The following is a 56,431-nucleotide window of genomic DNA, read 5'->3' on the forward strand; positions in this document are numbered from 1 at the left end:
CGCTCGCGATGCTCCCAATCCGGCGGCTGCAGCACCGGATAGCGGTGCGCGTCCATGCGATACGCCTCGTGCGCGATATCCGGATCGTGGAACTGGTCGAGATCGTACCGGTGAACGTGCACGCGATCGTCGCGATCCAGCACCAGCAACAGGTATTCGATGTGCAGGTGCTCCGGCACCGCCAGGTCGGCGCGGTCGCGCACGGCGTCACCGAGATCCGGGTCGGTGGCGATGATGTACAGGACGTGGGATCGGCTGCCCCGCTCCACGATTCGGCCGTCGACCACATAGGTCGTGGCGGGCAGGACCCCCGTGCCCTCGTAGTCCAGGTACACATCCAGAAGCAGCAGATGCCCGGGCCCGCCGGAGACGATGAAGTCGGCGGTGCGCTCCCGCACCGGCCAGTCCGCGCCGCCGCCGGTGAGGATCTCGAGATCGGGCCGCTGCGCGAGATAGTCACCGCCGACGGTCACCCGGCCGCCATACAGGGCGCGCTGCAGTTCCACCCGGTCCTCGAACTCGACCCGCGCCGTCTGGAGGTGATCGAGGAGCAGTTTCGGTGCGGCGGTGGCCATCTCGTCCTCGCCGAAACCGTGGGAGCCGAGCAGGCCGGTGTCGAGTTCCGCCCCGTGCAGCAGGCCCTCGGCCGCGAGTTCCAGCGGCGTCGGCAGCCCGGAGGCGTCCTCCAGCACGGCTCCGACCAGCCCCGCCAGGTATTCGAAGTCCTCGTACCGGGCGGGCCAGGGCAGCCAGCGCTGCCAGCCGCCGTCCGCGTCCATGCTCCAGCCGCCGCGCTGCAATTCCGCTACCCAGTGTTGCGGAAATCGATGCCGCCCAGGGTAATTCGAATTGGCCGGCAGCATGCAGCGCAGGCTCTGGCCGTGCCGGTCGAAGACCACGAAGCGCGCCCCGCGCGCGGACAGTTCGACGCTGCCGCCGGGCGGTAGCGCGAACATCTCCCAGGCCAGCTCGACCGGGAATTCCCGCCAGGCGAGCTCGGCCACCGCTTCCGGCGTCGCGTCCGACCGGTCGCGTCCCAGCCATCCGCCGATCCCCACCCGAAACTCCATCCACTACGAACAACCGGCGCAACTTAGCACGACAATTCGGACATCTGAAGCACCCGAATTCCAGTGTCTGGCCGGAGCACCGTCAGGACAGCAGCCGCACCTTGTCCGCGGATTCGTTCTGACTCGCGCACTCCTGGTACGGATTCGGGTCGCCCTGGCGCTCCCCGCACACCCAGCGCACATTCTCCACGACCACCGCGATATCCCCGCTGGACTGCCCCGCGCGCTGATCCGCATAGGCGGTCGCGACGGCGGATGCGTTGGGACAGAAGTCGTTTCCCTTGGCCGTCGACGCCACCACCGCGAGACCCCAAGGGCCCGTACCGCATCGCACCAGCTCGTGACCGACCGCCGGAAACGCGGCCGCGGAGGTGGCGGGCGCGACGGAGCTCGGGGCACTGCTGGTCGCGGCGGAGGTACCGGAATCGTCGCCGCAGGCCGTCACCCCGCCCGCGAGCGCGATCGTGAAAATTCCGACAGCGATCCTTGCGGCCGTTCCGCGCACGAGCGCCTCCTAGTCGTCTCGACCATACCCAGGGCCACCCCTCCCCGATTCTGCCCCGCCCCCACGCGACACGCCGCACGCCACGCGGAGAGAGCGATCCCGTACCAGCCGCCCACGGCGTCCTGCCAATATTCAGCGTCCGCTCGTCATTCCGGCGCCCGTCCGACCGAAGGCGCACCGGCCGACAGCTGGTCGGCCGACCGAACGTGGGCTAGCCGACGTCGCGGCGGAGCCAGGTGACTTCGGCGCCTTCACCGCCGAGGCGGAAGGGTTCGAGGGCGTCGTCCCAGGCGGTGCCGAGGGCGCGGTCGATTTCGGCGGCGATGTCGTTGGCGGAGCCGCGGCCCTGGGCGCGGGCTTCGGCGACGATGGCGCGCAGCCGCATCTCGCCGACCATGACGTCGCCGTTGGCGCTCATGGGCGCGTTCCACAGCCCGAGGCCGGGGACGAAGCTGTAGCGCTCGCCGTCCACGCCTTCGGAGGCATCCTCGGTGACTTCGAAATAGAGCACGGGCCAATCCCGCAATGCTTTGGCTAATCGGCCGCCGGTACCGACCGGGCCGTACCAATCGGTGGTGGCACGCAACTGCCCGGGATCCGCGGGCTGGGCGGTCCATCTGAGTTTGGCGGGAGATTTCAGGGTCGAGGTGAGCGCCCATTCGATATGCGGGCACAGCGCGGCCGGCGACGCATGGATGTAGACGACTCCAGACGTCGCCTCCGCGAACTGGTTCGACGTGCGCACCACTGACACCTCCGGCTCGACGAGGGACGTCTTCCCCAACGACCCGACAGCCGGCGTTGCCCGAGTTTACTGGAGTGCCCGGTGTTACGTGTGTTGCTTTCGGGACGTGTCGCGTGGTGACGCGAACGCGCCGAAGCGCTACTCGAACTCGGCGATGACGGCGTCGCTGAGGGTCGGCCACGCCGCCCGGGCCCAGTCACCGAAATTTTCGTCCGCCAGCGCGAGACACGCCATGCCGACTTCCGGGTCGACCCACAGGAAAGTGCCCGATTGCCCGAAGTGCCCGAAAGTTTGCGGCGAGTTGGCGCCGCCGGTCCAATGCGGGATTTTGTGATCGCGGATTTCGAAACCCAATCCCCAGTCGTTGGGGCGCTGCGACCCGTAACCGGGAAGTACGCCATTGCGGCCCGGGAATTGCACTGCGGTTGCCTCGGAAAGCAATTCGGCACTCACGATTCGCGGTTCCAGCAATTCCTCGGCGAACCGCAGCAGGTCTGCGACGGTGGAACGTCCGGCATGGCCCGCCGGGCCCGCCAGCACCGACGATGTCATGCCGAGCGGTTCGAAGACCGCCTCGTGCAGGTAGCGGTCGAAGGCGATACCGGTCTGCGCGGCAACGAAATCCGCGAGCACTTCGAACCCCGCGCTGGAGTAGATCCGCCGCGCACCCGGTTCGGCGAGCACCTCGGCGGTGTCGAACGCCAGCCCGGAGGTGTGCGCGAGCAGATGCCGCACCGTGGCGCCGGGCGGTCCGGCGGGCTGCTCGAGCTCCACCGCGCCCTCTTCGATGGCGACCAGAACCGCGTACGCCACAAGCGGTTTCGTCACCGACGCGAGCCGGAACACCCGCTCGGTATCGCCTTCGGCGTCCACCGCGCCCTTACCGCGCAGCACCACCCCGGCCGCCGCATGAGGGACCGGCCACTGTCGAATCTGATCCAGCGCTCGCACTCCCCGAGCCTACGAGCCGGGCCGCGCCGCGTCGCCCCCGGGCCGCGCGGTGGCGAGCCGCTCGGCGGGAGCCCGGTTCAACGTCGAGCGCTTGCGGCCGTAGGTGAAGTAGATGACCAGGCCGACGGCCGACCACAGGGTGAAGGCCAGCCAGGTGACGCCGGGCAGGTGCAGCAGCAGCCAGCCGCACATGGCCACGCCGAGCACCGGCACCAGCGGAACCAGGGTGCGGAAGGTGCGCGGCAGCTCGGGTTTGGTGCGGCGCAGCACCAGCACGCCGATATTCACCAGGCCGAAGGAGACCAGGGTGCCGATATTGGTGGCATTGACCAGCTCGCCCAGCGGGACCAGCGCGGACAGCACCGCGACCACGCCGCCGACGATGAGGGTGTTGACGGTGGGGACGCGCTTCCGGCCGACCTTGGACAGCACCTGGGGCATCAGGCCGTCGCGGGACATCGAGACCAGGATGCGGGTCTGGCCGTAGAGCACGGTGAGCACCACCGAGGCGATGGCGATGACCGCGCCGGCCGCGAGAATCGTTGCGGGCCAGCCGCGCCCGGTCACCTGTTCGAGCACGGTGGCCAGGGACGCTCCGGAGCTGCTGACGTCGTCCACGCCGACCGCGCCGACGGCGGTGAGCGCCACCAGCACGTAGACCAGGGTGACGATGCCCAGCGAGATGATGATGGCGCGCGGCAGATCCCGCTGCGGGTTCTTGGCTTCCTCGCCCGCGGTGGAGGCGGCGTCGAAGCCGATGAACGAGAAGAACACCATGGACGCCGCCGCGCCGATGCCGGCCACGCCCATCGGGGCGAAGGGGTGCAGGTTGTCGGAGTTGAACGCGGTGACCGCGACGACCACGAAGAACACCAGCACCGCGATCTTGATCATGGTGGTGACGGTGGTGACCCGCGCGCTCTCCCGGACCCCGTCCAGCAGTACGCCCATGGCGATCAGAACCACCACGGCCGCAGGCAGATTCACGACGCCGCCGTCGCCGGGCGGCGCGGACAGTGCTTCCGGAATCCGCCACCCGATGGTCGACCCCAGGAATTCGTTCAGGTAGGACCCCCACCCCACCGCGACCGCCGCCACCGACACGCCGTATTCCAGCAGCAGGCACCACCCGCACACCCAGGCGATGATCTCGCCGAGCGTGGCATAGGTGTAGGAGTACGCCGACCCCGAAACCGGCACCGCCCCCGCGAGTTCCGCGTACGACAGCGCCGAGAACAGCGCCGCCAGCGCCGCGATCACGAACGACACCACCACCGCCGGCCCGGCCAGCGGCGCGGCCTCCCCCAGCACCACGAAGATCCCGGTGCCGAGCGTCGCCCCGACCGACAGCGAGATCAGCGCGACCAGCCCCATGCTCCGCTTCAGCGCGGTGTGTTCGCCGTCCGAGGCGAGCTGCTCGACGGGCTTGGTCCGCAGCAAAGAAGTGGTAATCCGAGATAGTCCGGGCACGTCCGGCGACACTACCTGGTGAGACCCGGCAAACCGACTCGCAGGTCCCGTGTCAAGCGCGCTTTCAAACCCCGGGCTACCCACCGGCTTCCGAACCCGCGCGGGCCGGCGGCACGCCCACCGGAACCTGACGGCGAGCGTCGCCCGAGCCCTCGCGGTCGGGGATACCAATGCACCCCGGCATGTTTCTACCGGGATGACGACGGCAGGCAGTGAGAATCCGGCCGAGAGCGAGCCGGAACGACGAGGGACAAAGCCGCCCCGATGACGGGGATAGCGGGATCAGCGATAAGTGGCGGCGGGGTCGAATGCGGCAGCGGTGGGGTCGTAGGGGTTGGCGTGCAGGGCGGACTGCTGCTGGGCGAGGAGGGTGCGGCGGCGAGTGAGGGCGGCTATTTCGTCGTCGAGGCGGGACAGGCCGTCGTGCACGATCTTTCGGGTGCGATCACAGTGCTGGATGCCCTCGGGCACCACGCACGGGAGGATGGCGCGGATCGCGCGGGTATTGAGACCGGCGTCGAGGAGTTCGCGAATGCGATGGACGCGGGCCGCCGCCTGATCGTCGTACGTGCGATAGCCGTTGGAATCGCGCTGCGGGACAAGGAGTCCCTGCTCCTCGTAGTAGCGGAGCAGGCGCGGGGCGACGCCGGTGGCCTGGGCCAGTTCTCCGATCAGCACTGTGACCTCCGGCACTCGGCGTTGACCTTCACATCCATGTCAATCCCTAACGTCGCCGCCATGACGAACATTTCGCTCTCCACCACCGTTGCCGGATCCGGGCCCGCGATCGTGCTCGCGCACGGGGCCGGCGGTGGCATCGCCGCCAATTTCGGTGGGCTGATTCCGCTGCTCACCGACCGGCACACCGTCATCGGTTCCGATTACCCGGCCGACGACACCCACCTGGATCTGGACGAACTGGCCGACGCCCTGGTGGCGGCGGCGGTCGCGACGGGGGCACAGGAGTTCACCATCGTCGGGTACTCGCTCGGCACCGCAGTGGCCGTGCGGGCGGCGGTGCGGCATCCGGAGCGGGTGCGCGGGCTGGTGCTGACCGCGGGATTCGCGCGGGCCGACAATCGCACCCGGCTGACCGCGGAACTGTGGCGGCGGCTGCTGGCGGCGGACGACCGGGAAGGTTTCGCGCGCATCGTGCTGCTGTCCGGGTTCGACAAGGACTTCGTCAATGCGATTCCGCCGGAGCAGCTTCCGGACCTGCTCGCCATGACCGCCGCGAACATTCCGGGCGGGACCGCCGCGCAGGCCGCGCTGGTGATCGCCGCCGATGTCACCGCGGACCTGGCGCGGATCGCGGTGCCGACGCTGGTCATCGGGCTCACCGGGGACCTGCTGGTGGATCCGGCCAATGCCCGCGCACAGGCCGCCGGCATTCCCGGGGCCGAGTACCTCGAGCTGTCCGGCGGGCACGTGGTCATGCTCGAACAGCCCGATCCGTGGCATGCGGCCGTGCTGGATTTTCTGGAGCGCCGGCCGGCGGTGACGGCCGGCTGACGAGCGGGTACCCCGACCGGTGGTTCGCCCCCGACCGAAACCGACCTGACTCGTCGGTAAGAAATGCGGTTACCATCGGTGGATCATGAATGCGCATGTCACGATCCACGGCGAGGTGGAATCCGGATTCGGGCCGGTGGCCGATGCTTTCCGGCGGAATTTCGAACGACACGGCGAGATCGGCGCGGCGGTGGCCGTGTTCGACGGGAACCGGCCCGTGGTGGATCTGTGGGCGGGACACCGCGACCGCAAGCGCAAGGTGGCGTGGGAACGCGACACCATGGCGCCGGTCTGGTCGTCCACCAAGGGCATGACGGCGTTCGTGTTCGCCTCGGCGGTGTCACGGGGGCTGCTGGATTACGAAGCGCCGGTGGCGAAGTACTGGCCGGAGTTCGCGGTGCACGGCAAAGAGACCATCACCGTGCGGCAGCTGCTGGATCATCAGGCCGGCCTGGCGGCGCTGGACCGGCCGGTGCGGCTGACCGATATGGCGGATCTGGATCGGCTGGCCGGCATCCTCGCCGAGCAGAAGCCGTTGTGGCGGCCGGGCACCCGGCACGGCTATCACCCGATCACGGCGGGCCTGTACCAGGGCGAGCTGATCCGCCGGGTCGATCCGGCGCATCGCACCCTGGGCCGGGTGTTCGCCGAGGACTTCGCCGCACCGCTCGGCCTCGACTTCTATATCGGCCTGCCGGAAGCGATTCCGCTCGATCGCGTGGCCACCCTCTCGGCCACCGCGGGCCTGGACGTGCTGCGCTACGAGCGAGATCTCCCGCTGCGCATCGGGATTCAGCTCTACACCAAGCAGGGCCTGTCCTTCCGCGCGCTGAACAGCCCGCAGGTCGGCGCGCCCGCCCGCGCCACCCGCCGGGAATTCCTGTCGGTGGAGAGCCCGGCGGCTGGCGGCGTCGGCACCGCGCGCTCGCTGGCCCGGGTGTACGGCGCGGCGGCCGGAGACACCGGCGAACTGCCGATCGATCGAGACCTGTTGCAGCGCTTGGCCACCGCCGACACCGCCGACGACGTCCCCGCGCAGGACCTGGTCCTGCTCACCCCGAGCCGCTACCACCTGGGCTTCCGCAAATCGCGCGGCAGTTTCCGGTTCGGCGCCGACAAACGCGCCTACGGCACCACCGGCTACGGCGGCTCGTTCGGATTCGCCGATCCGGCAACGGGTCTGGGCTTCGGCTACAACATGAACCGGCTCGGCATGGCCGTGCTCGACGATGTGCGTTCCCGCAATCTCCGGGAGGCGCTGCTGCGCTGCCGTTAGGGCCGCAAGTGGATGCCAAGCCCCTCGCAGGCGGGGCGCGTCAGGCTGGGCGCGCTCGGCCCACGGGGGGCCGTTTCACGGAAAGGGCATGCCATGCGCGTACTCAGGGCAGTTCTCGCCATCGGCCTGATGGCGATCGGGATGATCGGACTGGCCGGAACGGCGTCAGCCGACGGCGTCACTCGCGACTACCAGAACTTCGTCTCACCGTCGGGCAATATCGCCTGCTACATCGGCGGCACCGGAACAGAAGTGCGCTGCGACGCGCTCGAGACGACCTTCACGGCGCCCGCCAAGCCGGCCGACTGCAAACTGGCCTGGGGCAAGGCCATTCGCTTGAACGCGGACGGCGCGGAGTTCCTCTGCCACGGCGACACCGTGTTCAACACGGGTATTCCGACGCTCGGGTACGGCGAGATCGTCCGGGTGGGCGCTGTCGAATGCGGAATTCACGCCGATATGGGAATGATCTGCACCGCCGGAACCCACGGCTTCCGGCTGTCCCGCGACAGCTACGCGCTGAACTCCTGGTGACCAGCTAGCCGCGCTCGACATCGTGCACGTGGTGCACCAGGTCGTGCGCGAAATACCGCGCCATGGAATCGATGGTGAACGCCGAACCATTGCTGCGCAGCGCCGCCCGGTCGTATTCGGTTTCCGGCACGGATTCGAATGCGACCGCGGCGATTTCGGCCGCCTCGGCCAGCTGCACGGCGACCTCGTCGGCCCGCTGCGCCGCGTAGTTCTCGGCCACCGCGGTGACGTCCTGATCCCAGTTGGCGAACATGGGCACCCCGGAGGCGGTCACCGTGACCGTGGTGTCGTACCCGCCGAGCTCCGGTCCGGGCCGCGGGGCTGCGGTCCGGGCGATATCGAGGCGATGGGTGAAGATCCGGCACACGTCCCGCACGTGGGCGGCGTACTCCAGATCCGACCAGGTCGAATCGTCCGGCCGGACAGCGGCTTCTGGCCGTTCCAGCGCCGCGCCCAGCCGGGCGGCGCTGTCGCGGATCAGCCCCGGCACCGTCGCGTACGCGGTGGTCTCGGGGTCGAATCCGCATTCGGCGCAGGCGCGTTCCAGCACCCAGGTCCAGTCTTTGGTATCGGCGACGATCGGCATGCCACCCACCGTAGAGTGGCAGAAGATTAACTTCCACCCATATACTGCCAACGATCACCAAGATCGCGACACGTTTGCCGGATGCGATAAATCGGTTTCGCACCCGGCCCGCGTTGACTACCGTCGCAGCCGCAAGATTCCCTACGAAAGGACACTCCGGTGAACACGCACACGGCTTTCCGCCGACGACTGCGTTCGCTGAGCGCCGCCGTCGCACGCGGCGTGCTGCGGACGATCACTGCATGAGTTGATGCGCCTTCTCGAACAATTCGAGCGTGATGGCGTGCAGGAAGTCACCGACCTGCTTGGGCGCCTTGCCCGCGAACGCGCGGGCGTGCGTCCCCTCCAGCACGATGCCGAGCTTGAAACAGGCCAGCACCGTGTACCAGGTGACATTGCTCAGATCGCGGTCGGAGAACCGGCCGTAGTGCTCGATCATCTCCGCGGGCGTGGGCAGGCCGCCGACCGCGCCGAGTGAACCGACCAGCGCCGCGCCGGTGGTGCCGGGTTCGGGGCGGGTGGCGATCTGCCAGCCGAGGTCCAGCAGCGGATCGCCGATGGTGGACATCTCCCAGTCGACCATGGCCACCACTTCGGGGCCGTCGAAGGAGAACATCATGTTCGCGAGATGGCAATCGCCGTGCAGGATGCCGGGTTTCCAGTCGGCGGGGCGATTGCGGTCCAGCCATTCCCCCACCCGCTCGACGCCCGGGATCTCCGGTCCGGGGTAGCCCTCGTTGACGCGGTAGGACTCGAGTTCCTTGAGCCAGCGCGGCACCTGGCGTTCCAGGAACCCGGCCGGCTTGCCGTAATCGGCCAGGCCCAGCGCCTCGTGATCGAGCGAGCCGAGCCGCGCGATGGCCTCCACCGCCGACAGGCCCATCTGCCGCCGCACCTCCGGATCGCCGGCGTGCAGTTCGGGCAGTTCGTTCTGCGGATTGAAGCCGGTGATGGGTTCCATCAGATAGAACGACGCGCCCAGCACCGACTCGTCCGGGCAGGCCGCGATGACCTTGGGCGCGCGAATGCCGGTGCCGTCCAGGGCGCCCAGGATGCGCGATTCGCGGCTGATGACGGTGTTGCTGGCCGCGCGCAGATGCTTGGGCCCGCGCCGCAGCACATAGTCGCGGCCGCCGCGGGTGAAGCGCAGCATGATGTTCTGCGTGCCACCGCCGAGCGGTTTGACGTTCTCGAACTCGCCGCCGGGCAAGCCCTGCTCTTCCATCCATTTGCCGACGATGGCGAAATCGACGACGTCACGATCCACTTCGACCGGCTGCGCTACAGACATGCCACACATTGTGCCGTAGACCACCCAGCGAACTGAAGGCATATGCCAGCAGTAGTGGCGGTGGCCTCGTTCACGCAGGTCGGAGCGCGGTGTCCGGGGCGGGTTGGCGTAATGTGCGGGAGGAAATGCGCACCCTGCTGATCGACAACTACGACTCGTTCACCTACAACCTGTATCAGCTGATCAGTGAGGTGAACGGGGTCGAACCCGTGGTCGTGCGCAATGACGAGGTACGCGACCTGGGCGCGCTGGGGCTGGCGGAATTCGACAATGTGGTGATCTCGCCGGGGCCGGGGCGGCCGGATGTGGTGCGGGACTTCGGGATCTCGGCGGCGGTGATCGCGGCGGCGGAGCTGCCGTTGCTGGGGGTGTGCCTGGGGCATCAGGGGATCGTGATCGCGGCCGGGGGCACGGTGGTGCCGGCGCCGCGGGCGCGGCACGGGTATCCGGATCGGATCACGCACGACGGGCGGGAGCTTTTCGAGGGGGTGCCGCAGGATTTCCCGGCGGTGCGGTATCACTCGCTGTGTGCGGCAATGCCTTTGCCGGACAGCCTGGAAGCGACGGCCACCGCCCCGGACGGGGTGATCATGGGGGTTCGGCATCGGACGCGGCCGCAGTGGGGGGTGCAGTTCCATCCGGAATCCATTGCCAGCGAATACGGTTCGCTGCTGCTGCGCAATTTCGCGCGGCTGACGGCGGATCATCAGCGGCGCATCGGGGTGGATCGCGCGGCGAACAAGGCACTGTCCCAACCGGTTTCGCGGGGGCGGATCGTCGTCGGCGCGGACTCGGCGGTCGAATACCGCGTCGAGCAGGCCGTGATCGAACGCGCCGTCGATGCCGAGGCCGTGTTCCTGCGGTTGTACCGGTCCTCGCCGACTGCGTTCTGGCTGGACAGCGAGCATGTGGAGCCGGGACTGGATCGCTTCTCGTTCCTGGGTGACGCGTCCGGGCCGCTGGCCGAGGTGGTGCGCTACCGGGTCGGCGACGGGCAGGTGTCGGTCACCTCCGCCGCCGGGGAGCGCGCGGTGCCGGGCACGGTGCTGGACTACCTATCCGGCGAGCTGTCCCGGCGGCATATCGAATTCCCGGATGTGCCTTTCGATTTCGCCGGCGGGTACGTCGGCTACCTCGGGTACGAGATGAAGGCGGACTGCGGGGCGGCGACCGCGCATCGCGCCGCCACCCCGGACGCGCAGTGGGTGTTCGCCGATCGGCTCGTCGTGGTGGATCACGAGGCGGGCCGCACCCATCTGCTGGCGCTGGCCGGACCGGACGCGGATTCCCTTGCCGCCGCCCGGGATTGGCTCGACAGCACGCGGGCGGCCGTGGACGGGCTGCGGACCTGGGAGAACCCGCCGGACCTATATCTACGGGCCGAGGAGAGCGCGGTCGCGCCGCTGCTGACCCGCGGCCGGGAACGCTATCTGGCGGATGTGGCGGCCTGCCGGGCCCAGTTGCACGCGGGCGAATCCTACGAAATCTGCATCACCGACAGCGCGTATCTGCCCGCCGACACCGACGGGCTCAGCGTCTACCGCACCCTGCGCCGCTGCAATCCCGCACCGTACGCGGCATTTCTGCGCTTCGGCGAGACGGAAGTGGCGTGCTCGTCGCCGGAGCGGTTCCTGAAAGTGGATCGTTCGCGGACGGTGGAGAGCAAACCCATCAAGGGCACCGCGCCGCGCGGGCAGACCCCGGACGAGGACGAACAGCTGGCTGCGGAACTGGCACGCAACCCCAAGACCCGCGCCGAGAACCTGATGATCGTGGACCTGCTCCGCAACGATCTCGGCCGGGTCTGCGAGATCGGCTCCGTGCACGTCCCGAAGCTCATGGCGGTGGAGACGTATACGACGCTGCACCAACTGGTTTCGACCGTCTGCGGCACCCTCCGCCCCGAACTGGACGTCATCGACTGCCTGCGCGCCTGCTTCCCCGGCGGTTCCATGACGGGCGCGCCCAAGCTGCGCACCATGGAGATCATCGACGAGCTGGAGACCGAAGCGCGCGGAATCTATTCCGGCGCCATCGGTTTCCTCGGCCTGGGCGGCACCGCGGACCTGAACATCGTCATCCGCACGGCGGTCCGCCACGACGGGCGCTGGCGGGTGGGCGCGGGCGGCGCGGTCGTGCTCGACTCCGACCCATCGGAGGAGTACCACGAGATGGTCTGGAAGGCCGCCGCCGCCTTGCGCGCCCTGCCCGGCGTCGGAGTCGCGCCCCTCCCCTCCCCGTAATCCATCCGCATCGACTCCGTGCGGCGGCGCTACTTGCGGCGATCGCGGCGTGAGCTCGGGGTGGGAGATTCGGCGGCGGGCTGGTCGCGGGAGGTGAAGCGGCCCAGGAGTGAAACGCCGGGGAGTTTGTCCAGGCGGGCGAAGACTTCCTCACCGAGGGCGGTGACGGCCTCCAGGCGGGTGAGCACCTTGTCGTACGCGACGAAGGCGGGCTCGGCCAGTGCGAGGGTGCGATCGAGACGGTCGATGGTGGAGTTGAGTCGCTCCACGGCGGTGGTGAGGTTCTGGATGAGGTCGGGCAGCTGGGCCGCCAGCTGGATGGAGGCGGGCGGCAGGCGGACGGCGGTGTCGAAGGCGGTGCTCGCCGTGAACTGGGCGGAGTCCAACGCCTGACCGGCGGCGTTCTGGGCGGCTTCGACGGCGGCCTGCGCGGCGGCGAGGATATCGCTCGGGCTGGGCACGCGGGGCGGCTGCGGTTTCCCGCGCGCCGGCTCGGGTTTGCGGCTCGGCCCCTTCGGGTTGGTCATGCTTCCACTGTGCCGCAGACCGGCCAGTATGCAACTTCCGCACCGACTCGGACCCGTATCGATTCGCCACTCGAACCCGCCGATGCGGCCCGTCCGCGCATCTCGGCCGCCCACCGGCGCGGCTCCGGCGGAAACGTGCCGGCGGACGGCGGGACATTTCCGCCGGGCAACCGAATTCCCTCCCGCTCACCTGGGTGGCCGCCCTCGCGTGGTTGCGCCGGAGCATCCCCCGGACCGGGGCCGGATGCTCGCGGAATGCTGGTTGTCGGAGGTGCGTGGTATAGGTCGAGCACAATGAAACTCACCAAGGGTGGCCATGCGCCGGTTCCGACATCGCTTCTGACGGTTGTCCTTTCGTGGCAGTCCGATCACGAGGTGGATGCGCACGCCTTGCTGCTGGGCGCGGACGGGAGAGTCCGGTCGGATCGGGACTTCGTGTTCTTCAATGCGCCCCGGCACGTTTCGCAGGCGGTGACCTTGGATCCGGAGCCCGCGCCCGGGACCGCGCGGCTGTCGGTGTCACTGCCGCGCACCGAGGCGGAGGTGGCGCGGATCGCGCTGACCGGGTCGGTGGACGCGGGGGCGTTCGGCGACGTGCCGGGTCTGGTGCTGACGGTGTTCGATCATCACCGGCCGGTGGCGTGGTTCGAGATCGCCGCCGCGGAAGCGGTGCGGGCCATGCTGTTCGGGGAGTTCTACCGGCGGGACGGGCAGTGGCGGTTCCGGGCGGTCGGACAGGGCTGGGCGAGCGGGCTGGCCGGGATCGTGACGGAATTCGGCGTGCGGGTGGACGATCCGGGTCCGGACTCCGGCCCGGCCGGACCCGCCGAACCGCGACGCGGGTCCGCCCTCGCACGTCCGGGCCGGGACGTCCCGCCGCCGCTCGCGCCGCCGGTGCGGCCGGAACTCGCGGACTGGCACCCGGATCCGGAGCAGCCGGGGCGATTGCGCTGGTGGGACGGGTCGGAGTGGACCAGCGCGAACCGGCCGGTCCCGCCCGCCGATACCCGGCACTGCCCGCGTTGCGGTGCGCCCCGGCGCTGGCGGCTGTTCGGCGGCCCCGCGCTGTGCCGGGACTGCGCGACGGAAATCGAGACCTACCTGGCGGGCTGGCGCGGGCGCGCCGAACGCGTACTGCGGACCGTCGGTGCGCGCGGGGACGATTGGGCCGGACTCTGGACGGCCCTGCGGTATCAGCGCATCGACCGCACCGCCGGGCTGGAGGCGCTGCGCGCGGCCGGGCACGACCATGTCGAGCGCCGCGTGGCCTTCGCGCTCGCGGACGGCGCGATCGAGCAGGCGGAACTGGACGGCTTCGAGGAGACGGTCGCGGAACTGGCGCTCACCGGGCCGCTGATCGAGGATCTGCGCCGGCGAATGTCGCGCGGGCGCATGCTGACTCGCCTGCGCGCGGGCGAACTCCCGGTGCTGCCCACCCCCGGCCTGCATCTGGATCCGGGCGAGCAGGTGCACCTGAACGTGCCCGCCATCCACATCCGCCAGCTGGCGCGCGGACCGAAACTCACCGAGGGCCGCCTGATCTGCAGCAATAAGAAACTGCGCTTCACCGGCGCCGACACCGGCACCGAAATGCCCTGGGCGCGTGTGGTTTCGGTGGTCTCCGAGGGCGGCAAGGTGGGGGTCGCGGCCACTTCCGCGCGCGGCGGGGCGGTCTTCGAAGTGGCCGACCCCGACCACGTGGCCGCCACCTTGGAGGGCGCGCTGCGGGTGGCCAAACGGCTCGCCCTGAGTCCGGGCCGCCGCGACACCCGCTCCATCTCCCAGGAGATCAAGGCCCAGGTCTGGCAGCGCGACGGCGGCAAATGCGTGGAGTGCGGCGAGAGCCACTACCTGGAGTTCGATCACATCATCCCGATCAGCCGCGGCGGCGCGACCAGCGCCGCGAACCTGCAGATCCTCTGCCGCGCCTGCAATCGCGTGAAGGGGGCGCGCATCTGACCGCCGCTACCGGCAATCGATGACGCGCCGCCCCGGGTGTAGTCGATGACACAGCATGCGATGAATCATGTTGAGCATCAATGCTTGCGGTTCTACCGTCCAGAAAAGCGCATCGGGAAAGGGGCTCGGCATGCAGGTGGCGGTAGTGGGCGGAACGGGAACACTGGGCAGGCCGGTGGTGCGCGAACTTGCCGCGCGCGGGCACACCGTGCGCGTGCTCTCCCGCAGCACGCCCGCCGATCCGGTGGCCGGAACCACCCATCACGCGGTGGATCTGGTCACGGGTAACGGGCTCGACGACGCCCTGGAAGGCGTCTACGCCGTGGTGAACGCCGCCAGCCATCGCGGCCTGCGCAGCGGGAAGGTACTGGTTTCGGGGGTCCGCACCCTGCTGGCGGCGGAGCAGCGGGCCCGCGTCGGCCATCACGTGGACATCTCCATCGTGGGCTGCGAGCGGGTGCCGTTCTCCTATTACCGCACCAAGACCGCGCAGGAGAACGTGGTCACGCAGGGCCCGATTCCGTGGACCCTGTTGCGCGCCACCCAATTCCACGAACTGCTGGACGAGATCCTGGCGGCCGCGGCCAAGGCGCGGCTGGAACCCCGTGGCGGACTGCGCTTCCAGCCGGTCGACGTGAACGCGGTGGCGGGCAAGCTGGCCGCCGCCGTCGAGGCGGGCCCGTCCGGCCGGGTGCCCGATGTGGGCGGCCCGGCCGTGCACACCCTCACCGAGCTGGCGCGGGCCCGCCGCGCGGTGGTCGGCGAATCGCTGCTGGCGCTGCCGATTCCACCGATCGGCCGGGTGGCCCGACGGTTGCGCGACGCTGCGCTGTGCCTCGGCGACGATGGCGAGGCAGTGTCGTTCGACTACCCGGAGTGGCTGCGGCGGCGGTATGTCCGGCCGGGCAGCTGACCTGTATCCAGCTTGGCCCGGCCGGGCGCGCACAGGTATCCGGAATCACCCCGAGAATCCCCGGATTCCGGTGGTCAGCGCATCAGACTCAGGACCGAGGGTTCGGCGCAGAAGTGTTCGCGCGCCTGCTCCAGGGTGAGCCCGGAACCGCTCAGCCCGCCGGAATCGGTGACGTCGCACCGGGATCCGGTGACGTGACCGCCCGAGCTGGACAGCGTGACCATGGCTTGGACGACGGGGTGCAGGGTGTCGCCGGCGAAGGTCAGGAAGTCCACGTAGTAGGTGCTGGCGCTGCCGCGGCCCCAGACGGTCAGATACCCCGATTCCGAGCGGTCGATGCCGACCCCGGCGACTTCCCCGGCGCGCTGGAAGACCCGCGTGTCACCGGAGGCGTGATAGATGGCCGACCGGGTGTTGGCGGTGGCCAGGTACACCGGCACGATCAGCTCGTCGCGCTGGTCGCCGTCCAGATCGCGCAGGATGGGCTGCGACGGTGACCGCGCATCACGCTCCACGATGGTCTGCAGGTGCGCGCCCTCGGAATCGAGCACCGTGATGGTCGCCGAATAGCCCTGCTCCTTGCTGCCCGTGTACCGCACCTCGAAGGCCAGGCCGAGGCTGTCGCGGGAGGTCAGCACGCACGAGGGCGGCGGTTCCGCGGCGCCGGGCGTGCCGCATTCGGGCAGTTCCGAGGCGGGCGCGCCGCCGGGCGGCGCGGTGGTCGGGGTGGCGGTCCCGGGCGGCGCGACGGTCTCACCGATTTCGGTGGGCGCCGCGCTGCCGTGCCGGGCGCAGGCCGAAATGGCCAGTGCCGCTATGACGGCCACACCGCAGACCGCGAGGTTCCTCCCCATACCAGCGACGTTAGCAGCGCAACGGCGACCTGCCCGAAACATCCGATGCGCGGGTACCGGCCATCATGTGCATACCTGCGCACATATTGTCTTATAGTGGTGGCGTGATCGACGTCTTGCGCCGGCGCCGCTTCCGGCGGCTGTTCACCGCCCAGGTGGTCGCCCTGATCGGCACCGGCCTGCTCACCGTGGCCCTGGGGCTGCTCGCCTACGACCTCGCCGGGGCCGATGCGGGCGTGGTGCTGGGCACCGCGCTCGCCATCAAGATGGTGGCGTATGTGGCGGTGGCGCCGGTGATCTCGGCACTGACCGAGCGGGTGCCGCGCCGGGCACTGCTGGTGGCGGCGGACGCGGTGCGCGCCGCAATCGCGCTGCTGCTGCCGTTCGTCGGCGCGACCTGGCAAATCTATGTGCTGATCGCGGTATTGCAGGCGGCGTCGGCGACGTTCACCCCGGCCTTCCAGTCGATCATTCCGGCGATCCTGGTGGACGAGGAGCAGTACACGCGCGGGCTGTCGCTGTCGCGGCTGGCCTACGACCTCGAATCACTGCTCAGCCCCGTCCTGGCGGCGGCCCTGCTCAGCGTCATCAGCTATCACGCGCTGTTCGCCGGTACCGCAATGGGTTTCATGGTCTCGGCCGCACTGGTCGTCACCACCCGGCTACCACGGATCGACCCGCCGGAACGCACCGCACCGCTGTGGCAACGCATCACCCTCGGAGCGCGGTTCATGGCCGGGCAACCTGTCCTGCGCGGCCTGCTGGCCATGAATCTCGTTGTGGCGGCCGCGACTTCGCTGGTGATCGTGAATACCGTGGTGTACGTGCGCGAGCAGCTCGATGGCTCCAACACGGGTGTGGCGCTGGCGCTCGCCTGTTATGGACTGGGGTCGATGGCCGTCGCGCTGGCAGCGCCACGCTTGCTCGCCGTATCGGCCTCGGACCGAGCCGAGGTACCACAGGCGCGCGCTCCGCTCGCCGTGCCGAACGCTCTCCGGTACGTGGTTCGACGTTCGCGGACAGCGGGAGACGACCGGGCTGGATCGATGCCGTCGCGCCGGTTCGCGGCGCGGCCGTGGACGGACCGCCGCTTCATGCTGACGGGCTGCCGCGCATTGCCTTTCGGCCTGCTGGCGGCCGCGGCGATCCCTTTGCTGCCGTCGACGGCGGGCGCGCTGGCGCTGGCGGTGACCTGGATGCTGCTGGGGGCGGGCACCTCCACCATCAACACCCCGGCCGCGCGATTGCTGCGGGCGCACACCGGCACCCGTACGCGCACTGCCGTTTTCACCGCCCAGTTCTCGCTGTCGCACGCGTGTTTCCTGGTCACCTACCCGATCGCCGGGGTGCTCGGCGCGGCGGCGGGGCTGCCGATCACCGCGATCACGCTGGCGGTCATCGCTACACTGGCGGGTACGACGGCCGCGCGCTGGTGGCCGGCCACCGGAGCCTCCGTCCCGGCGGATTCCGAGGTGGTAGCGGCAGGAAGGTGACCCATGGTGAGCAAGGGCAATGCCGAGGCGTTGCACGCGCCCAGCCTCACCCATCCCGCGCAGCCGGATCAGGCCCGGCTGGACGCGGCCACCGAAACCTTCCGCATGCTGTCCGATCCCACCCGGTTGCACATTCTCTGGACGCTCACCGAGGGCGAAGCCGACGTGAGCGCGCTCACCGAAGCCTGCGGGGCCTCGCGCACCGCGGTCAGCCAGCACCTGGCCAAACTGCGCTTCACCGGCTTGGTCGATACCCGGCGGGACGGGCGGCGGATCATCTACAGCATTCGCGACGGGCATCTCGCGCGCCTCGTTCGCGAGGGCCTCAATCACGCGGACCACGTCGTCACCGGCGAACCGCGGCACGGCTAGACCTGCCGATCACCCCTCCTGGTCAGTGGGACCAACTCTCGCGACCGCACGCATGCGCCTTGACGATATGCCTATTCGAAATATCGCTAGACGAATGTTGAGAGGTCACGCATGAGCACCGGGCAGGACAGTCCCCACGATGTGATCATCATTGGTGCCGGTTTCGCCGGGCTCTACGGCGTCCATCACGCGGCGCGCGCCGGCCTGGACGTGCTCGGCCTGGAGGCGGGCACGGAGGTGGGCGGCACCTGGTACTGGAACAAGTACCCGGGCGCGCGCTGCGATGTGGAGAGCGTGGACTACTCGTACTCGTTCGACGAGGACCTGCAGCAGAGCTGGACCTGGACCGAGCGGTTCGCCGCGCAGCCGGAGATCCTGGCCTACCTGAACCATGTGGCCGACCGGTTCGACCTGCGGGCGCGCTACCGCTTCGGGCAGACCGTCACCGCGGCGCATTTCGACGATGCCGCCTCGATCTGGACGCTGCGCACCGAGCAGGGCGGCGAATACCGTTCCCGCTTCGTGGTTTTCGCCACCGGCTGCCTGTCCGCGCCGATCAAGCCGAACCTGCCGGGCGTGGACAGCTTCGCCGGCGAGGAGATCTTCACCGCGCGCTGGCCCGAGCAGGGCGTGTCGGTGGCCGGTAAGCGGGTCGGCGTGATCGGCACCGGGTCCTCCGGCATCCAGGTGTCCCCGATCCTGGCCCGGGAAGCGTTGTCGCTCACCGTGTTCCAGCGCTCCCCCAACTTCAGCGTGCCGATCCCGAACCGGCCGTGGACCGATGCCGAGCAGGGCGAGATCCGCGCCACCTACCGGCAGCGGCGCGAGAAGTCCTACTACGCCCCGGCCGCCACCCCGCACGCCTCCCTGCAGACCAAGGCCCTGGAGTTGAGCGCCGCGGAGCGCGAGGCGGCCATGGAGGACCGCTGGAATCAGGGCGGGGTGCTGTTCAACAAGGTGTTCCCGGATCAGAACAGCGATATCACCGCCAATGAGCTGGTGCGCGACTTCGCGGTCGCCAAGATTCGCGCCAAGGTCGAGGACCAGGCGGTCGCGGACGATCTGATTCCGACCGATCACCCCATCGGCACCAAGCGCATCTGCACCGATTCCGGGTACTACGAGATGTTCAACCGGCCCAATGTGTCGCTGGTGAACCTGCGCCGGGAGCCCATCGCCGAGGTGACGCCGACCGGGGTGCGCACCGCGGACAAGTTCATCGAACTCGACACCCTGGTCTACGCAACGGGATTCGACGCCATGACGGGGGCGCTGCTGCGCATCGACATCCGGGGCGCGCACGACACCCGGCTGGCCGACACCTGGGCCGACGGGCCGGTCACCTACCTGGGCTTCGGCATTCCGGGCTTCCCGAACATGTTCAGCATCAACAGCGTCGGGACCCCGTCGGTAATGGCGAACATGGCGTTGCACTCCGAGCAGCAGCTCGATTGGGTGCTCGCGCTCGTCCAGCACTGCCGCGCCAATGGGATTCGCCAGGTGGCGGCGCGGGCGGATGCGGCGGAGAAGTGGACCGATCACCTCATGGAGGTCGCCGAGGGCACGCTGTTCGTCAAGGCGAACTCCTGGTACATGGGCGCCAACGTCGAGGGCAAGAAGCGCGTATTCATGCCCTACATCGGCGGATTCGGCAACTACCGGCGCTTCTGCGACGAGGAGCGCGAAAACGGTTACCCGAGTTTCGAACTCATCTAGGAGTTCACAACTCTCGTGGGCTCTCAGGGGCGTTGCCCCTGAAACCCCTTGGGCCGGGGGCGCTCCCGTTTCGACCCGGGCTCGGCAGTAGCCGCCCGCGCCGTCATGGCCCCGGCGGGCGGTGCGGCCGCTCAGGAGTGACGGCCCGGGTCGGCAACCCCGCCGGCCCGGGCCGTTCCGTACCCGCCTGGATCAGGCGGGTAGGCCCAGGCCGGCCGCCAGGACCGGCCAGGACTTCTTCAGGTCGTCTTCCCAGTAGCCCCAGGAGTGGGTGCCGGTGGGTTCGAAGTCGAAGGTGGCGGGGATGCCGAGCTGGCCGAGTTTGGCGGCGAGGTTGTGGGTGCAGTAGTTGGTGGCGGCTTCCAGGCCGCCGCCGACCACCATCTGGTTGGCCAGGCCGGGCGCGCCGGGCAGGGTGTGCGGGCCGTTGAGGGTGTCCCACTGGCCCGGCAGGCCGGAACCGCTGGAGATGAACAGGTTCAGGCCGCGCAGCTGGTCGGCGTGCACGTAGGGATCGTTCTCGGCCCACATGGGATCGCCTTCGGGGCCGTACATATTGTCGACGTCGCCGCCGCCGGCCGCGACCACGGTGCGCACGAAGTTGTAGCCGACCGGATCGCTGATCTGCGCGCAGCCGCTGTAGGCCGCCACCGACTTGTACAGTCCGGGCGCGGCGATCGGCAGCTGCAGCACCGAGGTGCCCGCCATCGACAAACCGGCAATGGCATTGAGCCCGTTGCTGTTCAGCGCCTTGTCCATGAGCGGCGGCAGTTCCTCGGTGAGGAAGGTCTTCCATTTGTTCACGCCGAGCGTGGGATCCTCGGCGCGCCAATCGGTGTAGTAGCTCCACGCCCCGCCCACCGGCTGCACCACATTGACGTTCTTGTCGGACAGGAACTTCAGCGCGTCGGTCTGCTTCTGCCAGGTGGCCGAATCGGTGCCGCCGCCCGCGCCATTGAGCAGATACAGGATCGGGGTGGGCCGCGAGGTGTCGGCGGCGCGCTGCACATCGATCTCGATGTTCTTGTTCATGGCGGCCGAGAAGACATACAGCTTCAGGGTGCGATCGTCGATCGTCTTGGTGGACTGCAGGTAGGAACCGTCAGCCGAGGTACCCGCCGAATTCAGCGCGGGCGCGGCCGACGCGGTACCGGCCGCGATCGGTAGCAGGACGGTAGCGGTAAGCGCCAGCACCGCGCTGCCCCAGATCTTCTTCGAACGCACGCCGGATCTCCTTAGGCAGTTTGAATCATTCAGCAATAGTCAACGGTTCACCCTGCCCAATCGCTCTGAGCGTTTGCTGGCCCGAAGCTGAGCCTGCACTGAGAGAGCGTGCTTGACCCTTGTCAGCGCATTCCCCGGGACTGTCAGCGCACTGTCGGTGGTCTGTCGGCGCGTCCCGGCACCGTCACAGCCATGACGAACAACGAACTGACCGCCCTGATCGAGACCACCGCCGCCGAGTTCGGCATCCCCGGCATCGCCGTCGGCATCCTGCACGGCGGCCGCGAGGCATTCGCCGCGTACGGCGTCACCAGCGTCGCGCATCCGCTGCCGGTTGACGAGCACACCGTGTTCGCGCTCGGATCGATCAGCAAGCCGGTGACCGCGACCGCGCTCATGCGCCTGGTCGCCGACGGCCGGGTCGAACTGGACGCGCCGGTGCGCCGTTACGTTCCGGAGCTGGCGCTGCGCGACGGGCGGGAGATCACGGTATTGCAGCTGCTCAACCACACCGCCGGACTGGATTGGAGCATCATCAACGACACCGGCGAGGGTGACGACGGCCTGGCCGCCTTCGTGGATTCGCTGTCCGAACTGCCGCTCATCGCGGAGCCGGGAGCGCGGTCCTCCTACAGTCAGGCCGGGTACAACCTGCTCGGCCGGGTGATCGAGAAGGTGACCGGGCAGACCTTCGAACAGGCCATTGCCGAGCTGGTGTTGCGGCCGGTCGGCATGACCGAGAGCTGCTACTCCCGCGACGACATCATGACCCGGCGATTCGCGGTCGGGCACGAACGCGGCCCGGACGGCGAGCTGTCGGTGGCGCGGATCTGGAAGGGCACCCGCGCCAACAATCCCGGCGGCGGGCTGGCGTCCACCGTGGCGGACCAATTGCGCTGGGCGCGTTTCCAACTCGGCGACGGCCGCAATGCCGCGGGCGAAACCGTGCTGCCCGCCGCGCAATTGCTGGCCATGCGGGAACCCACCGTGGAACTGCGCGCCAGCCTGCTCGGCGATGCCCTCGGCCTGTGCTGGTTCCTGCGCGAGATCGACGGGGTGCGGACCTTCGGGCACGGCGGGTCGGGGTACGGGCAGTTCGGTGAGCTGCTGCTGGTGCCCGAGCACGATTTCGCGATCATCGTGCTGTCCAATGCCAGCCCGGACAGTGTGCGCGCCAATCAGACCATCGTGCGGTGGGCGTTGGAACGGTACTTGGGCGTGATCGACGCCGATCCGGAGCCGGTGGCGTATGACGCGACGGCGGCAGCCGAGCTGGTCGGGCTCTACGAGATCGATTCGATGACCATGCACATCACCGGCGATGGTTCGGCGCTGTCCATGGACTGCAAGATCCGGCCGGAGATCCGTGCCGCTTCCGAAGTCGATCTGCCGCAGGACCATCCGGCGTTCGAGTTCGCGCTCCTGCCCGGGGACGGTGACGAGTATGTGGTCACCAAGGGGTCGTTCAAGGGCCAGCGCGGGTTCTTCAGCCGCGATGCCGCCGGTGTAGTCACCGGTGTGGATCTTGCCGGTCGCCTCTTCACCCGCACTCGATGAACCCGGTCCCGCAAGGGAATCCGCCTACCCCGCTCGCCGGTCCGCGACGAGCGGGGGCTGGGCTTCGCGGGCCAGCTGGACGAGCGCGACGGCGCGGGCGAGTCCGCTGCCTTCGCGGTAGGCGGCGTCGAAGCCGGGCGCTCCGAGGCGCGCGGTCAGCTCGTCGCGCAGGGTGACCAGCCCGGGTTCGCCCCGGTCGGGCAGGCCGCGAATGACTTCGCCGAGCCCGAGCGCGGTGGCCGCGCCGGCCGGATCGTCCTCCAGCAGTAGCAGTTCGGCCAGCTGTTCGGCGGTCCGGGCGAGTGTTTGGGCGATCGTCGCGGAATCCCCGTATTCGAAGGCTCCCGGCACGACCACCGGCAGCAGGGTGCGGGCAGCGGGTGCGTCGCCCACGGTCAGGCGATTGGCCAACCGGGCAGCCGCGATGCGCTGGACGGACATGGGCTCGGGGAACGGGAGCACGCCGATTCGCGCTTCCAGGGCATCGAGCACGCGATCGGCCTGTTCGGGATCGCCGGTGCGACGGCACAATTCGGCTTCCGAGAACAGCAATACCGTCGCCAACCGGTTGAAGCCCCGCTCCGCGGCCAGCCTGCGAGCGGCCTCGATATCGCTTGCCGCACCGGTGAAGTCGCCCGCCCGCAGCCGCGCGGTGACGAGTTCGGTTCGGGTGGCGTAGATATCGTCCTCGGTACCCAGCTCGGCCGCCACCGCGACCGCCCGTTCGAAGGCGCCGATCGCCCGGCCGTGATCGCCGAGAACCGTGAACTCCCGGCCGAGCGCGAGCAGGGCCATGGCCAAACCCCAACGGTCACCGGTCATTTCGAATTCACGCAAGGCCGCCCGCCGCGCTTGCGCCCCGGATTCCGGATCGCCCGCGCCGGTGCACGCGATATCGCGCACCATCTGGGTGCTCGCCCGCACCCACGGATCCGGCCAGTCGAGGGCGCGATCCAGCTGCCGTTCGGCGAGCGCGGCATCACCGACGCCCGCGGCGAGCATGGCGGTCCACAGCGGCAGCGCCGGATGGAACTCCAAACCTCCTGTCCTCGTGCAGGCTTCGATCAATGCCAGGGTCGTATCGGCCGCCCCCGCCGACGCGCCGGACAGCGATCGCACCACGTCGAGCGCGGCACGCACATCCTCGGCCAGTGCGTCGCCGAATCCCAGCACTGCGGTGAGCGCCGCCTCGAACTGTGTACTCATCCCCCGGATGCCCCAGTACCAGAACAACGCCCGCACGAACCGAACACTCGACTCCACATCCCGCACGGCCATCGCATCCCGCAGCGCCGCAACCATGTTCGCGTGTTCGGCATCGAACAGCGCGATGGCGTCGAGCTGCGCGCCCGTCCGGAGCAACGGTTCGTTCCGTTCGGCCAATGCCAGGTAATACGCCCCGAACTCCGCCGCCACCGACTCCCCCGCGGCTTCCCGCTGCCCGGCCGCGTAGGCGCGAATGGTCTCCAGCATCCGGTATCGCGGCTCATCCGCGCCGGACACCTCCACCAGCGACTTCTCCACCAGTGCCCCGAGAACGTAGGCGACGTCCCCGACCGGTATCCCCGCAGCGGACGCCCGCCGGGTGTGCGGATCACGTTCCTGGTCGGCGCAGATCGCTTCCAGGGCTTCGAGGGTGGCCCCGCCGGGGAAGGCCGACATCCGGCGGGCGAGCACCCTTTCCGGGGTTTCGAGGAGATCCCAGCTCCATTCGACCAGGGCATGCAGGGTGCGCTGACGCGGGAGGGCGGCGCGACTGCCGGAGGTGAGCAGGCGGAAACGGTCGTCGAGGCGGCGGGCGATCTGGTCGATCGGCATGGCGCGGAGTTTGGCGGCGGCCAGTTCCAGCGCCAAAGGGATACCGTCCAGGCGGCGGCAGATTTCGGTGACGGGGCCGAGGGTGCGATTGCCGAGGGTGAAGTCCGGACGGACGGCGGTGGCGCGGTCGAGGAAGAGACGCACGGCCGGAGCCGCCTGTGCGGCATCGAGTTCCGCCGCTTCGCTCGGCAACGGGAGCGGGCCGAGGTGACAGAGGGCTTCTCCGGTGATGGCCAGCGGTTCCCGGGTGGTCGCGAGAATCCGCAGGTGCGGCAACCGCTCCAGGAGGTGATCCGCGAGGTCGGCGGCCGCTTCGATAAGGTGCTCGCAGTTGTCCAGCACCAGCACCGCCGCACCGACATCCAGCATGTCGGCCAATCGTGCGGCCCGTTCGGCACGGGGTTCGGCGCTGCGGGCATCGAGCGCCCCGGCGACCGCGTCGGCGAGCTGATCCGGCGCGCCGATCTCGGCCAGCGGCACGAAGAACACCGGCCCGTCGGCGAACCGGCTCATCGCCTCGACCGCCAGCCGGGTCTTGCCCGCCCCACCCGGCCCGACAATGGTGACCAGCCGCGAATCCGCCAAACGCTGCCGCACCGCCTCCAGCTCGGCATCGCGTCCGACGAAACTGGTCAGCGGCGTCGGCAGGCGACTGCCCACGGATTCGGTTCGCGCCGTCCGGGTTTCCAGCTCACCCCGCAGCAACGCCAACTGGGTTTCCCGCAGCTCCGCCGACGGATCGATACCCAGCTCATCGTCCAAACGAGCCCGCGTCTCCTCGTACGCCGCCAGCGCATCCGACTGCCGCCCCGCCGCCCCCAGCGCACGTATCCGCAACGCCGCCAGCCGTTCCCGCAAAGGATGCGCCAGCGCCGCCGCCTCCAGATCGGCAACCACCTCGGCATGCCGCCCACACAGCAGCTCGGCCTCGAACCGATCTTCCACCGCCCCGGCTCGCAACTCCTCCAGCCGCGCCGCCACCGCCTCGCAGAACGGCGCATCCCGCACATCCTGCAATGCCTCGCCCCGCCACAACCCCAGCGCTTCCCGCAACAGCCGCGCCGCCACACCCGCCCGCCGCGCATCCGCCTCGGCGAGCAGGCCACGGCGGCCCGCGGCGGCCAGTTCTTCGAACCGCGCGACGTCGACCTGGGCGGCGGAGAGGGAGTAACCCCCTGGACCGAACTCAATGGTTCCGGTGCCGCGCAGGGCTTTTCGGAGGCGCGATACCAGGGCTTGGAGTGCGCCGGCGGCATCGGCGGGCGCGTCTTCGCCCCAGAGGCCGTCGATCAGAGCGGGGACCGGAACCGGGCCGCGTTCGAGGGCGAGGCGGGCCAGCAACATGCGCGCCCGGACGCCGCCGATCTCCACCGGGACACCTTCATCGGTCCACACACGCACTGGCCCAAGCACCTCTACCCGCACCCGGCGAGTCTGCCAGACACGCGGGGGCGGGGCGGTGGTGTGGGCCGCGCATTACCCGGGAGGTAATCGACCGGCGGCCAAGGTTCGGGCAGAGTCGATTTCATGACCGAGATCGCCGCGACGCCCACCGGGGCGCAACTGTTCGCCACCATGCCGTTCACCGAGGGGCTGGGGGTGGAGGTCCTGGAATGCGGTCCCGACCTGGTGCGCAGCCGGTTGGCGTGGGACGAATCCCGGTGCACGCTGGGCGGTTCGATGCACGGCGGGGCGCTCATGTCGCTGGCCGATGCCACCGCCGCGGTGTGCGCCTATCTGAACCTGCCGGAGGGGAAGCACGGCACCACCACCGTGGAATCCAAGACCAATTTCGTGCGCGCGTTGCGTTCGGGCCATGCCACCGCGACGGCGCAGCCGCTGCACGCGGGCCGGAGTTTCATCGTGGTGGAGACCGAGATTCGCGATGACGCGGGCAAACTGGTGGCGAAGGTGACGCAGACGCAGGCGGTGCTCTAGGCGTAGAGGTCTCCGGCAGAGCTTGTCAGTCGCGGTTCGGATCCAGCCGTGCCGCTACCTCTCCGGCCAGTTCGATGAACGCCCGGGCCGCGGCACTGCGATAACCGTTCTCGCGCACCAGCAGCACGATCGAGCGCGGCGGCAGCGGCGGATCCAGGGCGATGGGTTCCAGATCGCATCGGGTGCGGGTGATGGCATCCGGCAGCACGGTGGCCAGCGCGGTCCGCCGCACGATCTCGGTCAGGGCTTGAATCGAATTGGCCTGCACGACGATTCGCGGGGTCACCGCTTCCCGGGCGAAATACGCGTCGATATGGACGCGGGTGGCGAAGTCCCCGGTCAGCAGGGCCAAGGGCAATCGTTCCAGCGCCGCCACCGGCATCGGCCGCACCGGGTCCGGTCCGTCCCGCCCCGGCTCGCCGACCACCAGGCTCAAGGTTTCCGAGAACAGCGGCAGAGCGGTCAGACCGGGCGGATGCTGGGCCGCGAAGGCGATGCCGATATCCAATTCGTCTGCCAGCAAGGCCGATTCGATGTGATTCTGGCTCATCTCCCGCACCGTCGCCTCGATGCCCGGATGCCGGTCGTAGAGCTCGGCGGTCAGCGCGCCCACCAGATAGGTGGTGAGGGTCGGCGTGACGCCCCAGCGCAACTGCCCGCGCGACAGGTCGGTGACGTCGTGCACCGCGCGCTCCCCCGCTTCCAGTTCGCGCAACACGCGACGGGCGGGTTCGAGGTAGGCGCGACCGGCGTCGGTGAGCCGGACCGTGCGGCCCCCGCGGTCGAGGAGCTGGACACCGACCGTGCGTTCCAGCTGCCGGATCTGCTGCGAGAGCGTGGGCTGCGAAATGTGCAGGCGCTCCGAGGCGCGGGTGAAATTGCCGTGGTCGGCCACGGCGACGAAATAGCGCAGGTGACGGATTTCCGGCAGCACACCGGCAACTATAGATGAGGACAATCATAAGTATCAAAACTACGTATTGGACTCTATAGCTCCAGCTCCGGCAGGGTGGAAGACGTCAAAGAGAACGACTTCCCGAAGGAAAGCCATGCATGACCTTTTCGACGGCATCGCGCATTTCCAGCACTCGGTCTTCCCGGAGAAATCGGAGCTGTTCGCCCGGCTGACCACCGCCCACACCCCGGGCACGCTGTTCATCGGCTGCTCGGATGCCCGCGTGGTGCCGGAGCTGATCACCAGCAGCGAACCGGGCGAATTGTTCGTCATCCGCACCGCCGGCAATCTGGTTCCCGCCTACCGCCCCGATGCCGATGGCGTGGCGGCCAGCATCGAATACGCGGTGGCGGTGCTCGGCGTCGCCCGGATCGTGGTGTGCGGGCATTCGCAGTGCGGCGCCATGACGGCTCTGGCCGAGGGCCGCGATCTGACCGCCGCGCCGCTGGTCGCGAGCTGGCTGCGGCACGCCGATGCCGCCCGCACCGCCGCCGCGAACGGCGATGTGGCGCAACTGATCCGGCACAATGTACGGACACAGCTGGCCCATCTGGCCACCCATCCCGCCGTGGCGCGCCGCCGCGCCGCGGGCGATCTTTCCCTGCACGGCTGGGTTTTCGATATCGGCTCCGGCCGCGTCGAGGAGCTCGCCGCCCCCGCAATCGTTCAGCTCGCCGGCTGACCTTCCCGAAAGGAACACCCATGGTGCACGCCCAGTTCGACCCCACCGCCCGCCAGGCCCTCGCCGAGACCGCGGTGCTCGCCAAGATCCGCAAGGATCTGACCTGGCGGGAGATCGCCGAGGCCGCCGGGCTCTCGGTCGCCTTCGTGACCGCCGCGGTGCTCGGCCAGCACGCGCTCCCCGAACGGTCGGCCCTCGCGGTGGCCGAGTTGCTCGGCCTCGACGACGATGCGGCGCTGCTGCTGCAGACCATTCCGACGCGCGGCTCCATCCCGGGCGGCATCCCCACCGATCCCACCATCTACCGCTTCTACGAAATGCTCCAGGTCTACGGCACCACCCTCAAAGCGCTGGTGCACGAGGAGTTCGGCGACGGCATCATCAGCGCCATCAATTTCAAGCTCGATGTCCGCAAGGTCGCCGATCCGGAGGGCGGCGAACGCGCCGTGATCACCCTCGACGGCAAGTACCTGCCGACGAAGCCCTTCTGAAATCCACTGCGCGCGAGCGGGTTCGGCCGGAGAACGACATGGCGGCCGAACCCGTCCCGGGCGCGGCAGCTAGGCCACCGCCCCGATGAATCCGCCGATGGCCGCCCCGATGGCGCAGCCGACGATCGCGCCGACCAGGAAGAACCAGATCCCGATCACGATCCCGACCAGGCAGCCGACCACCGCGCCGGCGAGGATCGCCCCGCCATTGGCATCGACACTGTGAATGAACGGCAGATCCTGCGTGCTGGTAGCCGCGGCAGCGGGTGTCGGCCCGCCGACCGGCGTCAGCGTCAATTGCGTCTCACTGTTGAGAGTCGGTGCGACAGCGAGACTTTGACCCGTCTCGACCCGCAATGTGGTCGGTATGACCCCCACCACCGCCCCGTCGTCGGCGATCATCTGCACCCCGTCCGAGGTCAGCGCGAACCGCCCCGAATCGAGATTCACGACCGCATACGTATGGTCGGCCGCCAGGGTCGTGGTGTATCCCACCGTCCCGGCCGTCGCCCCGATATCGACATCCGCGAGGCTCCCCTCGCCGTGCGCCGTCGCCATGGTTATTCCGGTGGCCGCGATGGCGAACACTGCCGTCGCCACCAATCTTTTGACAAACATGATCGTTTCCATCCGTTCGGGTTTCCTTTGACGTTCCCCCGACGAACGGCACCGGATCTAAGATCATGATGCGCTTGCGCGGTAGTTGCTGTCCATGCCGAATTGGCTGTCCGGGCCGATTCTTCCGGCCCCGGGTCCGCGCCGCGCACGGACCCGGCCGACCGTCAGCCCGCGGTCAGGTAGTTGTGCACCGGATGGAAAGTGATCTCGGGTGGGCTGGGCAGCCCGACCTTGGCGGATGCGGGGCCGATCTGCTCGGCGGCGAATTGTTCGAAGACCTCCTGGGCCGTCCAGACATCCGTGACGCGTATGCCCTCGTCGGTTTCGGTGACCCAGTGGAACAGCCCGCCCGGCGCGCCCGGGCCCTCCGGTGTGAGACCGAGTATTTCCAGGATCGAGTCGTACTGCTCGAGGGTTGCTCCCCGGAATTCGAGAATGACTGCGATTGCCATGCTGATGCCTTTCCGCGACTCTTCGACGTGCCCTGCGCCGATGGCGCAGAGGATGCACCGCCGGGCGCCGGAGTTCGGTGGGTTGCCGGATACTTCCGGGGACACGCGGGTCGGCGCGCGGACGGCAGCGTGCGGAAAGATCAGCTCGGACAGTCGGATTCGATCTCGGAGTTACGGCACGGAGACCGGGCGCAGGCAGCTCGAGAGCGGGGTGATGATCGAGCAGAGGGCGGGGTCGCGGGTGGGGCGGTAGTCGGCGGGGACGCCGTTCGCGGCGGTGATGGCGCGGAAGGCCGGGACCGCGGTGGTGGGGCGGCGGGTCAGGGTGGGGTCGGTCTGCACGTCGACGGTGTAGAGGCCGAAACGTGGTGCGTAGCTGCCCCATTCGTAGTTGTCGGTGAGGCTCCAGTAGTTGTAGCCGATCACGTTCATGCCGTCGGCCTTGGCGCGCTGGATCCAATAGACGGTGTCGCGCAGGTGATCCCCGCGGTCGTAGCCGTCGCTGCGCGGCAGGCCGGAGTCGGTGGGCATGCCGTTCTCCACCACGTACAGCGGCAGGCCGGGGAACTTCTCGGCGTAGGTGCGCAGGTAGTAGTACATGCCCTCGGGTTCGATGGCGTTCTTCCACAGCTCGTCGCCCACCAGCGCGGTGGTCGGCAGATTCGTCAGGGACGCACCGTAATAGAAGTCGAGGCCGACGTAGTCGAGCTTGCCGTGCACCCGGTCCGCGAACAGCATGTCGGTGAGGCCCTGGATGATCGGGTACTGCGCGACATTGCTGGTCACCTGCGCGCCGGGCTGACGGGCGTGGATGTAGTCGTAGATGGCGGTGTGCGCCTCGACCAGGCGATCGAACATGGTCAGGGCATCGAGCACACCGATGTCACCGATCTTGATCGATTGCGCGACATAGCCCATCGGCTCGTTGATGGTCACCCACAGCGGATCGTACGGGGCGTACCGGTCGACCACCCGCCGCATATTGGCCAGCCAATCCGACACCATGTTCTTGCTCTTCCACCCGCCGCGATCCAGCTCCCAGCCCGGGAACACCCAGTGATCGAGGGTCAGCATGGGCCGCATGCCCGCCGCCCGGATCTTCTGGACCACCGCGTCGTAGAACCGGAAGTCGTTCTCGTCCCACGTATCCGCGCGCGGCTGCACCCGGGCCCATTCGATGCTGAGCCGGTACACCTTCACCCCGAGACCGGCCGCCAAATCGATGTCCTCGGCATAGCGGCTGTAGAAGTCCACCGATTCCCCGTACGGATCGTGCGCCTGGCCGGAGTTGGCGTACCGGCTCCAATTGCTGTCCGGCGCATGGCCTTCCGATTGAAAGCCTGCCATGGAAACGCCCCACATGAACCCGGCCCCGAGCGACTGGACGGTGCCGGGCGCACCGGCACTACCGGAGAACGAGCCGGTCCCACTGCCACTGCTCGAACCGGCACTACCCGATCCGCTACCGCTGGACCCCGCCCCGCTGCCACTCGGCGCGGCTTGCGCCACCACCGAGCCAGCCACCGCAATCGCGACGGCCGACAGAACCGAACAGAGCAGCCGTCTACGTCTCATTCCGGCATTTCCTCCTACCGAGAGCGCATCCCCGACTCGACGCGCAACACCCCCGACCATACTGGTCACACGTCCAAAACGTGCATCATTCGGATTAGACTCCGGCCGCCGGACAACGGTCTACGCGCGGGCGCCGCCGCCCCAGGTGGCCGATTGGGCAACCTGTTTCGGGTCGGTGAGGCGGTGCTGGTCGCTGCCGTCGGGGTTCATGAGCCAGAGTTGGGCGCCGCCGGATTCGGGTTCCCGGATGACGCGGGTGTAGAGGATCTTGTTGCCGTCCGGGGAGAAGGTGGGGCCGCCGGAGGATTCGGTGGTGAGCGGTCGGACGTCGGTGCCGTCGGCCCGGGCGGTGTAGATCTCGGACTGGTTCTTGCCACCGCGGTTGCTGCTGAACACGATTCGGGTGCCGTCGGGGGTGAAGACGGGGTCGGCGTTGTAGAACGGGTCGGTCAGCAGGCGGGTGGCGCCGGTGCCGTCGGCCGCCATCACCCAGACCGTGGAAGCTCTGGTGAACAACAGGCGGGAGCCGTCCGGGGAGAAGGCCGGACTCGTCGAGGACATCAGGTCAGGGCCGATCCCGGCGTCGGGGGTGGTCAGCGGGTGTTGCTCGCTGCCGTCGGCGTTCATCAGATAGATCACGCCGCCTCGCACGAAGGCGATGCGCTTGCCGTCCGGGGAGAACGTGGGCTGATATCCGCCCTTGTCATCGAGCGTCACGACATCGCCGCCGTCAGGATCCATGGTCGCGATCGATCGCCCGGCGACCACGATTCGTGAGCCGTCGGGCGCGAAGCTCGGATAGTTCCCTTCCGCGATGCGGGTCCCCCCGCTGCCGTCGGGGTTCATGACGAAGATCGACTGCCAGTCGTCGGCGAACGCGATCTTCTCCGGCCACGACGCTCGCTCGGATGGTTTATCGCAACCGGTGATCAGCCCGGCGAGGAGAACTGCGACGACAAAGCCCAGGACGCCCGATCTTCTCATCGCCCAAGGGTATTCGAGTGCCCCGACTACCGATCGACCGGATGCAGCCGCTCACGAAGCCTGGTCAGGGCGCGGTGCTGCATGAGACGTACAGCTTCCGGGGCTATTCCCATGGCGTCGGCGGTCCGTTCCACCGTCCAGCCCAACCCGATTCGGACATACAGCACCGTGTGATGGACAGGGCTCAAAGCCTCGCGGATGTCCTTCGCACACCCGTCGGACAGCGCGGGCGATGGGCGGCCGATCGACTGGTTCGGCATGACACTCCTGAACTATCAGCTGAGAACTTCCTCGAAAGCGGTCCCTTTCCACCTTCGGAGGCGTCTGTTCATCAACGGATAGCCGTTGGTTAGGGAATCGATAGACCGCCGCCGCTCCCCCGCCCGAAAAAATCTTTGCGATCTGGGAATGCCGGACGGTCGCCTAACCTTCTAAGTGTTGATGATCGGTTAGAAGGATCGATCGCGGAACACGCTCCACGAGAAGAGGATCCGTCATGTCCCGTCTGCCCTTGATCCAGCCCGACACCGCTAGCGGCAAGGCCGCCGACCTGCTGGCCGGCGTACAGAAGGCGCTCGGCGTCACCCCGAACATGACCAAGGCCATGGTCAACAGCCCGGCCGTGCTCGAGGCCTACCTGGGCTTCTCCGGCGCGCTCGCAGGCGGTGCGCTCACGGCGGCGGTCCGGGAGCGGATCGCGCTGCTGGTCGCCGAGGAAAACGGTTGTGACTATTGCCTTTCCGCGCACTCCTACATCGGCGCGAATATCGCCAAGCTCGACGCCGGCGAGATCGAGGCCAGCCGCCACGGCGCATCCGCCGACCCGAAGGCAGCCGCGGTGCTGACGTTCGCGACGGCGGTGGTGCGCACGCGCGGTGGCGTCGAGGAAGCCGATATCAAGTCCGCGCGGGAGGCGGGCCTGACCGACGGTGAGATCACCGAGGTCATCGCCAATGTCGCGCTGAACGTGTTCACCAACTACCTGAACAAGGCCGTCGACACCGATATCGACTGGCCGGTGGTGCGCCACCACGAACACTGACCCGGGTGCAGTGCCGCGTGCGGCGCACACGAGATATCCGCTCGGTCAGGACTCCGGGGCGTCGCCGGCCGCCTCGGTCTCCGGCCGGCGGCGCGCGGCCAGGAACTCGTCCACGATCCGAACGTGATCGTCGTGGGTGGTGCGCGCGGCTCCCACCAACCGGCCGTAGGCGATCGGCCCGACCAATCGCGCGACCACCGCGGCCACATTGTCCGCACCGAGCACCGCCCGGCCCTCCTCGGTCGCGAACAATTCCTCGAACGGCTGGCGGTAGTGGTAGTTCAACGCCAGCCGGAACATATCGGCCTTGCTCAACTGCGCGCTCAGATCGACCGGGGTGCCGCCAGCGAGCCAGGTCAGCGCCACTTTGCGCACCGGTGCGGCATAGATGACCTCGGCCTGGCGGTCGAGCAACTCGATCAGCCGCTCACGCAGCGGCCCCGCGCCGGGTGCGGGCACCGCGGGCACCAGCGCGCGGTGCACCGCGGCCGTCCCCGCCACGACCCCCTTGCCCAGGTACTTGTACATGGAATTCTTGGCGGCCTTCTTGCGCTCGCCGTACACGTAGATCGCCAGCGGCTTCAAGCCACCCGATTTGATCAGCGTCCCCACCGCACGCAACTGATCGGCCCTCGTCATCGGCGCCTGCGGGGTCTCCGCCGCACGATTGTCTCCGGTGGTCTCGGTGGTCATCGCAATCCTTTTCTCCACAGTCCGCCGTCACTGCTCCGGCAGGAATCACCACCGATATTACGTACGATCGTTTCACCCGCTCCGGCTCGAATCGGCAACGGAGGCAACGGGTGTGGTGGGGCGGGCGGGGCTCGAACCCGCGACCAATGGATTATGAGTCCACGGCTCTAACCGACTGAGCTACCGCCCCGGACCGCGGAGATCTCCGCGGGCCTCGCGATGGTACCGAATTCGGCGGCCTGGTACCTACTCGGGCGCGGGCGAAGCCTACGGTGTCGTAGGGGGTGGCCGAAGGAGGAACTATGGCGGGCGTGTTCGTGAATGTGCTTCGGGCGCATCAGTGGCTGTACGAGAACAGTGGCGGGGTGGTGGGGCATCGGCTGTTGTTCGGGAATCCGACATTGTTGCTGCGGACGGTCGGGCGGAAGACGGGGCAGCGGCGGACGAATGCGCTGACTTATGCGCGGGACGGGAAGGACTTCCTGGTTACCGCGTCCAATGGCGGGTCGCCGCGGCCGCCGGGGTGGCTGGCGAACGTGAAGGCCGACGGGCAGGTGGAGATTCAGGTGGGGACGAAGCGGATTCCGGTGACGGCTACCGCGACGTATCCGGACGATCCGGAATACGCGCGGCGGTGGGGGCTGGTGGACAAGGTGAATCAGGGGCGGTATTCGGAGTATCAGAAGAAGACGACGCGGCCGATCGCGGTGGTGGTGCTCAGCCCCAGGTAGGAGGGGTGGGGCGGCGCGGCGAGTTGGACAGGCGATATAAGGGTCGGCTATCCTCGCGGGCAGAGGGGAGTACTTCCCAAGAACCACTCCGGTCAGTACGGATCGCGCCGCCGCGGTCCCCGGATGGTCGCCCATAAGAACGGTGTCTGACTCGAAGACATGGGTGAAGGAGACCTCGGCTGGTTTTCCATGTCCGAGGAGGTCTTATGAGTTCTACCGTGTCGGTTCTTGCTTCTTCTTCCATTCAGTCGGTAGGTACGCCCTGGTTGTGGGCGGGCACGATCATCGTGGTGCTGGCGCTGCTGGTGCTGGATTTCGCGCTCACCCGCAAACCGCATGCGGTGTCGATGCGAGAAGCGTTGGGGTGGACGGCTTTCTACATCGCCCTGCCCATCGCGTTCGGCGTGTTCCTGTGGATCAACAACGGCGGCACGCCCGCCATGGAGTACTTCACCGGCTATCTGCTCGAGAAGTCGCTGTCGGTGGACAACCTGTTCGTGTTCATGCTGCTGCTGTCGGCGTTCGCGGTGCCGGCGGTGCTGGCCCAGCGGGTGCTGCTGTTCGGCATCGCGGGCGCGCTGGTGCTGCGCGGCATCTTCATCGCGCTGGGTGCGGCCGCACTGGCCACCCTGGACTGGGCGTTCCTGCTGTTCGGCTTGATCCTGCTGGTCACCGCGGTGAAACTGCTGGCCGATGCGGCGGGCGGGCACGAGCAGGAAGTCGATATCTCGTCCATGCGCTCGGTGCGGGTGCTGCGCCGCTTCTTTCCGGTCACCGATGACTACCGCGGCACCAAGATGGTGGTGCGGGAAGCGGGCAAGCGTGCGCTGACGCCGCTGGCGCTGGTGGTGGCCGCGGTGATGGCCACCGATGTGGTGTTCGCGGTGGACTCGGTGCCGGCGGTGTACGGCGTGACCGGTGACCCGTTCCTGGTGTTCGCCACCAACGCGTTCGCGCTGCTGGGCCTGCGGGCGCTGTACTTCGTGCTGCACGCGGCGCTGTCGCGGCTGGTGCACCTGGCCTACGGGCTGGCGGTCATCCTGGCCTTCATCGGCGTGAAGCTGGTGCTGCACTGGGCGCACGGCGTGTGGAGCGGGGTGCCGACCATTCCGACCGCGGCCTCGCTGGTGGTGATCGTGGTGGTGCTGGCGACGGTGACGCTGACCAGCCTGCGCGCCACCCGCGGGCAGCAGCAGCCGGACGAGACCGAGTCGGCCGCCACCTAGCCCCCGAAATCGAGGCCATGCACGCCGTGCCGCGGCCGATCTACCGTGAATCATGCTGCTGCAATACTTCCGGCGTCCGGGTATCGACGAGATGAACCGCGTGGTGGATGCGCTGGAGCTGCCCGAGGCGGTCTTCAAGACCTGCCCCTGGCAGCCCCGGGAACTGGTGGAAACCGGTCTGCGGCAATGGTTGCGCTGCTGCGGCGCGGCCATGCGGGACGATCGGGTGATCGGTATGCCGTCGTACGCGGTGGACGAGGCCTGGCACGGGCTGATCCTGTGCACGCTGCGCTATCAGCGCTTCTGCGAGGCCACGTACGGCAAATTCCTGCACCATTTCCCGGCGGGTGAAACCCTCCGCGGCGCAGGCGATTCCATGGCCGATCAGCTGGGCCGCACCGTGGTCGCCTGGTCGCTGGTGATGCGGCCGGGCGAACGGTGCGTGCTGTGGGAACTGGATTCCCTGGTGGGCGTGCCCGATCCGTGGGGCATTCCCGCGGATCGGGTCGAGCTCATCGAAGCGGCACTGCGCGAGCAGTAGCGGTTTCAGCTGCCCCCACCGCAACCGCCGCCTCCACCGCCCCCGCCACCGCAACCCCCACCGCCGCAGCCACTGCCGCCACCGCAGCCGTGACCGTGACCGCCGTGGCCACCGCCCCCACCGCAACCACTCCCCCCGCCGCACCCGTCGCCGCCTCCGCCGCCCCCGGTCGACGCCCCGCCGATCCCCCAGCGCCGGTTCCACCGCCGCCGGTCCCGCCGGTCCAGCCAGACGATCCAGCCGATGATGCCCGCGATGATCAGCACCCCGATAATGATCGAAACAGCCATCGATTTTCTCCTCCCCGAGCGAGTTCCGATGGCGGCGTCCTCCACACCACCATCGAAACTTTCGATGCGATAGCCAAAAAGCTACGGCGCTCGATTCGCTCCCGACAGCCCCTTGAATTCGGGTATGCCGGTGAGGATTCAGGGATATGACCGATGGGTACGCGTCAATTTATGTGAGTTTCACCCGCGCCGCGAAGAACCGCGCCACGGCCGGCGCGAAACGGTTGAATCGGTATTGCAGCCAGGCTTCCGGCGTCACCGGCACCACATCGCGTCCCTGTTCGACGGCCTTGACGATCTGCGCCGCCACCTTCTCCGGACCGTAGCGTCGCGCGGCGTACAGCTTGTCGAACTTCTGCTGCTTGGCGGCTTCCTCATCGGCGGAAACACCCGAGAAACGGGTGGTGGCAACGATATTGGTGTGCACGATGCCGGGGCAGATGGTGTGCACGCCGATGCCCTGGGCGGCCAGTTCGGCGCGCAGGCAGTCGGAGAACATGAACACCGCCGACTTGGAGGTGGAGTAGGCGGCGAATCCGCGCTGCGGCGTATAGGCGGCCATGGAGGACAGGTTGACGATATTGCCGCCCAGTCCGCGTTCGGCCATTGCCTTTCCGAAAGCACGGCAGCCATTGATCACGCCGTGCAGATTGATATTGAGCACGCGATCGAATTCCGCTGCGGGCGTGTCGAAGAAATCGCCCGCCGCGCCCACGCCCGCATTGTTGATGAGAATGTCCGGAACACCGTGCGCGGCGATCACCGTGGCGGCGTGTTCGTTCACCGCCGCCTCGGCGGACACGTCCAGCTGGTAGGCGTGCGCCGTGCCGCCTTCGCGCGCAATGAGTTCCGCGGTCTCCTTGGCCGAGTCCAGGTTGATGTCCGACAGCACCACCTCGGCGCCCTGGCGCGCGAAGGCCAGCGCGGTCTCGCGCCCGATGCCGCTGCCGCCGCCGGTGATGACCAGCAGCTGGTTCTCGAAGGTCCGCTGCTCCCGCCCGACCTCGGCGCGCAGCAGCGTGCGCGAGGTCTCGCCCGTGCGCAGCGAGTCGATGAGCTCGATGGTGGAGGTGGCCAGCAGTTCCGGATGCGAGAACGGCAGCCAGTGCCCGCCGCCGACCTCACGCCGGTACAGGTTGGGGGCGTACTCCTGGGTGTCGCGGTACCCGGCCGGCCGCACCGCCACATCCCGGCGCGCGATGATCAGCTGCACCGGCACCTCGGTGCGGCGCTCGCGCGGCCCGGCCATGCGCGGCAGGATGTTCGCGCGGTAGATGCGCATGCCGTCGAAGAAGTCGCGCCGGAACTCCGGCCCGAATTTGATGTTCGCCGGGGAGGTCTCGTTCATCAGACCGACGAACCGAGACCACATCTTCTCGGTGGCGAGCGGCTTGAGCACCACGCGCGGCAGGCCCGGCGTCATGAACAGCCCGGTGTAGGCCGAGGACAGCAGCTGGGTGAACGGCCCCCAGAGCTTGCCCTTGGCCAGATCCCCGCGCGCCCACGCGCCCAGGTGATCCAGGTTCGGCCCGGACACCGAAGTGAAGGAGGCGACGCGGTCGGCGGCCTGCGGTTCGCACACGGCCTCCCACATCTCCACCGAACCCCAGTCGTGCGCCAGGATGTGCACCGGCTTGCCGGGGCTCACCGCGTCGGCGACGGCGAAGAAGTCGGCCGCGAAATGCTCGAGCCGGTAGTCCTCGGTGCGCGCGGTGCGGGTGGAGCGCCCGTGCCCGCGAGTGTCGTAGGTGACCACGTGGAAGCGGTCGGCCAGCAACGGCACCACCCGATCCCACAGGTGGTTGTCGTCCGGCCAACCGTGCACCAGCACAATGGTTTCCGCCGACGGCTCGCCGTATTCGTAGACGGCGAGGTCGAATTCGCCGCTGCGCACGCGGCGCTCGGACGCCGGGATGATGGTCGATTGATCGGTCACGATCTTCTCCTGGGAGACGGGTGCTAGAGGTCCAGCACCAGACGGTCCCCGTCGCAACGGGATACACAGATGAGCATGTCGCCGGCGGCCCGCTCGTCGGCGGTGAGCACGGTGTCACGATGGTCGACGGAGCCTTCCAGCACCCGCACCACGCAGGTGCGGCAGAAGCCCTGCCGGCACGAATACGCGCTGTCCGGACGGACTTTCAGCACTTCCTCCAGCACCGATTTGTCGGCCGGGACGTCGACGGTCTCGCCGCCCCGGGCCAGTTCCACGGCGAAGGCGGTGCCGTTCACCACCGGCGGCGGTGAGAAGCGCTCGGAATACATTTCCACGCCCGGCATGTCGCGCACGGCGTCGGCGATGACCTGGGTCATCACCACCGGACCGCAGCAGTACACGGAGGTGTCGGGGCCGACGCCGGGCAGCAGCGCGGCCGCGTCGGGGATGCCGTGCTCGTCGTCGGTGCGCACGGTGACGCGGTCGCCGAAGCTCTCCACCTCGGACAGGAACGGGATGGTGTCGCGGGATCGCCCGGCGTACACCATGGTCCATTCCACGCCGAGCCGATCGGCCATCCGCAGCATAGGCAGGATCGGGGTGATGCCGATGCCGCCCGCCACGAAATGGATACGCGCGGCGGAGGATCCGTACCCGGGCAGCACGAACGGGAAGGCATTGCGCGGTCCGCGCACGGTCAGCGCCGTGCCGATCCTCAGCTCGTCGTGCACTTCGAGCGAACCGCCGTTGCCGTCCGGAATGCGCCGCACCGCAACGCGATACGCGTGCCGGTCGGCGGGATCCCCGCACAGCGAGTACTGCCGCACCTTGCCCGAGGGCAGTTCCAGGTCCAGGTGCGCGCCGGGCCGCCATTCCGGCAGCTTGCGCCCGTCGGGCGCGGTCATCAGCAGGCTGATCACATCGGTGTCGTGTGCTTCCACCCGGCGTTCCACCACGACCAGCGGCGTGCGCCGATCGTCTACCCGCCCGACCGGCGCCTTCCGGTTGACCAGAGTGGTCCAGCGCAAACGGGTTTCGGCGATGCGGTCCAGCACCCGGGTGGTGCGGTCCGGCCGGTTCTTGCCGTACAGGTCTTCCGGCGGCGTTGCCGGAATCGGACGGTTTGCGCTCACGAGGCCATCATTCGGGCGGCCGGGGACTGCGCCAGGTACGCGATGGCCTGGGCGCTGGAACCCACCGGTTCCGGGGTGTAGGCGGGCTTGAACACGGTGAGCGCGCTCCACAGCAGCGACGGGATGCCGGGCAGCGCGCCGCGCCACATGGCGGCGAAGATGCGCAGCACCAGCATCGGGTAGCGGTGGTTGGGCAGGTTCGGGTCCTGGTGCGCCAGGTATTTGGTCCCGCGCAGCAGCAGCGCGACGAAGATCGGGAACACGATCAGCATGAGCGCGCACCGGCGCACGTAGCCGACCTCGAAGTATTCGGCGACATCGTGCGCGACCATGCGATGCTCGACCTCTTCGGCCCCGTGCCAGCGGAACAGGTCCAGCATCTGCGGGTCGGTGTCGAACCGCTCCAGGTCGGCATTGAGCACCCAGTCGCCCATGAAGGCGAAGAAATGTTCCAGGGTGGCGATGAAGCCCAGGCGTTCGACCAGGTGCTGCTGGCGGGCGGCGTCGGTGGCGAATTCGCGCGGGCCCAGCGTCTTGCGGAAGATGTATTCGGTCTGCCGCACATACGGTTCCACGTCGATGCCGTGGGCAACCAGGACCTCTTCCAGTGCGCCGTGGTGGCTTTCGGCGTGCATGGATTCCTGGCCGATGAAGCCGATCATGGCCTCGCGCAGCTTCTCGTCCTTGACCAGTTCGAGGGCTTCGCCGAAAGTCACCAGGAACATGCGCTCGCCTTCGGGCAGCAGCATGCTCAGCGAATTGAGCACGTGCGCGGCGATCGGCTCGTCCTTCATCCAGACCGGTTCGGTCTTGGACCAGTCGAACCGCACGTTACGCGCCTGCAGGGCCACTTCACCGGGTTCGGTCACCACGCGGCGGCCCAGCTTCGGAAGTAGCTTCATCGATACTCCTGGTTTCGTCGTCCGAGGGTTGTGCGCCATCGCACAGCCAACGCATTACTTCGTGACTGTAGCAATATTCTACCCGTACATGAAACCAGGAGTTACACCTAGATTTGCGGGTCTGACCGTGCTATCGGGTCAGCTGTCCACATGGACGTGCGGCCGTTGCGACCGCCGCGGTACGGCGCGCCGCAGGATCTCCCGGGTGACCGGCGCGACCTCGCCCTCACCGAAGAACATGAAGCGGAGCAGGTTCGTCAGCGGGTTGCCCTCGGTCCACTCGAAGTAGACGTGCGGCGGCACGCCGGTGCGGTCCCGGATGGCCAGCAGAATGGCGGCGATGCAATTGGGCACCGCGGCCGCTTCCACGCTCAGGATGCGGTACTCGTCCACCTGGACCTCGGTGACGAACAGTTCGGTGCTGAACTCGGAGGGGTCCTTGACCGTCACCTCGAGGAAGAGGATGGGCTCGTCCGCGGGGATATGGCTCTCCCGGCGCTGATCGGCTTCCTTCTCCGCGTACTCGGACGGATGCCGCGCGTCGATGTCGTGGGTGACGATGCGGACCTCGCCGCGCGCGGCCAGATCGTCGATCAGGGCGGCCGCCTGGTCGTCGAAAGTGACCGTGACCGCCCGCAATTCGAAGGCGCGGCGGAAGCGGGAGGCGAAGGACACCACCAGGGTGGCCAGAATGAACAGCAGCGCGAGCTGCGCGCCCTCGGGCTTCTCGATGACATTGTCGATGGTGGTGTACACGAAGATCGCCGACACCAAGCCGAAGAGGAACACCCGCGAGCGCTGCCGCTGCCGGGCCGCCGACAGCGTCACCGCGACGGCCGCCGAGGTGATGAGCACCAGCACGCCGGTCGCGTAGGCCGCGCCCTGGGCGTCGACGCTGGCGTCGAAATACCAGGTGATGCCGAAGGCCACCGCCGCGAAAACCAGTACCAGCGGCCGGATCTGGCGCGCCCATTCCGGGGCCATGCCGAAGCGGGGCAGGTAGCGCGGCACCAGATTCAGCAGCCCCGCCATGGCCGACGCGCCCGCGAACCACAGGATCGCGATGGTGCTGATGTCGTACACGGTGCCGAAGGCATTGCCGAGATGCTCGTGCGCCAGATACGCCAGCGCCCGCCCGTTGGCCTCGCCGCCGGGCTCGAACGCCGCCTCGGGAATCAGGATGGTGGTGATGAAGCTGGAGACGATGAGGAAGCCGCTCATGATGAGCGCCGCGGTGGTGAGCAGCTTGCGCGCGCCGATGATCCGGGCGCGCGGGTACTCCTCGGTGTCCCCGGGCGCGCCCTGGATCTGCGGCATGACCGCGACACCGGTCTCGAAACCGGACAGGCCCAGCGCGAGTTTCGGGAACACCAGCAGCGCCACGCCGATCATGGCGATGGGACTGCCGTGCTGCGCGGTGAGCGCGTGCCCCCAGTCGGTGACCTTGGAGCCGTGCTCGAAGACCTGGATCACTCCGGTCACCGCGACAACGAGATTCAGCGACAGATAGACCCCGACCAGCACCACCGCGATGCCGATGGCCTCGCTGAACCCTTTGAGGAACACCGCCGCCAGCAAGGCCAGCAGCACCAGCGTGATGAGCAGGTTGTGCCCGTGGAAAGCGTCCGGCACCAAGGGGTTCTCGACGATGTGCGCCGCGCCGTCGGCCGCGGACAGCGTCATGGTGATGGTGAAGTCGGTGGCCGCGAAGCCGAGCAGCACCAGGATCAGGATCTTGCCCCACCAGCTGGGCAGGAACTTGGCGAGCATGGCGATGGAGCCGCCGCCGTGCGGGCTCTCCTTGGCCACGCGCCGGTACACCGGCAGCGCGCCGAGCAGGGTGAGCGCCACCAGCACCAGGGTGGCCAGCGGGGACAGCACGCCGGCGGCCAGGGCCGCGATGCCGGGCTGATAGCCGAGGGTGGAGAAATAGTCGACGCCGGTCAGGCACATGACCTTCCACCAGGGATGCTGGCGTTCCTTCGGCGCCCGCTTGGCCATCGGCCCCGGGAGTTGCGAGTGTTCTTCGCCCGCGTCTTCCAGCAGCCAGTTCGCGAAGCGCGAACGTGACCGGACTTCGGTCGTGGTCACAAATTCCTCCCCGGAACCCGTTGGCACGGTCTCCCGAAATGTCGGCGATGTCGTGGTCAATCTACTCACGACACACCGACGGGAGACTCAGCCCTGACCGCGAGTCTCGGTGGCCGCCGTGCTAGCCGACGTACCCCGCGACCGCCCCCGCGATGGCCTCGGCCAAACGCGCACGGCCGTCGGCGGATTCGAGCACCGCGATATCGCCCGGATCGCGCATGTTGCCGCATTCCACCAGCGCGGTGGGCCGGTCGGAATGGTTCAGTCCGGCCAGGTCCGAGCGCGGGTTCAGGCCGTCGGAGCCGATATAGGTGGAAGTCTGGAATCCGGAGCGCACCAGGCTGTCCCGGAGCGCGGTGGCCAGCCGCTGCGACGGCTCGCCCTGCGCCTGGTTCAGCGGCGGGGAGGAGTGCGCGACGTGGAAGCCGTGCGCGCCGGCGGGAGCGCCGTCGGCGTGGATGGACACCACGGCCGCCGCCCCGGTCCGATTGCCCAGGGTGCCGCGTTCGTCCACGCACGGCCCGGCCCCGGAGTCGCGCGACATGATCACCTGATAGCCGCGCGCGGTGAGCAGATCCCGCACCCGCTGCGCCACATCCCAATTGAACTCGTGTTCGGTGTAGCCGTCGTTCGCGGCGGTGCCGGTGGTGTTGCAGGCCTTGGTGCCGCCGCGGCCGTCGGACACCTGGGAGTTGATCACTTCCGGATGCGCCGCGCCGCCGCCGTTGTGCCCGGGATCGAGCACGATGGTCCGGCCCGCGATCGGAAACAGCGGCGCCGCCGGGAATTTCGCCACCGGCGCGGCCGTGACCTGTGCACTTCCCCCGATCAGCAGAGCACCGCAGACCGCCGCCATCAGTTTCCACCGTCGCTGTCGCACGGGCCCTACCCTACGACCCGCCGCAACCCCCTGGCGAGCGTCGCGGTGGGGTCCGGTCAGTGTTCGAGCTTGCGCAGCAGGTCACGTAGGGTGCGCAGGTCGGCGGCCGGGAGGTCGAGGAGCGGGCGCGGCGCGGGGTCGGGGGTGGCGCGGGCCTCGGCGTAGACCCGGCGGCCCTCCTCGGTGAGCGAGACCAGTTTGCTGCGCCGGTTCGCCGGATCGATCTCGCGCAGCACCAGCCCGCGTTCCTCGAGATCGTTGACCACGACGGTGGTGGCGGGGGCGTCCATGGCGGCGGCGTGCGCGAGCTCCTTGACCGTGAGCGGTCCGGGCAGCAGCCGCTTGAGCACTCGAATCCGGCTGAACGGCATACCCGTTCGCTCCACCACGGCCCGTTTGTAGCCGTCGCGGGAGTCCATCACCAGATGGGTGAGCAGGTCCCAGACCTCGTCGGGGGTGGGCGTGTCAGCCGGCATGGGTGGGGACTTTCTGTTCGAGCAGTGGTGCGACACGGTCTCGGGAACGGTACGCCCACGGGGTGCTGGCGGCGACTCCGAGCGCGAGCACGGCGACGGTCAGCGCGCTGATGGTCCACCACAAACCAGCCCCGGAGAGCGCACCGCACAGGGCGACGCCGAGACTCACGCCGACCTGGCGGCTGGTGGAGGCGACCGCGGCCGCCGCGCCCGCGCGATCCAGGGGCATACCGCTCACGGCGGAGGTGGTGATGGGCGCGTTGACCATGCCGAATCCGATGCCGAACACGGCGAATACGACGATCAGCTGCCAGACGGGAGTGTCCGGGCGCAGCCGGGTCAGGCCGATCGCGGCGATGGTCATGAGCAGCCCGGACGCCACCAGCGAGGGCCGGGTGCCGTAGCGGCCCACCAGCCGCCCGGAGAGGGGCGAGAAGATCAGCATGCCGATCGCCATGGGCAGGTACAGCAGTCCGGTGTGCACGGCCGAGAAGTGCCGTATCCCTTGCAGATACAGCGACATGTCGAACAGGAACGCGCCCAGCGCCGCGAAGGCGGCGACCGCGATCAGGGTGGCGGAGGCGAAGGGGAAGCTGCGGAAGAAGCGCAGATCGATGAACGGCGAGCGGTGCCGCGCCTCGTGCCACACGAAGCCGAGCAGTGCGACGGCGGCGACCGCGAAGAACAGCGGCTTGCCCTCGATGAGACCGAACACCAGCGTGAACAGGGTGAGCATGGCCAGCACCTGGCCGTTCGGGTCCATGCCGCGCGGGTTGGCCGACTTCGATTCCGGCACATACAAAGTGGTGAGGACGAAGGCGACGGCCACGATGGGCAGGTTGATCCAGAACACCGACTGCCAGCCCAGGGCGTCGATGAGCCCGCCGCCGACCAGCGGGCCGAGCGCGGTCGAGATGCCGACCACCGCACCCCAGATGCCGACGGCGCGAGCGCGTTCCACCCTGCCGGTGAACACCGTGGTGATGATCGACATGGCCACCGGGTTCAGCATGGAACCGCCGATGGCCTGCACGAACCGCGCCCCGATCAGGATTTCGATGCTGGGCGCGAGGCTGCACAGCAGCGAGCCGACGGCGAAGGTGAGCAGGCCGATGCGGAAGACGCGGCGGCGGCCGAAGCGGTCGGCGAGCGCGCCGGAGAGCATGAGCAGGCTCGCCAGGGTGAGGGTGTAGACGTCGACGATCCATTGCAGGCGCGACAGCGGCGCACCGAGATCGGACTGGATGGTGGGGATGGCGACATTGACGATGGTGGCGTCCATGGACGAGATCAGCAGGCTCATACAGCAGGTGATCAGGACGATCGTCTTGCGTCGCGCACTCAACCCTTCGACAGTTGTGGGCACACAACTATTGTGAGCACACAACTATTGCCCCGCAACCCTTCGCGGTGTGCAGCCCGTCACCGCTGCTGCCGCCGCAACTCCGGCGCGAGCAGGCGTTCCAGTTCGGTCCACGGCCAGGCGGATTCGAGGAATTCACCCAGCACCTGGGGCACGACCGAGGTGACATCGTCGGTCTGTTCGGCGGCCGTGCCGTAGGTGTGGGCGCTGACGGTGAAGCCGGGACCGAAGGAGGCCGAGGCGACTTCGGGGATGCCCTGATCGGCCCAGCCCCATTTGGTGCCGGTGACGCGCGGCAGCCGCGCGGTGCCCCAGTCCTGTTTGGTGCCGTCGGCGGCGGTGTCGCTCGCGGCGGCCATCCAGCCGAGGATCGGCGAATCCGGATCGTCCCGGAGTTTGGCGGCCAGGAAATCGGCCACATCGGCGGTGCTGGTCGAGGCCGTGCCCCAGCCGCCGGATCCATGAGTTTCGGTGAGTCCGTACTCTTTCGCCACCGCGTCGATGGCGGCCGGGTATTTGGCGGCCAGGGTGTCGGCGGCGCCGTCGTCGGAGAACCGGATCATGCGCTCCCCCAGCTCGCGATCCTGCGCCGCGCCGTCGCCGTGTCGCAGTGCGTAATCCACCACGTACAGCTTGACCACCGACAGCCCGGACCGGACCTCGTGCTGGTTCGGCGTTCCCCACTTCAGATCCGGCAGGATCGAGCGCACCGAAATGGCGGTGCGGGACGGCACTTCCACCGTCGGCATGTCCCGCTGCGGTGCCGGGAAGGGCAGCCCGGGGATCGGCAGGGACGGAATCGGCGGCGGCGCAACGGGTTCCGCCGGCGCCGGCGATCCACCGCACAGTACGCCACCGGCCACGATCGTTCCGGCCACCCGCGTCCGCCAGCCCATCGCTACCTCCGCGCCAGGCCCCCGCGCGCTCCAGCTTGCCGCGCCGCGCCCCCGGGATCGGGGAGCCCGGCGGCGACACGCCGGAGTTCGATCAGCTCACCAGGATCGGCACCGCCGCCACGTCGTTCTGGGTCAGCACGGGCAGATGCTGGATCTCGTGCTCCGGCACGGCCAGTCGCAGCGCCGGGAAGCGGGCGAAGAGCGCGGGCAGCCCGATCGCGGCTTCGAGGCGGGCCAGCGCCGCGCCCGGGCAGATGTGCGGACCGTAGCCGAAGGAGATATTGCGGTTGGCGGTCGGCCGGGTGACGTCGAATTCGTCGGCATCGTCGCCGTGGATGGCGGTGTCGCGGCCGACGGCGCGGTAGGAGATCACCACGCCCTCGCCCTTGGCGATGACGGTGTCACCGACCGTGATGTCCTCGGTGGCGAAGCGCATGAGCAGGTGGGTGACCGGGCCGTCCCAGCGCAGCGTCTCCTCGATGGCCTGCTTCCATTCGATATCCCCGGCCAGCACCTTGCTCAGCTGTTCGGGCCGGGTCACCAAGGCGCGCACCGCGTTCAGGATCAGGCTGACGGTGGTCTCGTGCCCGGCGGCGACCAGCGCCTTCAGGTTGCCGACCACCTCCTCCTCGGTGAGCGGTTCGCCGCCCTCGTCGGCCAGGATGAGCGCGCTGGTGAGATCGTCGCCGGGGTTCGCCGTCTTTTCGCGCACCATGTTCGTGAAGTACACGTCCATGTCGCCGATGATGCGCAGCCGCTCGTCCTGCGGGGTGAGCATGGAGAAGAACTTCTTGTACCAGTCCAGCAGCATGGGATGGTCGGCGCGCGGCACGCCCATCAGTTCGCTGATCACGCGCATGGGCAGCGGGTAGGCGAAGACCTGCTTGAGGTCCACCACCGCACCGTCGCGGCCCGCGGCCTCGAGATCGTCGAGCAGTTCGGCCACCAGGCGTTCGATATCGGGGCGCAGGGCTTCCAGGCGGCGCGGGGTGAGCGCCTGGGTGGTCTTGATCCGCAGCCGGCGATGCTCGGCCCCGTCCACGGTGAACATGGAGCGCCCGGCATTGATCATGCCGATCAGCGGCCACTCCCAGGTCACCACGCCGGAGGTCCACAGCCCCCAGCTCTCGATGTCCTTGACCAGGCGGGTGTCGGTGAGCAGCTGGCGGGCGAGGGTGTGGTCGGTGACGGTCCAGGCGGGCACGCCGAGCAGTTCGATGCGGGTGAGGGCGCCGGCGGCGCGCAGGCGGGCGGTCTCGCCGGCCAGATCGGCCACCATCGGATCGATGGCGATGGCGTGCGGGCAAGGGGAACTCACTGGAAACCTCCGACGGCGCGAACTGGGGTGAAAACAACTGGGAGGGAAGACATCCCGCGCAGGAAGGGCGACGGCCGCCGCACCAGGCTGCCGGCCGGGACGGCCAGATCGATATCGGGCAGCCGGTCCAGCAGCACCTCGATCCCGGTGCGGGCGATGGTTTCCGCGATCTGCTGCGCCGGGAACGGGCAGCGGTATTCGCCGTGGCTGAACGCGAAATGCGCGCTGTTGCCGGTGTGCACGGCGCTGCCGGGCACCTGCTGGCGCACGTGCGGATCGGTGTTCGCGGCGGCCAGGCCCAGCAGCAGCAGGTCGCCGGCGCGAATCACCTTGTCGCCCAGGCGAGTGTCGCGGGCGGCCCAGCGACCGGCCAGGATCGAGGTGGGCGAATCCTCCCACAGCACTTCGATCATGGCCTCGCCGACGCTGCGCCGGCCGCCGCCCAGGGCGGCGGCGAAACGATCGTCGGTGAGCATCAGGCGGACCGAGTTGACCAGCCAGTCCGAGGTCGGCAGGTGACCGGCGGCGGTGATGGCCATCAGGTCGTTGACGTACTCCTCGTCGGTGAACGCCTCGGGATAGTCCAGCAGGCGCGAGACCAGATCGTCGCCGCGTTCGGCCTGTTTGGCGGCCAGCAGGCGCTGCATGTGCTCCATGAAGCGCAGGTGCGCGGATTGCGCGTCGGCGCCGCCGTCGGCCATCACCTTCATGGTGCGGGCCAGGCGCGGACCCTCGTCGTCGGGAAAACCCAGCAGCCAGGCCAATACGAGGACCGGCAGCGGCTCGGCGAAGTCGGCGACCAGGTTCGCCTGTCCCCGCCCGCAGAAGCCGTCGATCAGTTTGTCGGCGGAATCCTCGCAGACCCGGCGCAATTCGAACGGGTCGACCGCTTCCAGCGCGGGTTCGACCATGGCCAGGTGGCGGCGGTGCTCGGCACCGGCGGTGAAGTAGATGGACGGCATGGGCTGCCCGACCATGGGCAGCAGCGGCCAGTCCGGGGGAATGCTGTCCCACTGGTTCCACAGGCTCACATCGCGCGGGAAAAGCTCGGGAGACGTTGTCACCTGGTGCATTTCGCGATAGCCGAGCACCAGCCAGGCGGGTACGCCGCCGGGCAGTTCGACCGCCACCACGGAGCCGTGGTCGCGGCGCATCTCCTGGTAGAGGCTGTGCGGATCGGTGTGGAAGCGGGGGCCGGCCAGTGGGACGACGCCGGGCCCGGACTGGACCGGGCAGCCGCCGGCGGGTGCGGGCGTGGTCATGCGGTGCGCTCCGGACGGGTGAGGTATTCGACGAGGGTGATCAGCACTTGTTTACAGGACTCGCGGTCGCGGGCATCGCAATCGACCAGGGGCACAAGGGGATCCAGGTCCAGGGCGTCGCGTACCGCCCGCTGGTCCGCGCCCGGCCCGAAGTTGTTGGTGGCCACGATGAACGGGGTGCCCTGGTGCTCGAGCCGGTCGATGGCGTACCAGGAGTCCTCGATGCGGCGCTGGTCCACCAGCACGATGGCGCCCAGCGCGCCCGCGAAGAGCCGGTCCCACAGGAACCAGAACCGTTCCTGGCCGGGCGCGCCGAACAGGTACAGCACGTGTTCGTCGTCGATGGTGATGCGGCCGAAGTCGAAGGCCACCGTGGTGGTGGTCTTGCCCGGCACGGCGCTGGGATCGTCGACGCCGTAACCGCTTTGGGTCATGGTGGCCTCGGTGTCGAGGGGCCGGATCTCGCTGACCGAGCGCACCATGGTGGTCTTGCCGACCCCGAAGCCGCCGACGATGACGATCTTCAGTCCGTGCCGGGCGTCGGCGTGCAGCGGGGCGTCCGCGCGCGCCGGCCGGGGATCAGAGATTGCGGAGTCCAACGAGCACCTTCTCGAGCGTGGTGGTGTCCGGCAGCGAATTCCATTGCGCGCCAGGGTTGTGCCGTGGATGGCGGACGGTGATGCGGCCCGCGTGCAGCAGATCCGACAGCAGGATGGTGGCGATGCCGACCGGCAGCCGCAGTTCGGCGGCGATCTCCACCACGGCGGTCGGGGCCCGGCACATGGTCAGGATGGCGACGTGCTCGGACTGCATGCCCGGGGTCGGTTCGCATTCGCTGACCACGAGGGTGACGAGATCGAAGGCATCGGAATCCGGGCGGCTGCGGCCGCCGGTGAGGGTGTACAGCCGATCCGGATTCTCGTCGGGGCGGGTCACGACACGCCCGCTCCCCGGACTCGGGCCGGCACGGCCAGGTGTTCGCCCAGCTGTTCCACCAGCTCACGCATATTGTGGCCGACCAGTCCGGCGTCGGCGTGCTCGGCGGCGACCACCGCGATGTGCGCGCCCACCCCCGCCTCCACGATGAACAGGATTCCCCCGTAGAACTCGGTCATGGACTGCCGCACCCCGCCGCGCCCGTCCCCGAATTCCACCGACGCCCCGTGCGAAAGACTCTGCATCCCCGCCGCGATGGCGGCCAGCTGATCGGCGCTGTCCGCCCCCAGCCCGTCGGTATGGCAGATCTTCAGCCCATCCCCCGACAGCAGCAGCGCGTGCCGCGTGTGCGGGGTACGGGTCAGCAGTTGCTCGAGCAACCACCCCAACTGTGTAGCGGATGCCGTCATAGCTCGCTCTCCATGTCCGGGGACGGGGAAGTCGGTGCGCCCCCGGAGTTCTCACGCACCGCTCGCTGAAAGGCCCCCAAAGCCGAAGGCGATCCCGCCGGTCGCACCGGCGCGTCCACCCCCGCTCCCCCCGACAATCCCTGCGGATGCGCCGCGGCGAGGGCCTGCCCGCGCTTCCGTTTCGGCAACCGCATCCCACCCGAGCCCGCCTGCACCTCGACCGCGGGCCCGAACACACCGCCTCCGGCGGTCTCATCCAGCTGCCGAGAGACCGGATCATCCAGCACCACAGGCGTTTCCGGATCCGCCGCGATAACGGAGGCCAAGAGCGAGGAACTGGGCGCGGCGGCGAGCGCGGGGGTGGCGGGCGGGGCGTCCAGGGCCGCCGCGCTCACCGGGCGCAGGCGGGTGGAGGAGGTGGCGGCCAGAGCCGTTGCCAGGGTTGCCGTGTGGGCGGCCGGTTGCGCACCGGGGGTGCGGTCGAGGCGGGTGGTGAGTTCGCGGGGGACGACTACGACTACCGCGGTGCCGCCGATGGCGGAGGGGCGGTAGGAGACGGTGAGTTCGTGTTTGCGGGCCAGGTGGCCGACGACGGCGAGGCCGAGGCGGGTGCCGGAGAGGGAGGCGAGGTCGGCGCCGCTGCCGGTCTGGCCGCAGACGGTGAGTTCGGCTCGGCGCAGGGCGGATTCGCTCATCACCAGGCCGCTGTCCTCGATGGTGATGACCACGCCGGCGGGTACTTCGGCGGCGTAGACGTGCACCTCGGTGGTGGGCGGGGAGAAGTTGCAGGCATTGTCGAGGAGTTCGGCGAGGGCGTGCATGATGCCTTCGGCCGCGTGCCCGGCGATGGCGATCTCGGCGATGGCGCGCAAGCGGATGCGCTGATAGCCCGCGACGCGCCCCATGGCTCCGCGCAGAATCGATTCCATCGCAATGGGTTTGGCCCAGCGCCGCCCGGAGCGCGCCCCGCTGAGCACCGCGATGCTGTCGGCGAGGCGTCCGGCCTGGGCGGTGCGGTGGTCGAGTTCGAGCAGATCGGCCAGCACCTGCGGATCGCCGTGCCGGTGCTCCATTTCGCGCAGTTCGGCCAGCATGCTGGTGCTCATGGCCTGCATGCGCCCGGCCGCGCCCGCGAAGGCCGCCATCGCCGCGGCCCGCCGATGCTCGACTTCCTTTGCTTCCCTGGCCTTCTCGGCCAGCAGGCTTTCCAGCTCACTGATGCGTTGCCGCGCGCCGGCTTCCAGCCGTTCCACCCGCTGCCGGGTGGCCTGCTCGGTTTCCTCGGCCCGCACCCGCGCGGCCTGTTCGGCCTCTTCGATGCGCCGCAGCGCCTCGTTCTCGACCGCCTCGACGCGCAGCCGGGCCTCGGTCTGTACGGCCTCGATATGCTGCCGCGCTTCGTTCTCGATGGCCTCGACGTGCTGGCGCGCTTCGCTTTCCACGGCCTCGACGTGCTGCCGGGCCTCGCTGGCGCGGGCGTCGACGAGCAGTTGCGCTTCCATGTCCAGGTTGTCGAATCGCTGCTGCGCCTCGCTGATTCGCGCTTGCGCGTCGGCGAGCGCCCCGGTCATCAGCTCATCGGCGGCCGCCGCGGCGGCCCGCGCCCGCACCGCTTGCTCGCGGTAGTGGACGGCCGCGGTCACCGCGGCGCACCACAGCATGGCGGCCGGCAACGCCCCGATGGCGAGCGGCACCCGGAACTCCGCGGGCGCGGCGAACACCGCCGCGGCTATCGCGAGTCCCGCGACCAGCGCCGAGATCAGCAAGACCGGATAGGGCAGGCGCGCACCCGAAACGGCTGGCCCCGCACCGCCCGGCGGATTCGATGTTTCCGACAAAGCCCCGCACTTCCGCATCCACGTCCGCCGGGGCAACCCCCGGGCATCCGATTCCGGGCCCACGCCAAATACGCGGACCGGCAACCGGTTTCGAATCTCGGGCAGAAGCATAGGCGTCTGAGAAGGTGCGCGCTACCCGAGCGCGAACGTGCTGCCAAGGCCCGGTTCCGGCCTTCGGGACGATGCGTCCCGGCCATCGGACGGACGGGTGCGCGCCACCGAATGGAAACCCGCGGCTCACCTTTCGGTGCGTGCCGCCGCGGCCGGGTCCAGGGTGCGCACTCGGTAGGTGCCGATGAGCGATCCGAAGGCGAACGCGAAGATCGGCACGCTGACCCACGGGGCCCAGACCTCCACCTGCGCGCCGTCAGGCCGCAGCAGCGTCACCACGCGAACGATGCTGAGCCCCAGGCTGAGTGCGCCGCCGAGCATGAAAAGCCCGAGCGGCAAACGCAATCGAGCGGGAATGGCGGAGATGCTCAGGACGGCCGCCACCAGGATGGCGATGCTGGTCACCACGCCCGCCCCGGCCAGGATCCACTTGTGCGCGTCGATCATCGCCGCGTACGGCTTGGACGGCTCGTAGGTGAGCAGCAGCGCCGCCTCGACCAGGATCAGGAACACGTAGAACGTCTTCTTCGCCGCCGCGCTGCCGAACGCGTCGGTGATGGCCACCCCGATCAGCGCACCGGCCGCCACCAGCGACAGGTTGGAGATCAGATCGGGCAGGCTCTCGAGCGTGCTGGCCGAGGTGGTGACATCGGTGGCGGCGGCGTTCAGCACGGGCGCGCGCAGCAGCGCGAACAACCCCAGCAGCCCCAATCCGATGGTGAGCGGCCGCGATTCGACGGCCCGCCAGCGCGGCAACCGGCACCCGGCCGCCGCCAGCGCGGCGCACGCGGCCAGCAGGGTGACGACGTCGTTCATCGGAACAGCCTGGCGCCGGCCTCACCGCGCGAGGGTTTGCGCCGCGGTTCGTCTTCTTCCTTGTCCCGGCGCAGCAGTTCGGTGAGCAGTTGCCGGGTGCTGGCTTGGCGGATGGCGCTGCCGGAGCCCGCGCGCTGCGCCTCGGCGTCGGTGATGATGCCCGCCACGACCTGCACTTCGACCGGATTGGCGTTGTAGGCGCGGGCGATGTCGATCAGCGTTTCCACCGGCGGCGTCTCGAGCGCGAGATGCCGGGCCAGGGTGGCCTGCGGAATGCCGGTGACGGCGGCGATGGCCCGGGTGCTCTCACCCCCGGTCAGCTCGTCGATCCACTGTTTCAGCTGATCATGCACGGTCTGATTGTCGCACGCGGTGCGTCTCATTCTCGGGGCGCGGGCAGCGCATGTCCGATACGCACCGCGTGGCATCGCGGCCGGTTCAGCGGGTGCTGCCGGTGCGGACCCCGTCTCGAATCTGATACACCCGCGAGGTGGTGATATCGCCGGCTGCCTTGGCGATGAGGAATACGCGCTCCCCCGCCTGGGTGGCCTGCTTGATCTTGCTACGCCAGATGCCGTCGGCGGCCAGGGCCGCTTCCTTGGCGGCTTCGCGGGCGCGGGTGGCTTCGCGGATGTCGGCGAGGTACTGCGTGGGCATGGCGGCTCTCCTTGTGATCGCGGGTGGCGCCGATGGTGCGGGGGCCGGTTCGCGGGTCACGCGTCCGGATCCCGCCGCAGAGACTAACGACGGCATGAATCGGAGTCAAGATCGCTTGCCCCGAAAATGGATCAAACGAATCTGCCCACCTGATAGGAAAACCCAGCTCAACTGGCCTAGTAACCGGCTTTGTCAAACCCGTCACACTGGTACGTACCAGCGCGCGAGCCCGAATCGCACCGTATCAGAAATGGTCAGCCCCGACCTCACCGCGTCGCTCCTGCCGTTCCAGCCCCGCCTCCGCCGCCCGGCACTGTTCCCGGTTTCACTCCCCGCGTAATCCGCCCGCCCGGCTTGACCTCAACACAACTCGAGGTTCGAGGCTGGAGGCAGTCAGGTGAGCGAAATCGAAAGGCAGGCAGCGACATGCGTGTGGTGGAAGCGAAGGAATTCGGCGGTCCCGAGGTGCTGACGGTGACCGAGGCCCCCGCCCCGGTTCCCGGTCCGGGCGAAGTGGTGGTCAAGGTGGCGGCGGCCGACGTCATGTTCCTGGACACCCTGATGCGCAGCGGCTGGGCGCGGGACTTCTTCCCCGCCGTGCCGCCGTTCGTGCCCGGCGGGGCGGTCACCGGCGTGGTCGAAGCGGCCGCTCCGGACGTGGATCCGGCCTGGATCGGGCAGCGGGTGGCGACCCAGACCGCGGCCAGCGGCATCGGCGGCGGCCTCCCGATCGGCGGCTACGCCGAACTGGCCCTGGCCAAGGCCGACAGTCTGGTCCCCGTCCCCGACGAACTGGACCTGCACGTGGCCGCCGGTCTGGTGCACGACGGCCGCACCGCCCTGGCCGTCGCCGACCTGGCCGCCGTCCAGCCCGGCGAATGGGTGCTGATCACCGGCGCGGCGGGCGGGCTCGGCACGCTCCTCATCCAGCTCGCCCGCGCCGCGGGCGGCCGGGTCGTGGCGGCCGCCAGCTCCCCCGCCAAACGGGAACTGGCCCAGCGCCTGGGCGCGCACGCCGTCGTCGACTACACCGAGCCCGGGTGGGCCGAGCGGGTCCGCGAACTCACCGGCGGCGTCCAGGTCGTCTTCGACGGCGCGGGCGGCGAGCTCGGCAGCGCCGCCCTCACCACCGCCACTCCGGGCGCGCGCTTCCTCGGATACGGCAATGCAGCAAGCGGATTCGCGCCGATCGACCCGGAAGCGGCGGCCGCCCAGGGTGTCACGGTGCTGTCGTTGATGAACATCACCCAGGCGGGCATCGACTGGAACGGCACCCTGCGGCGTTCCCTGGCCGAGGCCGCCGCCGGCCGCCTGGAGGTCGTCATCGGGCAGAGCTTCCCCTTGGAGGAAGCCGCCGCCGCGCACGAGGCGATCGCCGCCCGCTCCGCCATCGGCCGCACCCTCCTCACGGTGAGCTGACCGGCGGGCCTCAGCCGGCGTGGCCGAGGCGACGCGAGATGACGCGCGCGGAAGCTATTGCCTGCTGGGCGATTTCGGGAAACCGCTGCGCCGGCATCCGGTAGGACGGTCCGGAGACGCTGAGGGCCGCGATGATGCGGCCCTCACTGTCGCGGATGGGCGCGGCCACCGCGTTCAGCCCGATCTCGAGTTCTTCCTCGCAGGCCGCCCAGCCCTGCGCGCGCACCTGCTCGAGTTGCGCGCGCAGCACCGGCAGTTCGGTGATGGTGTTGGGCGCGAACGAGTCCAGCCGTTTGGCCAGCCGCCCGCGCAGGTCGGCGGCGGGCAGTTCGGCCAGCAACGCCTTGCCGCTGGAGGTGGCGTGCACGGGGCAGCTCTGGCCGACCCAGGTGCGCAGGGCGACTCCGGCCGACCCGACCGCCTCCACCACATTGATGATGCGGTCGCTGTCCAGGATGGCGATATTGGTGGTCTCCCCGACCCGCGCCGCCAGTTCGTCGCACACGTCCTGGCTCTGGCGCGGCAGGTCCATGTGCGCGCTGGTGGATCCGGCCAGCCGCACGATGGTGAATCCGAGCCGGTATTTGCCGCGTTCGGAGAGCTGTTCGACGTAGCCGCGCGCTTCCAGCACCGCGATCAGCCGCGACACCGTGGACTTGTGCACCCCGAGTTCGGCCGCGATCTCGGTGACCCCGGCCGCGCCCAGTTTGGCCACGATCTCGAGGGCGGTCAGGGCGCGGTCGACCGATTGCACCGCCGCCGCCCCGTCCCGCCGGGTGCCGGGCCCTTCGTCAGGTTGCTTCGCCATAACACGTCCAGTGTATGTGCCGCAGGGTTTTCCGCAGGTGGGCGGTCCCGGCGGCTCACCGCGCCGCCGCCTTGACCAGATCCGCGCACTTCTCCCCCATCGCCATGATGGTGATGTTGGGGTTCACCGCGGGCAGTTTCGGCATGGCGGCGGCATCCACGACGCGCAGGTTGCGGACGCCTTTGACGCGCAGGTGCGGATCGAGCACCGCGAGCGGATCGTCCGGCGCGCCCATGCGGGCGGTGGCGGCGGGGTGGTAGACGGTGTTGTGGGTGCGGTGCAGGTAGTCCACGAGTTCGTCGTCGCCGACCGCGTCGGGTCCGGGCGCGAGTTCGCGTGCGGCCC

The 56,431-nt window shown here is 69.0% G+C and carries 56 protein-coding genes and 1 tRNA gene (2 of these 57 cut by a window edge); 18 read left to right on the forward strand and 39 right to left on the reverse strand.

Annotated elements, in window-relative coordinates:
* The 6 genes from NY1_RS27310 to NY1_RS27335 all read right to left on the reverse strand — a co-directional run.
* A protein-coding gene (locus NY1_RS27310; protein WP_157762499.1) for a TY-Chap domain-containing protein crosses the window boundary here: on the reverse strand, nt 1-1,058 show its 5' portion. Its footprint begins 490 nt before the window's first position; 1,058 of the gene's 1,548 nt are visible here — the first part of the coding sequence; it begins with the start codon at nt 1,056-1,058; its stop codon lies off the left edge, out of view.
* Nucleotides 1,059-1,152: 94 nt separating this feature from the next.
* Entirely contained in the window at nt 1,153-1,575 is a 423-nt protein-coding gene (locus NY1_RS27315) for a hypothetical protein (RefSeq protein ID WP_067719330.1), read from the reverse strand.
* Between the two features lie 211 nt (nt 1,576-1,786).
* Nucleotides 1,787-2,320, reverse strand: a complete 534-nt coding sequence (locus NY1_RS27320) for a DUF3145 domain-containing protein (RefSeq protein ID WP_067719618.1) — start codon at nt 2,318-2,320, stop codon at nt 1,787-1,789.
* 138 nt (nt 2,321-2,458) lie between these two features.
* The gene (locus tag NY1_RS27325) at nt 2,459-3,271 is read right to left on the reverse strand and encodes a serine hydrolase domain-containing protein (protein ID WP_067719333.1); all 813 of its coding nucleotides are present in this window, start codon (nt 3,269-3,271) and stop codon (nt 2,459-2,461) included.
* Nucleotides 3,272-3,280: 9 nt separating this feature from the next.
* A complete protein-coding gene (locus NY1_RS27330) occupies nt 3,281-4,753 on the reverse strand; it encodes an amino acid permease (RefSeq protein ID WP_218028432.1) in 1,473 nt (490 codons plus the stop codon).
* Between the two features lie 270 nt (nt 4,754-5,023).
* Nucleotides 5,024-5,434: a MerR family transcriptional regulator gene (locus NY1_RS27335; protein WP_067719336.1), complete on the reverse strand. Its 411-nt coding sequence runs from the start codon at nt 5,432-5,434 to the stop codon at nt 5,024-5,026.
* Between the two features lie 45 nt (nt 5,435-5,479).
* On the opposite strand from NY1_RS27335, the gene NY1_RS27340 reads away from it, so the two are divergent.
* From NY1_RS27340 to NY1_RS27350, 3 genes are all read left to right on the forward strand, one after another.
* Nucleotides 5,480-6,253: an alpha/beta fold hydrolase gene (locus NY1_RS27340; protein ID WP_067719339.1), complete on the forward strand. Its 774-nt coding sequence runs from the start codon at nt 5,480-5,482 to the stop codon at nt 6,251-6,253.
* Between the two features lie 85 nt (nt 6,254-6,338).
* Nucleotides 6,339-7,529: a serine hydrolase domain-containing protein gene (locus NY1_RS27345; RefSeq protein ID WP_067719342.1), complete on the forward strand. Its 1,191-nt coding sequence runs from the start codon at nt 6,339-6,341 to the stop codon at nt 7,527-7,529.
* 93 nt (nt 7,530-7,622) lie between these two features.
* Entirely contained in the window at nt 7,623-8,063 is a 441-nt protein-coding gene (locus tag NY1_RS27350; protein ID WP_067719345.1) for a DUF6636 domain-containing protein, read from the forward strand.
* Nucleotides 8,064-8,067: 4 nt separating this feature from the next.
* Here the strand turns inward: NY1_RS27350 and NY1_RS27355 are convergent, their stop codons facing one another.
* Nucleotides 8,068-8,649, reverse strand: coding sequence for a DinB family protein (locus tag NY1_RS27355; protein WP_067719347.1), 582 nt, complete (start codon nt 8,647-8,649; stop codon nt 8,068-8,070).
* A 235-nt stretch (nt 8,650-8,884) separates the two neighbouring features.
* Nucleotides 8,885-9,949 carry a phosphotransferase family protein gene (locus tag NY1_RS27360; RefSeq protein ID WP_084535382.1) on the reverse strand — a complete coding sequence of 355 codons (1,065 nt, stop codon included), beginning with the start codon at nt 9,947-9,949 and terminating at the stop codon, nt 8,885-8,887.
* A 116-nt stretch (nt 9,950-10,065) separates the two neighbouring features.
* Between NY1_RS27360 and pabB the strand changes: the two genes are divergently transcribed.
* A complete protein-coding gene (gene pabB, locus NY1_RS27365; protein WP_067719353.1) occupies nt 10,066-12,183 on the forward strand; it encodes an aminodeoxychorismate synthase in 2,118 nt (705 codons plus the stop codon).
* Between the two features lie 29 nt (nt 12,184-12,212).
* Here pabB and NY1_RS27370 read toward each other — a convergent pair whose 3' ends face one another.
* Nucleotides 12,213-12,710, reverse strand: a complete 498-nt coding sequence (locus NY1_RS27370) for a hypothetical protein (RefSeq protein ID WP_084535383.1) — start codon at nt 12,708-12,710, stop codon at nt 12,213-12,215.
* Between the two features lie 294 nt (nt 12,711-13,004).
* On the opposite strand from NY1_RS27370, the gene NY1_RS27375 reads away from it, so the two are divergent.
* On the forward strand, nt 13,005-14,669 hold the full coding sequence (locus NY1_RS27375) for a TerD family protein (RefSeq protein ID WP_067719356.1): 1,665 nt from the start codon (nt 13,005-13,007) through the stop codon (nt 14,667-14,669).
* Between the two features lie 130 nt (nt 14,670-14,799).
* Complete coding sequence (locus tag NY1_RS27380; RefSeq protein WP_067719359.1) at nt 14,800-15,582, forward strand: SDR family oxidoreductase; 783 nt, start codon at nt 14,800-14,802, stop codon at nt 15,580-15,582.
* A 74-nt stretch (nt 15,583-15,656) separates the two neighbouring features.
* On the opposite strand, the gene NY1_RS27385 is transcribed toward NY1_RS27380, so the two are convergent.
* Entirely contained in the window at nt 15,657-16,436 is a 780-nt protein-coding gene (locus NY1_RS27385) for a hypothetical protein (protein WP_157762500.1), read from the reverse strand.
* 104 nt (nt 16,437-16,540) lie between these two features.
* On the opposite strand from NY1_RS27385, the gene NY1_RS44770 reads away from it, so the two are divergent.
* From NY1_RS44770 to NY1_RS27400, 3 genes are all read left to right on the forward strand, one after another.
* Nucleotides 16,541-17,929 carry an MFS transporter gene (locus NY1_RS44770; protein WP_084535385.1) on the forward strand — a complete coding sequence of 463 codons (1,389 nt, stop codon included), beginning with the start codon at nt 16,541-16,543 and terminating at the stop codon, nt 17,927-17,929.
* A gap of 30 nt (nt 17,930-17,959) precedes the next feature.
* A complete protein-coding gene (locus NY1_RS27395; protein WP_439956045.1) occupies nt 17,960-18,301 on the forward strand; it encodes an ArsR/SmtB family transcription factor in 342 nt (113 codons plus the stop codon).
* A gap of 111 nt (nt 18,302-18,412) precedes the next feature.
* Nucleotides 18,413-20,017: a flavin-containing monooxygenase gene (locus NY1_RS27400; RefSeq protein ID WP_067719369.1), complete on the forward strand. Its 1,605-nt coding sequence runs from the start codon at nt 18,413-18,415 to the stop codon at nt 20,015-20,017.
* Between the two features lie 192 nt (nt 20,018-20,209).
* Here the strand turns inward: NY1_RS27400 and NY1_RS27405 are convergent, their stop codons facing one another.
* On the reverse strand, nt 20,210-21,241 hold the full coding sequence (locus NY1_RS27405) for an alpha/beta hydrolase (RefSeq protein ID WP_233434506.1): 1,032 nt from the start codon (nt 21,239-21,241) through the stop codon (nt 20,210-20,212).
* A 192-nt stretch (nt 21,242-21,433) separates the two neighbouring features.
* Between NY1_RS27405 and NY1_RS27410 the strand changes: the two genes are divergently transcribed.
* A complete protein-coding gene (locus NY1_RS27410) occupies nt 21,434-22,798 on the forward strand; it encodes a serine hydrolase domain-containing protein (RefSeq protein ID WP_067719371.1) in 1,365 nt (454 codons plus the stop codon).
* A 24-nt stretch (nt 22,799-22,822) separates the two neighbouring features.
* On the opposite strand, the gene NY1_RS27415 is transcribed toward NY1_RS27410, so the two are convergent.
* The gene (locus NY1_RS27415) at nt 22,823-26,017 is read right to left on the reverse strand and encodes an AfsR/SARP family transcriptional regulator (protein ID WP_218028434.1); all 3,195 of its coding nucleotides are present in this window, start codon (nt 26,015-26,017) and stop codon (nt 22,823-22,825) included.
* Between the two features lie 126 nt (nt 26,018-26,143).
* Here NY1_RS27415 and NY1_RS27420 point away from each other — a divergent pair, with 126 nt between their 5' ends.
* Nucleotides 26,144-26,554: a PaaI family thioesterase gene (locus NY1_RS27420; RefSeq protein WP_067719377.1), complete on the forward strand. Its 411-nt coding sequence runs from the start codon at nt 26,144-26,146 to the stop codon at nt 26,552-26,554.
* Between the two features lie 25 nt (nt 26,555-26,579).
* Here NY1_RS27420 and cynR read toward each other — a convergent pair whose 3' ends face one another.
* Nucleotides 26,580-27,485 (reverse strand): transcriptional regulator CynR, encoded by a 906-nt coding sequence (gene cynR, locus NY1_RS27425; RefSeq protein WP_218028438.1) that lies wholly within the window; start codon nt 27,483-27,485, stop codon nt 26,580-26,582.
* A gap of 118 nt (nt 27,486-27,603) precedes the next feature.
* Here cynR and NY1_RS27430 point away from each other — a divergent pair, with 118 nt between their 5' ends.
* The gene (locus NY1_RS27430; protein WP_067719382.1) at nt 27,604-28,191 is read left to right on the forward strand and encodes a carbonic anhydrase; all 588 of its coding nucleotides are present in this window, start codon (nt 27,604-27,606) and stop codon (nt 28,189-28,191) included.
* 20 nt (nt 28,192-28,211) lie between these two features.
* Complete coding sequence (cynS, locus tag NY1_RS27435) at nt 28,212-28,682, forward strand: cyanase (protein WP_067719385.1); 471 nt, start codon at nt 28,212-28,214, stop codon at nt 28,680-28,682.
* A 69-nt stretch (nt 28,683-28,751) separates the two neighbouring features.
* Here cynS and NY1_RS27440 read toward each other — a convergent pair whose 3' ends face one another.
* From NY1_RS27440 to NY1_RS27460, 5 genes are all read right to left on the reverse strand, one after another.
* Complete coding sequence (locus tag NY1_RS27440; RefSeq protein ID WP_067719624.1) at nt 28,752-29,300, reverse strand: DUF8020 domain-containing protein; 549 nt, start codon at nt 29,298-29,300, stop codon at nt 28,752-28,754.
* Nucleotides 29,301-29,464: 164 nt separating this feature from the next.
* Nucleotides 29,465-29,752: a hypothetical protein gene (locus NY1_RS27445; protein WP_067719387.1), complete on the reverse strand. Its 288-nt coding sequence runs from the start codon at nt 29,750-29,752 to the stop codon at nt 29,465-29,467.
* Nucleotides 29,753-29,923: 171 nt separating this feature from the next.
* Complete coding sequence (locus NY1_RS27450) at nt 29,924-31,099, reverse strand: family 1 glycosylhydrolase (protein WP_369690453.1); 1,176 nt, start codon at nt 31,097-31,099, stop codon at nt 29,924-29,926.
* A gap of 348 nt (nt 31,100-31,447) precedes the next feature.
* Entirely contained in the window at nt 31,448-32,311 is an 864-nt protein-coding gene (locus NY1_RS27455) for a TolB family protein (protein ID WP_067719393.1), read from the reverse strand.
* A gap of 26 nt (nt 32,312-32,337) precedes the next feature.
* A complete protein-coding gene (locus tag NY1_RS27460) occupies nt 32,338-32,571 on the reverse strand; it encodes a sigma factor-like helix-turn-helix DNA-binding protein (protein ID WP_067719395.1) in 234 nt (77 codons plus the stop codon).
* A gap of 236 nt (nt 32,572-32,807) precedes the next feature.
* Here NY1_RS27460 and NY1_RS27465 point away from each other — a divergent pair, with 236 nt between their 5' ends.
* A complete protein-coding gene (locus tag NY1_RS27465) occupies nt 32,808-33,353 on the forward strand; it encodes a carboxymuconolactone decarboxylase family protein (RefSeq protein WP_067719398.1) in 546 nt (181 codons plus the stop codon).
* A gap of 45 nt (nt 33,354-33,398) precedes the next feature.
* Here the strand turns inward: NY1_RS27465 and NY1_RS27470 are convergent, their stop codons facing one another.
* Nucleotides 33,399-34,046: a hypothetical protein gene (locus NY1_RS27470; protein ID WP_067719401.1), complete on the reverse strand. Its 648-nt coding sequence runs from the start codon at nt 34,044-34,046 to the stop codon at nt 33,399-33,401.
* Nucleotides 34,047-34,159: 113 nt separating this feature from the next.
* A tRNA-Ile gene (locus NY1_RS27475) sits at nt 34,160-34,236 on the reverse strand.
* Nucleotides 34,237-34,348: 112 nt separating this feature from the next.
* Between NY1_RS27475 and NY1_RS27480 the strand changes: the two genes are divergently transcribed.
* The 3 genes from NY1_RS27480 to NY1_RS27490 all read left to right on the forward strand — a co-directional run bounded on the left by NY1_RS27480 (nt 34,349) and on the right by NY1_RS27490 (nt 36,544).
* Nucleotides 34,349-34,777, forward strand: a complete 429-nt coding sequence (locus NY1_RS27480; protein WP_067719402.1) for a nitroreductase family deazaflavin-dependent oxidoreductase — start codon at nt 34,349-34,351, stop codon at nt 34,775-34,777.
* Between the two features lie 206 nt (nt 34,778-34,983).
* Nucleotides 34,984-36,003, forward strand: coding sequence for a TerC/Alx family metal homeostasis membrane protein (locus tag NY1_RS27485; RefSeq protein WP_067719405.1), 1,020 nt, complete (start codon nt 34,984-34,986; stop codon nt 36,001-36,003).
* A 52-nt stretch (nt 36,004-36,055) separates the two neighbouring features.
* On the forward strand, nt 36,056-36,544 hold the full coding sequence (locus NY1_RS27490; RefSeq protein ID WP_067719408.1) for a UCP032817 domain-containing protein: 489 nt from the start codon (nt 36,056-36,058) through the stop codon (nt 36,542-36,544).
* Between the two features lie 459 nt (nt 36,545-37,003).
* On the opposite strand, the gene NY1_RS27495 is transcribed toward NY1_RS27490, so the two are convergent.
* From NY1_RS27495 to NY1_RS27575, 17 genes are all read right to left on the reverse strand, one after another.
* Nucleotides 37,004-38,773, reverse strand: coding sequence for an SDR family oxidoreductase (locus NY1_RS27495; RefSeq protein ID WP_067719625.1), 1,770 nt, complete (start codon nt 38,771-38,773; stop codon nt 37,004-37,006).
* A gap of 20 nt (nt 38,774-38,793) precedes the next feature.
* Nucleotides 38,794-39,903, reverse strand: coding sequence for a PDR/VanB family oxidoreductase (locus NY1_RS27500; protein ID WP_067719411.1), 1,110 nt, complete (start codon nt 39,901-39,903; stop codon nt 38,794-38,796).
* Complete coding sequence (locus NY1_RS27505; protein WP_067719413.1) at nt 39,900-40,805, reverse strand: metal-dependent hydrolase; 906 nt, start codon at nt 40,803-40,805, stop codon at nt 39,900-39,902. Before NY1_RS27505 ends, NY1_RS27500 begins: the two co-directional genes overlap by 4 nt.
* A 138-nt stretch (nt 40,806-40,943) precedes the next feature.
* On the reverse strand, nt 40,944-42,806 hold the full coding sequence (locus tag NY1_RS27510) for an APC family permease (protein ID WP_233434513.1): 1,863 nt from the start codon (nt 42,804-42,806) through the stop codon (nt 40,944-40,946).
* A 211-nt stretch (nt 42,807-43,017) separates the two neighbouring features.
* Entirely contained in the window at nt 43,018-43,776 is a 759-nt protein-coding gene (locus NY1_RS27515; protein WP_233434507.1) for an N-acetylmuramoyl-L-alanine amidase, read from the reverse strand.
* A gap of 56 nt (nt 43,777-43,832) precedes the next feature.
* The gene (locus NY1_RS27520) at nt 43,833-44,252 is read right to left on the reverse strand and encodes a MarR family winged helix-turn-helix transcriptional regulator (RefSeq protein WP_067719418.1); all 420 of its coding nucleotides are present in this window, start codon (nt 44,250-44,252) and stop codon (nt 43,833-43,835) included.
* Complete coding sequence (locus NY1_RS27525) at nt 44,242-45,618, reverse strand: MFS transporter (protein WP_067719421.1); 1,377 nt, start codon at nt 45,616-45,618, stop codon at nt 44,242-44,244. Before NY1_RS27525 ends, NY1_RS27520 begins: the two co-directional genes overlap by 11 nt.
* A 56-nt stretch (nt 45,619-45,674) precedes the next feature.
* The gene (locus tag NY1_RS27530) at nt 45,675-46,511 is read right to left on the reverse strand and encodes a serine hydrolase (protein WP_369690454.1); all 837 of its coding nucleotides are present in this window, start codon (nt 46,509-46,511) and stop codon (nt 45,675-45,677) included.
* A 91-nt stretch (nt 46,512-46,602) separates the two neighbouring features.
* Entirely contained in the window at nt 46,603-47,829 is a 1,227-nt protein-coding gene (locus tag NY1_RS27535; RefSeq protein ID WP_067719424.1) for a cytochrome P450 family protein, read from the reverse strand.
* Entirely contained in the window at nt 47,826-49,091 is a 1,266-nt protein-coding gene (locus NY1_RS27540) for a cytochrome P450 (RefSeq protein ID WP_067719427.1), read from the reverse strand. Before NY1_RS27540 ends, NY1_RS27535 begins: the two co-directional genes overlap by 4 nt.
* On the reverse strand, nt 49,088-49,690 hold the full coding sequence (locus tag NY1_RS27545) for a GTP-binding protein (protein ID WP_067719429.1): 603 nt from the start codon (nt 49,688-49,690) through the stop codon (nt 49,088-49,090). Before NY1_RS27545 ends, NY1_RS27540 begins: the two co-directional genes overlap by 4 nt.
* The gene (locus NY1_RS27550; protein ID WP_067719431.1) at nt 49,671-50,027 is read right to left on the reverse strand and encodes a DUF742 domain-containing protein; all 357 of its coding nucleotides are present in this window, start codon (nt 50,025-50,027) and stop codon (nt 49,671-49,673) included. Before NY1_RS27550 ends, NY1_RS27545 begins: the two co-directional genes overlap by 20 nt.
* Nucleotides 50,024-50,437: a roadblock/LC7 domain-containing protein gene (locus NY1_RS27555; protein WP_067719434.1), complete on the reverse strand. Its 414-nt coding sequence runs from the start codon at nt 50,435-50,437 to the stop codon at nt 50,024-50,026. The genes NY1_RS27550 and NY1_RS27555 overlap by 4 nt, the downstream gene beginning before the upstream one ends.
* Entirely contained in the window at nt 50,434-52,203 is a 1,770-nt protein-coding gene (locus tag NY1_RS42195) for a sensor histidine kinase (RefSeq protein ID WP_233434508.1), read from the reverse strand. The genes NY1_RS27555 and NY1_RS42195 overlap by 4 nt, the downstream gene beginning before the upstream one ends.
* 309 nt (nt 52,204-52,512) lie before the next feature.
* On the reverse strand, nt 52,513-53,202 hold the full coding sequence (locus NY1_RS27565) for a hypothetical protein (RefSeq protein WP_067719437.1): 690 nt from the start codon (nt 53,200-53,202) through the stop codon (nt 52,513-52,515).
* Nucleotides 53,199-53,555: a hypothetical protein gene (locus NY1_RS27570; protein WP_157762501.1), complete on the reverse strand. Its 357-nt coding sequence runs from the start codon at nt 53,553-53,555 to the stop codon at nt 53,199-53,201. Before NY1_RS27570 ends, NY1_RS27565 begins: the two co-directional genes overlap by 4 nt.
* Before the next feature lie 85 nt (nt 53,556-53,640).
* The gene (locus NY1_RS27575) at nt 53,641-53,859 is read right to left on the reverse strand and encodes a hypothetical protein (protein ID WP_067719444.1); all 219 of its coding nucleotides are present in this window, start codon (nt 53,857-53,859) and stop codon (nt 53,641-53,643) included.
* A gap of 426 nt (nt 53,860-54,285) precedes the next feature.
* On the opposite strand from NY1_RS27575, the gene NY1_RS27580 reads away from it, so the two are divergent.
* A complete protein-coding gene (locus tag NY1_RS27580) occupies nt 54,286-55,278 on the forward strand; it encodes a zinc-binding dehydrogenase (RefSeq protein WP_067719447.1) in 993 nt (330 codons plus the stop codon).
* A 10-nt stretch (nt 55,279-55,288) separates the two neighbouring features.
* Here NY1_RS27580 and NY1_RS27585 read toward each other — a convergent pair whose 3' ends face one another.
* Nucleotides 55,289-56,086, reverse strand: coding sequence for an IclR family transcriptional regulator (locus NY1_RS27585; RefSeq protein ID WP_067719449.1), 798 nt, complete (start codon nt 56,084-56,086; stop codon nt 55,289-55,291).
* Nucleotides 56,087-56,141: 55 nt separating this feature from the next.
* Nucleotides 56,142-56,431 carry the end of a GMC family oxidoreductase gene (locus NY1_RS27590; protein WP_067719452.1) on the reverse strand. The gene runs 1,234 nt beyond the window's last position, so 290 of the gene's 1,524 nt are visible here — the last part of the coding sequence; the start codon falls outside the window, past its right edge; it ends in the stop codon at nt 56,142-56,144.

The organism is Nocardia yamanashiensis NBRC 100130, from assembly GCF_001613325.1.
Taxonomy (GTDB): domain Bacteria; phylum Actinomycetota; class Actinomycetes; order Mycobacteriales; family Mycobacteriaceae; genus Nocardia; species Nocardia yamanashiensis.

Excerpts from the sequence above, each read along its gene's own strand:
- NY1_RS27410 (WP_067719371.1), top strand. The coding sequence starts at position 21,434 with ATGACGAACAACGAACTGACCGCCCTGATCGAGACCACCGCCGCCGAG.
- NY1_RS27340 (WP_067719339.1), top strand. The coding sequence starts at position 5,480 with ATGACGAACATTTCGCTCTCCACCACCGTTGCCGGATCCGGGCCCGCG.
- NY1_RS27370 (WP_084535383.1), bottom strand. The coding sequence starts at position 12,710 with ATGACCAACCCGAAGGGGCCGAGCCGCAAACCCGAGCCGGCGCGCGGG.
- NY1_RS27490 (WP_067719408.1), top strand. The coding sequence starts at position 36,056 with ATGCTGCTGCAATACTTCCGGCGTCCGGGTATCGACGAGATGAACCGC.
- NY1_RS27440 (WP_067719624.1), bottom strand. The coding sequence starts at position 29,300 with ATGTTTGTCAAAAGATTGGTGGCGACGGCAGTGTTCGCCATCGCGGCC.
- NY1_RS27355 (WP_067719347.1), bottom strand. The coding sequence starts at position 8,649 with ATGCCGATCGTCGCCGATACCAAAGACTGGACCTGGGTGCTGGAACGC.
- NY1_RS27530 (WP_369690454.1), bottom strand. The coding sequence starts at position 46,511 with ATGGGCTGGCGGACGCGGGTGGCCGGAACGATCGTGGCCGGTGGCGTA.
- NY1_RS27575 (WP_067719444.1), bottom strand. The coding sequence starts at position 53,859 with ATGCCCACGCAGTACCTCGCCGACATCCGCGAAGCCACCCGCGCCCGC.
- NY1_RS27450 (WP_369690453.1), bottom strand. The coding sequence starts at position 31,099 with ATGGCAGGCTTTCAATCGGAAGGCCATGCGCCGGACAGCAATTGGAGC.
- NY1_RS27455 (WP_067719393.1), bottom strand. The coding sequence starts at position 32,311 with ATGAGAAGATCGGGCGTCCTGGGCTTTGTCGTCGCAGTTCTCCTCGCC.
- cynS (WP_067719385.1), top strand. The coding sequence starts at position 28,212 with ATGGTGCACGCCCAGTTCGACCCCACCGCCCGCCAGGCCCTCGCCGAG.
- NY1_RS27470 (WP_067719401.1), bottom strand. The coding sequence starts at position 34,046 with ATGACCACCGAGACCACCGGAGACAATCGTGCGGCGGAGACCCCGCAG.
- NY1_RS27555 (WP_067719434.1), bottom strand. The coding sequence starts at position 50,437 with ATGACGGCATCCGCTACACAGTTGGGGTGGTTGCTCGAGCAACTGCTG.
- NY1_RS27505 (WP_067719413.1), bottom strand. The coding sequence starts at position 40,805 with ATGAAGCTACTTCCGAAGCTGGGCCGCCGCGTGGTGACCGAACCCGGT.
- NY1_RS27360 (WP_084535382.1), bottom strand. The coding sequence starts at position 9,949 with ATGTGTGGCATGTCTGTAGCGCAGCCGGTCGAAGTGGATCGTGACGTC.
- NY1_RS27465 (WP_067719398.1), top strand. The coding sequence starts at position 32,808 with ATGTCCCGTCTGCCCTTGATCCAGCCCGACACCGCTAGCGGCAAGGCC.
- NY1_RS27345 (WP_067719342.1), top strand. The coding sequence starts at position 6,339 with ATGAATGCGCATGTCACGATCCACGGCGAGGTGGAATCCGGATTCGGG.
- NY1_RS27585 (WP_067719449.1), bottom strand. The coding sequence starts at position 56,086 with ATGGCGAAGCAACCTGACGAAGGGCCCGGCACCCGGCGGGACGGGGCG.
- NY1_RS27420 (WP_067719377.1), top strand. The coding sequence starts at position 26,144 with ATGACCGAGATCGCCGCGACGCCCACCGGGGCGCAACTGTTCGCCACC.
- NY1_RS27460 (WP_067719395.1), bottom strand. The coding sequence starts at position 32,571 with ATGCCGAACCAGTCGATCGGCCGCCCATCGCCCGCGCTGTCCGACGGG.
- NY1_RS27375 (WP_067719356.1), top strand. The coding sequence starts at position 13,005 with ATGAAACTCACCAAGGGTGGCCATGCGCCGGTTCCGACATCGCTTCTG.
- NY1_RS27565 (WP_067719437.1), bottom strand. The coding sequence starts at position 53,202 with ATGAACGACGTCGTCACCCTGCTGGCCGCGTGCGCCGCGCTGGCGGCG.
- NY1_RS27520 (WP_067719418.1), bottom strand. The coding sequence starts at position 44,252 with ATGCCGGCTGACACGCCCACCCCCGACGAGGTCTGGGACCTGCTCACC.
- NY1_RS27400 (WP_067719369.1), top strand. The coding sequence starts at position 18,413 with ATGAGCACCGGGCAGGACAGTCCCCACGATGTGATCATCATTGGTGCC.
- NY1_RS27385 (WP_157762500.1), bottom strand. The coding sequence starts at position 16,436 with ATGGGGAGGAACCTCGCGGTCTGCGGTGTGGCCGTCATAGCGGCACTG.
- NY1_RS27580 (WP_067719447.1), top strand. The coding sequence starts at position 54,286 with ATGCGTGTGGTGGAAGCGAAGGAATTCGGCGGTCCCGAGGTGCTGACG.
- NY1_RS27445 (WP_067719387.1), bottom strand. The coding sequence starts at position 29,752 with ATGGCAATCGCAGTCATTCTCGAATTCCGGGGAGCAACCCTCGAGCAG.
- NY1_RS27480 (WP_067719402.1), top strand. The coding sequence starts at position 34,349 with ATGGCGGGCGTGTTCGTGAATGTGCTTCGGGCGCATCAGTGGCTGTAC.
- NY1_RS27430 (WP_067719382.1), top strand. The coding sequence starts at position 27,604 with ATGCATGACCTTTTCGACGGCATCGCGCATTTCCAGCACTCGGTCTTC.
- pabB (WP_067719353.1), top strand. The coding sequence starts at position 10,066 with ATGCGCACCCTGCTGATCGACAACTACGACTCGTTCACCTACAACCTG.
- NY1_RS27510 (WP_233434513.1), bottom strand. The coding sequence starts at position 42,806 with ATGGCCAAGCGGGCGCCGAAGGAACGCCAGCATCCCTGGTGGAAGGTC.
- NY1_RS27350 (WP_067719345.1), top strand. The coding sequence starts at position 7,623 with ATGCGCGTACTCAGGGCAGTTCTCGCCATCGGCCTGATGGCGATCGGG.
- NY1_RS27540 (WP_067719427.1), bottom strand. The coding sequence starts at position 49,091 with ATGACCACGCCCGCACCCGCCGGCGGCTGCCCGGTCCAGTCCGGGCCC.
- NY1_RS27380 (WP_067719359.1), top strand. The coding sequence starts at position 14,800 with ATGCAGGTGGCGGTAGTGGGCGGAACGGGAACACTGGGCAGGCCGGTG.
- NY1_RS27485 (WP_067719405.1), top strand. The coding sequence starts at position 34,984 with ATGAGTTCTACCGTGTCGGTTCTTGCTTCTTCTTCCATTCAGTCGGTA.